60 protein-coding genes and 1 pseudogene (2 of these 61 running past the window's edge) are annotated in these 54188 nt (G+C 58.4%); 30 read left to right on the top strand and 31 right to left on the bottom strand.

The features are described 5' to 3' along the window. Window positions 1-518: the 5' portion of a beta-glucosidase gene (locus KFZ77_RS19705; protein WP_319640968.1), read on the bottom strand. Its footprint begins 871 nt before the window's first position; only the first 518 of its 1389 coding nucleotides appear in the window; its start codon is at window positions 516-518; its stop codon lies beyond the left edge, outside the window. 748 nt (window positions 519-1266) lie between these two features. On the opposite strand from KFZ77_RS19705, the gene KFZ77_RS07960 reads away from it, so the two are divergent. Next, window positions 1267-1773: a ferritin-like domain-containing protein gene (locus KFZ77_RS07960; protein ID WP_264386163.1), complete on the top strand. Its 507-nt coding sequence runs from the start codon at window positions 1267-1269 to the stop codon at window positions 1771-1773. Window positions 1774-2414: 641 nt separating this feature from the next. Further along, the gene (locus tag KFZ77_RS07955) at window positions 2415-2594 is read left to right on the top strand and encodes a con-10 family general stress protein (RefSeq protein ID WP_024548692.1); all 180 of its coding nucleotides are present in this window, start codon (window positions 2415-2417) and stop codon (window positions 2592-2594) included. A 245-nt stretch (window positions 2595-2839) separates the two neighbouring features. Here the strand turns inward: KFZ77_RS07955 and KFZ77_RS07950 are convergent, their stop codons facing one another. Both KFZ77_RS07950 and KFZ77_RS07945 read right to left on the bottom strand, forming a co-directional pair. Further along, window positions 2840-3064 carry a hypothetical protein gene (locus KFZ77_RS07950; RefSeq protein WP_031519790.1) on the bottom strand — a complete coding sequence of 75 codons (225 nt, stop codon included), beginning with the start codon at window positions 3062-3064 and terminating at the stop codon, window positions 2840-2842. A 246-nt stretch (window positions 3065-3310) separates the two neighbouring features. After that, window positions 3311-4069 (bottom strand): DUF481 domain-containing protein, encoded by a 759-nt coding sequence (locus KFZ77_RS07945; protein WP_264385925.1) that lies wholly within the window; start codon window positions 4067-4069, stop codon window positions 3311-3313. 289 nt (window positions 4070-4358) lie between these two features. Between KFZ77_RS07945 and pfkB the strand changes: the two genes are divergently transcribed. The 3 genes from pfkB (at window position 4359) to KFZ77_RS07930 (ending at window position 6587) form a co-directional block, all read left to right on the top strand. Further along, the gene (gene pfkB, locus KFZ77_RS07940) at window positions 4359-5288 is read left to right on the top strand and encodes a 6-phosphofructokinase II (RefSeq protein WP_264385924.1); all 930 of its coding nucleotides are present in this window, start codon (window positions 4359-4361) and stop codon (window positions 5286-5288) included. A 69-nt stretch (window positions 5289-5357) separates the two neighbouring features. Continuing rightward, window positions 5358-5654, top strand: coding sequence for a type V toxin-antitoxin system endoribonuclease antitoxin GhoS (gene ghoS / locus KFZ77_RS07935; RefSeq protein ID WP_031519794.1), 297 nt, complete (start codon window positions 5358-5360; stop codon window positions 5652-5654). 72 nt (window positions 5655-5726) lie between these two features. Further along, window positions 5727-6587 (top strand): fructosamine kinase family protein, encoded by an 861-nt coding sequence (locus tag KFZ77_RS07930; RefSeq protein ID WP_031519796.1) that lies wholly within the window; start codon window positions 5727-5729, stop codon window positions 6585-6587. Window positions 6588-6601: 14 nt separating this feature from the next. Here KFZ77_RS07930 and KFZ77_RS07925 read toward each other — a convergent pair whose 3' ends face one another. After that, window positions 6602-7138, bottom strand: a complete 537-nt coding sequence (locus tag KFZ77_RS07925) for a YniB family protein (RefSeq protein ID WP_031519798.1) — start codon at window positions 7136-7138, stop codon at window positions 6602-6604. A gap of 149 nt (window positions 7139-7287) precedes the next feature. Between KFZ77_RS07925 and hxpB the strand changes: the two genes are divergently transcribed. From hxpB to KFZ77_RS07905, 4 genes are all read left to right on the top strand, one after another. Next, window positions 7288-7956, top strand: a complete 669-nt coding sequence (hxpB, locus tag KFZ77_RS07920; RefSeq protein WP_031519799.1) for a hexitol phosphatase HxpB — start codon at window positions 7288-7290, stop codon at window positions 7954-7956. Between the two features lie 162 nt (window positions 7957-8118). After that, on the top strand, window positions 8119-8880 hold the full coding sequence (gene kduD, locus KFZ77_RS07915) for a 2-dehydro-3-deoxy-D-gluconate 5-dehydrogenase KduD (protein ID WP_031519801.1): 762 nt from the start codon (window positions 8119-8121) through the stop codon (window positions 8878-8880). A gap of 95 nt (window positions 8881-8975) precedes the next feature. Next, window positions 8976-9566: a metal-dependent hydrolase gene (locus KFZ77_RS07910; RefSeq protein ID WP_031519803.1), complete on the top strand. Its 591-nt coding sequence runs from the start codon at window positions 8976-8978 to the stop codon at window positions 9564-9566. Between the two features lie 134 nt (window positions 9567-9700). After that, a complete protein-coding gene (locus KFZ77_RS07905; RefSeq protein ID WP_031519805.1) occupies window positions 9701-11092 on the top strand; it encodes an L-cystine transporter in 1392 nt (463 codons plus the stop codon). A 90-nt stretch (window positions 11093-11182) separates the two neighbouring features. Here KFZ77_RS07905 and KFZ77_RS07900 read toward each other — a convergent pair whose 3' ends face one another. The 3 genes and pseudogenes from KFZ77_RS07900 to cedA all read right to left on the bottom strand — a co-directional run bounded on the left by KFZ77_RS07900 (window position 11183) and on the right by cedA (window position 12231). After that, a complete protein-coding gene (locus KFZ77_RS07900) occupies window positions 11183-11545 on the bottom strand; it encodes an addiction module antidote protein (protein ID WP_031519806.1) in 363 nt (120 codons plus the stop codon). Next, window positions 11542-11876: pseudogene (locus KFZ77_RS07895) on the bottom strand (type II toxin-antitoxin system RelE/ParE family toxin). Before KFZ77_RS07895 ends, KFZ77_RS07900 begins: the two are co-directional and overlap by 4 nt. A 121-nt stretch (window positions 11877-11997) precedes the next feature. Next, window positions 11998-12231 (bottom strand): cell division activator CedA, encoded by a 234-nt coding sequence (gene cedA, locus KFZ77_RS07890; RefSeq protein ID WP_031519808.1) that lies wholly within the window; start codon window positions 12229-12231, stop codon window positions 11998-12000. Between the two features lie 223 nt (window positions 12232-12454). Between cedA and katE the strand changes: the two genes are divergently transcribed. After that, entirely contained in the window at window positions 12455-14713 is a 2259-nt protein-coding gene (katE, locus tag KFZ77_RS07885; protein ID WP_264385923.1) for a catalase HPII, read from the top strand. A 51-nt stretch (window positions 14714-14764) separates the two neighbouring features. Here katE and osmE read toward each other — a convergent pair whose 3' ends face one another. Continuing rightward, a complete protein-coding gene (osmE, locus tag KFZ77_RS07880; protein ID WP_264385922.1) occupies window positions 14765-15115 on the bottom strand; it encodes an osmotically-inducible lipoprotein OsmE in 351 nt (116 codons plus the stop codon). Window positions 15116-15368: 253 nt separating this feature from the next. Between osmE and nadE the strand changes: the two genes are divergently transcribed. The 3 genes from nadE (at window position 15369) to cho (ending at window position 18073) form a co-directional block, all read left to right on the top strand. Further along, entirely contained in the window at window positions 15369-16196 is an 828-nt protein-coding gene (nadE, locus tag KFZ77_RS07875) for an ammonia-dependent NAD(+) synthetase (protein WP_264385921.1), read from the top strand. 39 nt (window positions 16197-16235) lie between these two features. After that, on the top strand, window positions 16236-17126 hold the full coding sequence (gene yddG / locus KFZ77_RS07870) for an aromatic amino acid DMT transporter YddG (RefSeq protein ID WP_264385920.1): 891 nt from the start codon (window positions 16236-16238) through the stop codon (window positions 17124-17126). 68 nt (window positions 17127-17194) lie between these two features. Continuing rightward, window positions 17195-18073 carry an excinuclease Cho gene (gene cho / locus KFZ77_RS07865; protein WP_031519817.1) on the top strand — a complete coding sequence of 293 codons (879 nt, stop codon included), beginning with the start codon at window positions 17195-17197 and terminating at the stop codon, window positions 18071-18073. Here the strand turns inward: cho and ves are convergent. From ves to KFZ77_RS07830, 7 genes are all read right to left on the bottom strand, one after another. Continuing rightward, entirely contained in the window at window positions 18050-18616 is a 567-nt protein-coding gene (ves, locus tag KFZ77_RS07860; protein WP_264385919.1) for an environmental stress-induced protein Ves, read from the bottom strand. The genes cho and ves overlap by 24 nt on opposite strands. Window positions 18617-18897: 281 nt before the next feature. Then, a complete protein-coding gene (spy, locus tag KFZ77_RS07855) occupies window positions 18898-19377 on the bottom strand; it encodes an ATP-independent periplasmic protein-refolding chaperone Spy (RefSeq protein WP_264385918.1) in 480 nt (159 codons plus the stop codon). 313 nt (window positions 19378-19690) lie between these two features. After that, on the bottom strand, window positions 19691-20656 hold the full coding sequence (gene astE / locus KFZ77_RS07850) for a succinylglutamate desuccinylase (protein WP_264386162.1): 966 nt from the start codon (window positions 20654-20656) through the stop codon (window positions 19691-19693). Window positions 20657-20664: 8 nt separating this feature from the next. Beyond that, complete coding sequence (gene astB, locus KFZ77_RS07845; RefSeq protein WP_264385917.1) at window positions 20665-22005, bottom strand: N-succinylarginine dihydrolase; 1341 nt, start codon at window positions 22003-22005, stop codon at window positions 20665-20667. Then, entirely contained in the window at window positions 22002-23480 is a 1479-nt protein-coding gene (gene astD, locus KFZ77_RS07840; protein WP_264385916.1) for a succinylglutamate-semialdehyde dehydrogenase, read from the bottom strand. The genes astB and astD overlap by 4 nt, the downstream gene beginning before the upstream one ends. Then, complete coding sequence (gene astA / locus KFZ77_RS07835; protein ID WP_264385915.1) at window positions 23477-24511, bottom strand: arginine N-succinyltransferase; 1035 nt, start codon at window positions 24509-24511, stop codon at window positions 23477-23479. The genes astD and astA overlap by 4 nt, the downstream gene beginning before the upstream one ends. Beyond that, on the bottom strand, window positions 24508-25728 hold the full coding sequence (locus KFZ77_RS07830; protein WP_264385914.1) for an aspartate aminotransferase family protein: 1221 nt from the start codon (window positions 25726-25728) through the stop codon (window positions 24508-24510). Before KFZ77_RS07830 ends, astA begins: the two co-directional genes overlap by 4 nt. 443 nt (window positions 25729-26171) lie before the next feature. Between KFZ77_RS07830 and xthA the strand changes: the two genes are divergently transcribed. Both xthA and KFZ77_RS07820 read left to right on the top strand, forming a co-directional pair. After that, window positions 26172-26978 (top strand): exodeoxyribonuclease III, encoded by an 807-nt coding sequence (gene xthA / locus KFZ77_RS07825; protein ID WP_031519830.1) that lies wholly within the window; start codon window positions 26172-26174, stop codon window positions 26976-26978. A 46-nt stretch (window positions 26979-27024) separates the two neighbouring features. Next, window positions 27025-27432: a pyrimidine (deoxy)nucleoside triphosphate diphosphatase gene (locus KFZ77_RS07820; RefSeq protein WP_264385913.1), complete on the top strand. Its 408-nt coding sequence runs from the start codon at window positions 27025-27027 to the stop codon at window positions 27430-27432. Here KFZ77_RS07820 and KFZ77_RS07815 read toward each other — a convergent pair. The 4 genes from KFZ77_RS07815 to KFZ77_RS07800 form a co-directional block, all read right to left on the bottom strand. Further along, entirely contained in the window at window positions 27398-27652 is a 255-nt protein-coding gene (locus KFZ77_RS07815) for a DUF1496 domain-containing protein (RefSeq protein WP_031519833.1), read from the bottom strand. The two genes, KFZ77_RS07820 and KFZ77_RS07815, sit on opposite strands and share 35 nt — an antisense overlap. A gap of 130 nt (window positions 27653-27782) precedes the next feature. After that, the gene (locus KFZ77_RS07810) at window positions 27783-29732 is read right to left on the bottom strand and encodes a DNA topoisomerase III (protein WP_264385912.1); all 1950 of its coding nucleotides are present in this window, start codon (window positions 29730-29732) and stop codon (window positions 27783-27785) included. 4 nt (window positions 29733-29736) lie between these two features. Continuing rightward, window positions 29737-30780 carry a selenide, water dikinase SelD gene (selD, locus tag KFZ77_RS07805; RefSeq protein WP_264385911.1) on the bottom strand — a complete coding sequence of 348 codons (1044 nt, stop codon included), beginning with the start codon at window positions 30778-30780 and terminating at the stop codon, window positions 29737-29739. Between the two features lie 117 nt (window positions 30781-30897). Further along, window positions 30898-31449: an NAD(P)H nitroreductase gene (locus tag KFZ77_RS07800; protein WP_264385910.1), complete on the bottom strand. Its 552-nt coding sequence runs from the start codon at window positions 31447-31449 to the stop codon at window positions 30898-30900. A gap of 165 nt (window positions 31450-31614) precedes the next feature. Between KFZ77_RS07800 and sppA the strand changes: the two genes are divergently transcribed. The 3 genes from sppA (at window position 31615) to pncA (ending at window position 35275) form a co-directional block, all read left to right on the top strand. Beyond that, on the top strand, window positions 31615-33465 hold the full coding sequence (sppA, locus tag KFZ77_RS07795) for a signal peptide peptidase SppA (protein WP_264385909.1): 1851 nt from the start codon (window positions 31615-31617) through the stop codon (window positions 33463-33465). Between the two features lie 125 nt (window positions 33466-33590). Continuing rightward, window positions 33591-34607: an asparaginase gene (ansA, locus tag KFZ77_RS07790; protein ID WP_264385908.1), complete on the top strand. Its 1017-nt coding sequence runs from the start codon at window positions 33591-33593 to the stop codon at window positions 34605-34607. A 26-nt stretch (window positions 34608-34633) separates the two neighbouring features. Further along, window positions 34634-35275: a bifunctional nicotinamidase/pyrazinamidase gene (gene pncA, locus KFZ77_RS07785; protein ID WP_264385907.1), complete on the top strand. Its 642-nt coding sequence runs from the start codon at window positions 34634-34636 to the stop codon at window positions 35273-35275. A 37-nt stretch (window positions 35276-35312) separates the two neighbouring features. Here pncA and KFZ77_RS07780 read toward each other — a convergent pair whose 3' ends face one another. Together KFZ77_RS07780 and msrB are read right to left on the bottom strand one after the other, a co-directional pair. Continuing rightward, window positions 35313-35591, bottom strand: a complete 279-nt coding sequence (locus tag KFZ77_RS07780) for a YeaC family protein (protein ID WP_264385906.1) — start codon at window positions 35589-35591, stop codon at window positions 35313-35315. A gap of 43 nt (window positions 35592-35634) precedes the next feature. Beyond that, window positions 35635-36048, bottom strand: coding sequence for a peptide-methionine (R)-S-oxide reductase MsrB (gene msrB, locus KFZ77_RS07775; protein WP_031519848.1), 414 nt, complete (start codon window positions 36046-36048; stop codon window positions 35635-35637). Between the two features lie 343 nt (window positions 36049-36391). Here msrB and gapA point away from each other — a divergent pair, with 343 nt between their 5' ends. Together gapA and KFZ77_RS07765 are read left to right on the top strand one after the other, a co-directional pair. Then, window positions 36392-37387 carry a glyceraldehyde-3-phosphate dehydrogenase gene (gene gapA, locus KFZ77_RS07770; RefSeq protein WP_031519849.1) on the top strand — a complete coding sequence of 332 codons (996 nt, stop codon included), beginning with the start codon at window positions 36392-36394 and terminating at the stop codon, window positions 37385-37387. A gap of 94 nt (window positions 37388-37481) precedes the next feature. Then, complete coding sequence (locus KFZ77_RS07765; RefSeq protein ID WP_264385905.1) at window positions 37482-38369, top strand: D-hexose-6-phosphate mutarotase; 888 nt, start codon at window positions 37482-37484, stop codon at window positions 38367-38369. A 58-nt stretch (window positions 38370-38427) separates the two neighbouring features. Here the strand turns inward: KFZ77_RS07765 and KFZ77_RS07760 are convergent, their stop codons facing one another. Both KFZ77_RS07760 and KFZ77_RS07755 read right to left on the bottom strand, forming a co-directional pair. Further along, window positions 38428-39282, bottom strand: coding sequence for an aldo/keto reductase (locus KFZ77_RS07760; RefSeq protein WP_264385904.1), 855 nt, complete (start codon window positions 39280-39282; stop codon window positions 38428-38430). A gap of 77 nt (window positions 39283-39359) precedes the next feature. Continuing rightward, window positions 39360-40106, bottom strand: coding sequence for a MipA/OmpV family protein (locus KFZ77_RS07755; protein WP_264385903.1), 747 nt, complete (start codon window positions 40104-40106; stop codon window positions 39360-39362). A gap of 422 nt (window positions 40107-40528) precedes the next feature. Between KFZ77_RS07755 and yeaG the strand changes: the two genes are divergently transcribed. The 4 genes from yeaG to KFZ77_RS07735 all read left to right on the top strand — a co-directional run bounded on the left by yeaG (window position 40529) and on the right by KFZ77_RS07735 (window position 45144). Then, a complete protein-coding gene (yeaG, locus tag KFZ77_RS07750) occupies window positions 40529-42463 on the top strand; it encodes a protein kinase YeaG (protein ID WP_031519856.1) in 1935 nt (644 codons plus the stop codon). A gap of 78 nt (window positions 42464-42541) precedes the next feature. Next, window positions 42542-43828, top strand: coding sequence for a YeaH/YhbH family protein (locus tag KFZ77_RS07745; protein ID WP_031519857.1), 1287 nt, complete (start codon window positions 42542-42544; stop codon window positions 43826-43828). 170 nt (window positions 43829-43998) lie between these two features. After that, on the top strand, window positions 43999-44496 hold the full coding sequence (locus tag KFZ77_RS07740) for a YbaK/prolyl-tRNA synthetase associated domain-containing protein (RefSeq protein ID WP_264385902.1): 498 nt from the start codon (window positions 43999-44001) through the stop codon (window positions 44494-44496). A 201-nt stretch (window positions 44497-44697) separates the two neighbouring features. Next, entirely contained in the window at window positions 44698-45144 is a 447-nt protein-coding gene (locus KFZ77_RS07735) for a DUF441 domain-containing protein (RefSeq protein ID WP_031519861.1), read from the top strand. A 1-nt stretch (window position 45145) separates the two neighbouring features. Here KFZ77_RS07735 and KFZ77_RS07730 read toward each other — a convergent pair whose 3' ends face one another. Then, a complete protein-coding gene (locus KFZ77_RS07730; RefSeq protein ID WP_264385901.1) occupies window positions 45146-45934 on the bottom strand; it encodes an AraC family transcriptional regulator in 789 nt (262 codons plus the stop codon). 99 nt (window positions 45935-46033) lie between these two features. Here KFZ77_RS07730 and KFZ77_RS07725 point away from each other — a divergent pair, with 99 nt between their 5' ends. Beyond that, on the top strand, window positions 46034-47215 hold the full coding sequence (locus KFZ77_RS07725; RefSeq protein ID WP_319640967.1) for a CynX/NimT family MFS transporter: 1182 nt from the start codon (window positions 46034-46036) through the stop codon (window positions 47213-47215). 21 nt (window positions 47216-47236) lie between these two features. Here the strand turns inward: KFZ77_RS07725 and KFZ77_RS07720 are convergent, their stop codons facing one another. After that, a complete protein-coding gene (locus KFZ77_RS07720) occupies window positions 47237-47944 on the bottom strand; it encodes a CTP synthase C-terminal region-related (seleno)protein (protein ID WP_264385900.1) in 708 nt (235 codons plus the stop codon). Between the two features lie 196 nt (window positions 47945-48140). Here KFZ77_RS07720 and KFZ77_RS07715 point away from each other — a divergent pair, with 196 nt between their 5' ends. Next, on the top strand, window positions 48141-48482 hold the full coding sequence (locus KFZ77_RS07715) for a DUF488 domain-containing protein (RefSeq protein ID WP_264385899.1): 342 nt from the start codon (window positions 48141-48143) through the stop codon (window positions 48480-48482). A 1-nt stretch (window position 48483) separates the two neighbouring features. Here the strand turns inward: KFZ77_RS07715 and KFZ77_RS07710 are convergent, their stop codons facing one another. Next, window positions 48484-48789 (bottom strand): hypothetical protein, encoded by a 306-nt coding sequence (locus KFZ77_RS07710; protein WP_264385898.1) that lies wholly within the window; start codon window positions 48787-48789, stop codon window positions 48484-48486. 73 nt (window positions 48790-48862) lie between these two features. Further along, a complete protein-coding gene (locus KFZ77_RS07705; RefSeq protein ID WP_031519874.1) occupies window positions 48863-49090 on the bottom strand; it encodes a putative hemolysin in 228 nt (75 codons plus the stop codon). A gap of 279 nt (window positions 49091-49369) precedes the next feature. On the opposite strand from KFZ77_RS07705, the gene KFZ77_RS07700 reads away from it, so the two are divergent. From KFZ77_RS07700 to KFZ77_RS07690, 3 genes are all read left to right on the top strand, one after another. After that, a complete protein-coding gene (locus KFZ77_RS07700) occupies window positions 49370-49894 on the top strand; it encodes a VOC family protein (RefSeq protein ID WP_264385897.1) in 525 nt (174 codons plus the stop codon). A gap of 252 nt (window positions 49895-50146) precedes the next feature. After that, window positions 50147-50524, top strand: a complete 378-nt coding sequence (locus KFZ77_RS07695; RefSeq protein WP_264385896.1) for a hypothetical protein — start codon at window positions 50147-50149, stop codon at window positions 50522-50524. A gap of 408 nt (window positions 50525-50932) precedes the next feature. Next, window positions 50933-51328, top strand: coding sequence for a hypothetical protein (locus KFZ77_RS07690; RefSeq protein WP_264385895.1), 396 nt, complete (start codon window positions 50933-50935; stop codon window positions 51326-51328). A gap of 4 nt (window positions 51329-51332) precedes the next feature. On the opposite strand, the gene KFZ77_RS07685 is transcribed toward KFZ77_RS07690, so the two are convergent. Then, a complete protein-coding gene (locus tag KFZ77_RS07685; protein WP_031519876.1) occupies window positions 51333-51668 on the bottom strand; it encodes an FxLYD domain-containing protein in 336 nt (111 codons plus the stop codon). Between the two features lie 207 nt (window positions 51669-51875). Between KFZ77_RS07685 and KFZ77_RS07680 the strand changes: the two genes are divergently transcribed. Further along, on the top strand, window positions 51876-53042 hold the full coding sequence (locus KFZ77_RS07680; protein WP_264385894.1) for an esterase: 1167 nt from the start codon (window positions 51876-51878) through the stop codon (window positions 53040-53042). Between the two features lies 1 nt (window position 53043). Here the strand turns inward: KFZ77_RS07680 and KFZ77_RS07675 are convergent, their stop codons facing one another. The 3 genes in view from KFZ77_RS07675 to KFZ77_RS07665 are tightly spaced (at most 3 nt apart) and all read right to left on the bottom strand, a layout consistent with a single transcriptional unit that may run on beyond the window. Then, window positions 53044-53478: an ATP-binding protein gene (locus KFZ77_RS07675; RefSeq protein ID WP_031519878.1), complete on the bottom strand. Its 435-nt coding sequence runs from the start codon at window positions 53476-53478 to the stop codon at window positions 53044-53046. Window positions 53479-53481: 3 nt separating this feature from the next. Further along, on the bottom strand, window positions 53482-53826 hold the full coding sequence (locus KFZ77_RS07670) for an STAS domain-containing protein (protein WP_031519879.1): 345 nt from the start codon (window positions 53824-53826) through the stop codon (window positions 53482-53484). Then, window positions 53816-54188 carry the 3' end of a PP2C family protein-serine/threonine phosphatase gene (locus KFZ77_RS07665; RefSeq protein WP_264385893.1) on the bottom strand. 851 nt of this gene lie beyond the right edge of the window, so the window shows 373 of its 1224 coding nt (coding positions 852-1224); the start codon falls outside the window, past its right edge; its stop codon occupies window positions 53816-53818. Before KFZ77_RS07665 ends, KFZ77_RS07670 begins: the two co-directional genes overlap by 11 nt.

Here is a 54188-nt window from a genome sequence, read left to right as displayed (position 1 = left end):
GCCGCCAGCGCGGCGCGCACCAGCTGACGCTTGAACAGCGTACCCGAGGCCTCGTGCAGCGGCTCACCGGCGGGAAAATAGCCCACGGCCAGCGCCCAGCTGGTAAAGGAGATTTCGTTGATCGGTGAATAGACCGGCGGCTCGTCATACCAGGGCGCGAGATAGCGCGCTACCGCGCCGCAAAAGCGGGCGAATCGCGGCACAAACGCAGCATCGAGCAGCGGGAGCCCGGCGGGCCAGCCATAGTGCAGCAGCGTCCAGCAGATCTGGATGTCGTGCGCTTTCGCCGCCAGCATTCGCGCCCGGATATGGCTGAAATCAAATCCTCCGTCCCGCTCGGTGATGCGCCAGCCCGCACTCTCCCGCACCGTGGTCATGGCCCAGGGCGACAGCGCCGCATAGTCTTCAGCCGCCCGGGCCAGATGGCCGGTCGCGTCATTCATCGAAAGCGAGACTCCCTGCGCATTAATGTGGTCCGCGCCCTCGAACCCGGCTTGCCAGTAACTGCGAAACGGCACAGGCATCCCCTCCTTGCGGCACGGGCAACCCGCGCCGTACAAAGCGTGTAGAGGAATATCTCGCTCTTTCTGTGGGTGAAGCTCTGGTATTCCGGCAGAAGAGTGGTGAAGAGATAAGGCTCGAATAACGCTGAACGTGGCCGGGAACGACCAGAAATAAGTAACGTTTCCGTCCAGAAATAATTAACCTTGCTTATCAAAGCCTGGCGCACTGCCGCAGGGTTTACCAGCGTAGCGACAGCATTTTGAAGCGGGCCGCAACTAACCCACTCATTTATATGTGGTTATTAATGGTAGCCCTGAGGCGTTGGGCGCAGCACCGGGCGTGCGCCGTGTTTAACAAATAAATAGTGCTTACTATTTCGTAAGCGAGGCAGCAATCGCGATCGCCCCGGGCCTGATCAGAGTCACCAGACTGAAACTCTGTTAGCGCGATGGAAGTATTATTTCCCTGGGCGATTGTTAAAATAGTTGTGCCTGACGCTGCCGTTTGTACAAATATTCCGTCCCGATCGGCTTGATCCCACACTATTTTTTTGAATTAAGAATTGTCTTATAAGGAAAACTTAACTATCCGCTGGGTTTCATTGAAAACCTGCTATTCTTGTTCATGCATTAGAAATTAATACTCAGGGAGAACAGTTTCGATGGATCGAATAAATATCAATAATGCACACATTATTAATTCGCCAGAATATGATTACTGGCCATGCAGAAATGCATTTCCTGATATGCAACGAGGGCAATGATGACTTTCGCCGAGAATTATCATGACTGGCTGCGCGATGCGCACGCTATGGAAAAGCAGGCTGAGAAAATGCTCACAGCTATGGCCGAGCGTATTGAGCACTACCCACAATTTCAGCAGCGTATTACTCAGCATTTGACAGAAACGCAGCATCAGCTTTCACTGCTCGAGGAAATACTCGATCGCAACAATGTTTCCCGCTCCTTAATTAAGGACACCTTCAGCAAACTTGAAGCGCTGGGTATGTCGCTGGGAAGCAAACTCGCCTCAGATGAAATTGTTAAGCTGGCTATTAGCAGCTACGTTTTCGAGCAATTAGAAATTGCCAGTTATACCGCACTGATTAGCGCAGCTAAGCTTGCTGGTGATAATGCGGCGATACCGGTTTTCGAATCTATTCTGAAACAGGAAGTGGCCATGGCTGAATGGGCTTTGCTGCATCTTCCTGACGTCAGCGAACAGTTTCTTCAACGCGCAGCGGCACCCGGTGCCGAGGCAAAAAAATAACCGTTCTCCCATCACTACTATGAGGGTTTGATGATGTTTATGACCATTACACACCAGACGTTCATCGATCCGGTACGCGGCGCAGAATCAGGAACCTCCCTGCCTGCCCACGATCGGAAATCGCCGACCCGTCGCGGCGAACAGAAATAGTTTATCCCCTGAATCGTGATGCTGGTTTTGCCCTGCCCTCTCTCCGGCGGGGCTTTTTTATAGGCATAATAAAGGGGCTGCACGCCCCTTTATTTATTATCAGCAAACCGCTTTTATATTTTTCCTCTCCCTCAGCAGCCACTCCCGTGATTTATATATCGCACCACCGGAACGCAACATCAGACAAACTCTGCTCCCCACTACCATCGGAATGAATTTACCATGAACTTCACCCTTCACATGTGAAAACCAGGTTCTCATTGTTTTCTCCTTAGTAGTAAACGCGAATATCTGCGGTTTGGATAATAAGGTTATTACAACATGAATTTACTGGCAAATATCGGCGAGTGAGAATAATCTTAAAGGGTTTAAATTCACTACCAGCCCACCTTTCAGCGTTGCGATATATCATTTCGTAGCTAAACTTTATCCTGCGACGGTGATATTTCCGACGCTTTTGCTGAGCATGGATAATTTACAGGAGAAACAAAATGGCACAACATCGTGGTGGTTCCGGTAATTTTGCTGAAGATCGTGAGCGTGCGTCCGCAGCAGGCCGTAAAGGTGGCCAGAACAGCGGCGGCAACTTCAAAAATAACCCTGAGCGCGCCTCGGAAGCGGGCCGCAAAGGTGGGAAGAACAGCCACGGCGGCGGTCGCAAGCCCAGCTAAATAGCGGACAATCCGTCCGGTAAAAAGAGCAAATTTGCCTGGCGAATTTGCTCTTTTTTACGTTACGGCATTACGTTACGGCACAGACCAGCGCAATGAATAATTAACAATAATAATGATTAGCACCGATAGCTATCGCCGTGTACAGGCAATGACCACCAGCGGAAAGCGTTTAGCAGGCATAAAAAAACCGGAACAGCAGAATCCGGTTTTTTAATTAATTGCAGAATTTACGCGGCGGGGAATTAATACCATTCACCTGCAACCAGGGTATGCGGATTAAACGCATCATCCATGGTTTTACCAGTGGATTGCGTACCCGGAACGATATTTGAACCGGCTTCGATATCACTGACCTGCCAGCTGGCGGCCGGGGTGGTTTGAATCGTGGTCTGAGCTGGCGCGGCAAAGGCACCGAAGGAAAGCGTGCCGAGAAGGGCCGCTACCGCCGTAATGGTTAATTTTTTCATGACGTTATTCTCTTTTCTGGAGTAACAAAAGGCATACTTCGCCTGTAGATAAATTGTAGATCCAGATCACATTTCTTAACAGTCAATTTATTTGTCGAAAGGTGTCAAAGAAACTGAAGCTATTGCAGGTTACGGAATTGTGAGGGAATTATTTGGGCGGTAAACCGAAAGCAGGATAATAACAGCACAAACAGACTATTCAGCGCTACGCAATAATAAGGCCGGGAAGAACCCCGGCCTTATTTATTACATGGTGTAGCCGAGCGACACGGTAGTGCGACGATCGGTGTGATCCGGTGCAGAAGATGGTGGCTCAGAGTTCCACGTCAGGTTATAGGCGACTTTCAGACCGAAATGGTCGTTAATCGCCACGTTGAGCGCGGTTTCAGAGTTAACGGTGGTGTCATCAGCACCGAAGACGGAAACGCCCTGAGTGAATTTCGCGTTGTCAGAGAACTGCCAGGCGTAAGTGCCGGACGCGTAACCTAACCCCTGCGTTTTATCTTCGCCGTTGGTGTATTCATCGTAACGCACACCCGGACCGAATTCCAGACGCAGACTGTGCACCGGACCGTTGAGGATCTGGCGACCATAACCGAGGGTAGCGACATCACGCTGACGATAGCCGTTGTAGCGGTCGGTCAGCCAGCTGCCTTGGCCGAACAGGTAATCGCGATCGTTAACGTTGATGCGCGAACGCGCGCCCGCTGCATATTTCTCAGAGGAGCGTTCATCGTTGGAAGAGGTATTGCTGGCATTGCCCCACAGCGACCAGGCGGTGGTTTCGCCGTACCAGGTCATCTGAGTGTCAGCGGTCAGTGACGAACTTTCAGTATTGCCAGACTGTGCCTGATAACCGGCATGCAGGTTGCCTTCGAAAGGTTTTTTAGCGCTGGTTGGATCATCCATGACAGTAAAAACGGAATCATCGGCATACGCAGATTGCGCCGCAATCATGCCTCCCGCAAGCATCATCGCTACGGGTACTGTCTTTAAAAGCTTCATTTATCAAGTCCGTACAACAAAAAAAAGAGACCGACACGGTCCCGGAATCTTTACTACGAATCAATAACTTCAGTGCCGCGTAAAGGTAACAAATTATAAAAAGGCCGCATTAACATAGCAATGAATTCCTGTTTCGTTTTTTGAATAAGAAGCCTCTCAAACTCGCATTAAATGAATAACTCTTTAGCGCGGATGACGCGCAATATTAATTTAATTATCAGCCGGTTATTTCTGCTGGATTGATAATCGGCTGCTACGCTTAGGACAGCTCATTCGCACAGGAGGGAATATGGTACGTATTTATACGCTTACGCTCGCCCCGTCGCTTGATAGCGCCACCATCACGCCGCAGATCTACCCCGAAGGTAAGCTGCGCTGCACCGCACCGGTGTTTGAACCGGGCGGCGGCGGCATCAACGTTGCGCGCGCTATTGCTCACCTCGGCGGCAAAGCCACCGCGATCTTCCCGGCAGGCGGTGCCACCGGGGAACATCTTACCGCCCTGCTGCTTGATGAGCAGGTCTCCGCTGACACCGTAAAAACCCAGGACTGGACGCGCCAGAATCTGCACGTCCACGTTGAGTCAGGCAGCGAACAGTATCGCTTCGTGATGCCCGGTGCGGCGCTGAGCGACGACGAATTCCGCCAGCTGGAAGAGAAAGTGCTCGGTGTTGAGTCCGGCTCGATACTGGTGATAAGCGGCAGCCTGCCGCCCGGCGTGGACGTGAAGAAGCTGACCCAGTTGATTCAGGCGGCTCAGCAACGGGGGCTGCGCATTATCGTCGACAGCTCCGGCGAGGCGCTCGCCGCCGCACTTGAGGTCGGCGGCCTGGAACTGGTGAAGCCCAACCAGAAAGAGCTGAGCGGCCTGGTGAAACGCGACCTCGACGAGCCGGATGCTGTGCGTCAGGCCGCCATCGACCTGGTGAAAAGCGGTAAAGTGCGGCGCGTCGTGGTGTCACTTGGCCCGCAGGGGGCGCTGGCGGTCGATGGTGACAACTGTGTGCAGGTGGTTCCGCCGCCGATGAAGAGCCAGAGTACGGTTGGCGCGGGCGACAGTATGGTCGGTGCGATGACGCTGAAGCTGGCGCAGGACGCTTCGCTTGAGGAGATGACGCGCTACGGCGTCGCCGCGGGCAGCGCCGCTACCATCAATAAAGGTACGCGACTGTGCGCCCGGGAAGATACCGATAAGATCTTCGCCTGGCTTAACCGCTAACCCGCGCTCGCGGGTGATTTCCCGCGTTTCGACTATGCTAAAAAACGTTCGCGAACAATGAGGTGATGCATGAGCAGCGATGATATTAAGCGTTTTGTGGTAACGATTACCGGGGGCGATCGCAGCCTGACCGATATCAACGAGCTGACCAACGCCATGACGCGCGGCGGGTTCGCCCTTACCGTGGCGGACGACGATGGCAAAGTACATGAGCTGGGTCCGCTAACGTTCAGCATCCTCGGCACGCTGGATGCCGATGAGGTAAAAAGCCTGGCCGAAGGGCTGGGCGAGTCGGCCCTGGATACCAGGCCAGACGTTGAGGTGACGCCGCTGGAGCAGTGGTTTAGCGAGAACGCCTCCCGCTAAGCACCAGCGGCTCCCGCCGGGTGCAGCGCTGATGAAGCGCTGCGTCAGCCAGACCATCTGTGGAGAGACATTATGTGGCAAGCCATTAGTCGTCTGTTACACGAGCAGTTCGGTGAGGGAGAGATCGAACAACGCACTGAGCTTCCCGGCGGGGAGATCCACGCCGCCTGGCGTATCCGCTATGCCGGACATGAGATTTTTGTGAAGTGCGACGAGCGGGAGCTGCTGCCGATCTTCACTGCCGAAGCCGACCAGCTTGAATTATTGTCGCGCAGTCACACCGTGACGGTGCCGCAGGTCTACGGCGTCGGCAGCGATCGCGACTACAGCTTTGTGCTTCAGGAGTACCTTGCTCCGCGTCCGCTGGACGCCCACAACGCCTTTTTGCTGGGGCAGCAGCTGGCACGGCTTCACCAGTGGAGCGACCAGCCGCAGTTTGGCCTCGACTTTGATAACGACCTCTCTACCACCCCGCAGCCCAATGCCTGGCAACGCCGCTGGTCCACCTTTTTTGCTGAACAGCGCATCGGCTGGCAGCTTGAGCTGGCGGCAGAGCGCGGTCTCGATTTTGGCGACATCGATCAGATAGTTGATGCGGTACAGCAGCAGCTCTCGTCGCATCAGCCACCGCCGTCGCTACTGCACGGCGATCTGTGGTCCGGCAACTGCGCCCTCGGCCCGCATGGCCCCTATATCTTCGATCCGGCCTGTTACTGGGGCGATCGCGAGTGCGACCTGGCGATGCTGCCGCTGCACAGTGACCAGCCGCCGCAGATCTATGACGGCTACCAGTCCGTTGCCCCGCTGCCGGCGGGTTTTCTGGAGCGACAGCCGCTGTATCAGCTGTATACCCTGCTCAACCGCGCCATTCTGTTTGGCGGCGAGCATCTGATGGTGGCGCAGCGCGCGATGGAACGGGTACTGGCGGTGTAATACCGCCAGCAGGCTCAGATAAAGCCGAGCAGGGAGAAGCAGAGGTAACCCAGCACGATAACGATGACGGGCAGCACATAGAGCGGGAAGATCTGCAGGAAGATGGTGTGGCGCGGCACCATGATTTTGCTTTCGAGCTGTTCGCGACTCAGGCCGTCTGCCCCTTTTGCGCGCTCAAGGATCAGCTGATCCTCTACCCCTTCACGCAGGAACTTCGCCTGACGGCTCATGCGCGCCCCGGACGCCTGCAGCGCCAGACCAACAAAGATCAGCGCAAAGATGACCCAGAACATCAGGTTCAGGGAGCGACCAAAATCCGGGGTCGGCGAGTTGAACCAGAACAGATTCAGGAACGGGGTATTAAAACGCATCATGTCGATCATCACATGAGCAAAATCGAGCATGACCGCATTGATACCTGCCTGCTTCTCGCTGTGCGCGTACATATACTTCAGTACGGAAATCAGGGTTGAAAGCAGCGATGGAATGAAAATCACCCAACCGGCAATGCGCTTCAGGATGGCGATGCGTCCAGCTTGTTGATACGTCATTGGTTCCCCTTGATAAAGACGCCTTGATTCAGCGTTAAGTCTACCTGCTCGCACCTGATTTCGCCTGTTCTTTCATGCCGTTTGATCGCGCAGGCGTTATGTGTCAGTTTTAGCGCAGTGCATTTTCCCTTTCATTACAGGAGTAGTCGATGACCCCTTCTCGTCAGATCCTCGCCGCAATTTTCGATATGGATGGTTTGCTGATTGACTCTGAGCCGCTGTGGGACCAGGCCGAGCTGGAGGTGATGGCAAGCCTGGGCGTAGATATTTCCCGCCGTGACGAGCTGCCCGATACTCTCGGTCTGCGCATCGATATGGTGGTGGATCTCTGGTTCGCCCAGCAGCCGTGGAACGGGCCGGACAACGCGGAAGTTACGCAACGTATTATCAGTCGCACATTAACGCTGGTGGAAGAGAAACAGCCGCTGCTGCCCGGCGTACTGGCCGCAGTGCAGCTGTGTAAAGCCCAGGGGCTGAAAGTGGGCCTGGCGTCGGCCTCGCCACTGCACATGCTGGAGCGCGTGCTGGCGATGTTCGATCTGCGTGACTATTTCGATGCCCTCGCATCGGCAGAGCATCTGCCTTACAGTAAGCCGCATCCACAGGTGTATCTGGATGCCGCCGCGAAGCTTGGCGTTGACCCGCTCACCTGCGTCACGCTGGAAGATTCGGTCAACGGCATGATTGCTGCCAAAGCGGCGCGGATGCGCTCCATCGTGGTGCCGGCGCACGAGAACCGCGCAGACACGCGCTGGGCGCTGGCGAACGTCAAGCTCGACTCACTGGAAGCGCTGCGCCCTGAGCATCTGCTGGGCTAATCCTGCCGGGCGCGATAAGCGCCCGTTAACCGTCATTTGGTGACGCCATTCCGCTTTCTGAAACCTCGTTTCAGTTTAATTTGAGTTTTCATACCGCCCTGCCTAAGCTCATCTCATCCGGGACGGCGTTGCCGTTTCTTACTGAGTGAAAACGAGGAAGCGATGATGGGTGATGCCTTCAACCTGGCCGGGAAAGTGGCCATCGTCACCGGGTGCGATACCGGGCTGGGACAGGGAATGACGCTGGGTCTTGCCGGGGCCGGGTGCGATATTGTGGCGGTAACCCGCAAAACGCCCACAGAGACGCAGCAGAAAGTCCAGGCTCTGGGACGCCGCTTCACGGCAGTGCAGGCCGATCTTGGCACCCTTGAGCCCGTCGAGCGCATCATCAGCCACGCGCTGGATACCTTCGGTAAGGTGGATATTCTGGTGAATAACGCCGGCACCATCCGCCGGGCCGATGCCATTGATTTCAGCGAGCAGGACTGGGATGAAGTCATCGATCTCAACCTGAAGTCGCTGTTCTTCCTCTCTCAGGCGGTGGCAAAACAGTTCATCAGCCAGGGCAGCGGCGGCAAAATCATCAATATTGCCTCCATGCTCTCATTCCAGGGCGGAATACGCGTTCCCTCTTACACCGCCTCCAAAAGCGGGGTGCTGGGCCTCACGCGCCTGCTGGCCAATGAATGGGCGCCGCACCATATCAACGTCAACGCTATCGCGCCGGGTTACATGGCTACCAACAATACCCAGGCGCTGCGTGAGGATGCGGAGCGCAATCAGCAGATCCTCGACCGTATCCCCGCAGGCCGCTGGGGCACGCCCGAGGATCTCGCCGGACCGGTGGTGTTTCTCGCCTCGGGCGCGTCGGATTATGTCAACGGCTATACCCTGGCGGTGGACGGCGGCTGGCTGGCGCGTTAAACGTCACTAAAGGTAAATTGTTACACCGTCACTACTTCCGTCTACTGTATAAAAACCCTATACTGGATGAATCGACAGCTCCAGCGGGTTTTATCATGACGGCGGAAGGCCATCTGCTTTTTTCTATTGCCAGTGCGGTGTTTGCCAAAAATGCCGAACTCACGCCGGTGCTCGCGGATGGCGACTGGTGGCATATTATTCCGTCTGCCATTCTCACCTGTCTGCTGCCGGACATCGACCACCCGAAGTCGTTTCTCGGGCAGCGCCTGAAATGGGTGTCAAAACCCATCGCCCGGGCGTTTGGTCATCGCGGTTTTACCCACAGCCTGTTGGCGGTGTTTGCGGTGCTGACCTTCTTCTATTTACAGGTACCGGAAACCTGGGTCGTACCGCCGGATGCGATTCAGGGCATGGTGGTGGGTTATCTCAGCCACATCGCCGCCGATATGATTACTCCCGCCGGCGTACCGCTGCTGTGGCCCTGCCGCTGGCGCTTCCGCCTGCCGTTACTGATGCCGCAAAAAGGGAACCAGCTGGAGCGCGTGCTGTGCATGGCCTTCTTTGCCTTTGCCATCTGGATGCCGCAGGGGCTGCCGGAAAACAGCGTCATCCGCGCCTCGTCTCAGCTGATCAACTCGCTGCAAAACGGCTTTAACCGCTTTATTTCTCCTCACTCCGGTCAATAAGCAAACAAAACACGTCTTTTTGTCATAAACCATTCCATTTGGATATAAGGGCGCGTGCGAGCCATCTGCTAACCTTGCGCCATAAAGGCACGACAAAGGCGCGTGCCTGCAAATAATAAATCAGGAGAACGGGGATGAACTTTCCTTTAATCGCGAACATTGCGGTGTTCGTCATTCTGCTGCTGGGGCTGGCGAAAGCCAGTAAAGCGCAGTGGAGCCTCGCCAAAAAAGTGCTGGTGGGTCTGGTCATCGGTGTGGTGTTCGGTCTGGCGCTGCACGCGATCTATGGCGACAACAGCCAGGTGCTGAAAGATTCCATTCAGTGGTTCAACATCGTCGGTAACGGCTATGTGCAACTGCTGCAAATGATCGTAATGCCGCTGGTCTTCGCCTCGATTCTGAGCGCGGTAGCCCGTCTGCATAACGCCGCCTCGCTGGGTAAAATCAGCTTCCTGACCATCGGCACGCTGCTGTTCACCACGCTGATTGCCGCGCTGGTCGGCGTGCTGGTCACCAACCTGTTTGGCCTGACCGCCGAAGGCCTGGTGCAGGGTACCGCTGAGAGCGCGCGCCTGACGGCGATTGAAACCAACTACGCCGGGAAGGTTGCAGACCTGACCGTGCCGCAGCTGCTGCTCTCCTTCGTACCGAAAAACCCGTTTGCCGATCTTACCGGCGCGAACCCAACCTCTATCATCAGCGTAGTGATCTTCGCCGCCTTCCTGGGCGTCGCTGCGCTGAAACTGCTGAAAGACGATGCGCCGAAAGGCCAGCGCGTACTGGTGGCCATCGATACCCTGCAGAGCTGGGTGATGAAGCTGGTGCGTCTGGTGATGCTGCTGACGCCGTACGGTGTGCTGGCGCTGATGACCAAAGTCGTTGCCGGCTCTAACCTGCAGGACATCATCAAGCTCGGCAGCTTCGTGGTCGCCTCGTACCTCGGTCTGGCGATCATGTTCGGCGTGCACGCCCTGCTGTTGGCCGTTAACGGCGTCAGCCCGCTGCGCTTCTTCCGCAAGGTGCTGCCGGTTCTGACCTTCGCCTTCACCAGCCGCTCCAGCGCCGCTACTATCCCGCTGAGTGTGGAAGCCCAGACCCGTCGTCTTGGCGTACCGGAAGCGATCGCCAGTTTCTCCGCGTCCTTCGGTGCCACCATCGGCCAGAACGGCTGTGCGGGTCTTTACCCGGCGATGCTGGCGGTGATGGTTGCTCCGACTATCGGTATCAACCCGCTGGACCCGGTGTGGATCGCAACGCTGGTCGGTATCGTCACCCTCAGCTCTGCCGGTGTTGCGGGCGTGGGCGGCGGGGCCACCTTTGCCGCGCTGATCGTTCTGCCAGCGATGGGCCTGCCGGTGACGCTGGTCGCCCTGCTGATCTCCGTTGAACCGCTGATCGACATGGGCCGCACCGCCCTGAACGTAAGCGGCTCCATGACCGCCGGTACGCTCACCAGCCAGTGGATGAAGCAGACCGACAAAGCGGTAATGAACAGCGACGAGGAAGCCGAACTGGCGCACCGTTAATCGCACGCACAAAAAAACCTGCGCGGTGCTGCATCGCGCAGGTTTTTTTATGGGCGGAATTCAGTGAATGCGTTGTTTTCGCCGGAAAGATTAGCCGTACCGGGATGAGGTTGCGAGTCGAACGCCCGCGGCGCGGGTTAACTCAGTGATCGTCGTGATGGTCGGGTTGCCATTTTCCGACAGCGCACGATAGATGTGCTGGCGTGAAAGCCCGGTTTTTTTGGCAATCTCGCTGACGCCGCCCCGGGCTTCAATAACCTGACGGAGAGCGATAAGGAACGCGCTCACGCCGCCTGGCTCGTAAATCCCTTCCAGCGCGGTCTGCAAATAGATTTCAGCATAGTCCGGATCCGCGCGCAGCTCTTCAACCATTGCAGCATCATGATCTACGGCAGCCGGAGAAGTTACGCTGACCTCGTTAAGCTCTGTTACCTGTTCGATGTGGTCACTCATTTTGTCAGTCTCGCGTGATAATCGTTGAGATAACCTACTGCTTTATCAATATCGTCATCCTGGGTGCTTTTATCACCACCGATTAACAGCAAAATAATCGCTCCTTTATCCATTGCGTAATACACCCGATAGCCCGGACCGCAATCTATGCGTATGCCCACACGCCCTGTCTTTCAAACTTGTGATCGCCAAAGTTTCCGGCGGTTGCTCGCGCAACGCGGATGTCGATCCTTGCTGCGGCCTGGGGGTTTTTCCGTCTGAGCTTACTAATCCAGTCCGTGTATGGAACGTGGTTATTGTGGTCCTGATAACGTTTTGCAATATAAAGCATCATCACCTCGCCTTCCTGGCCTGAGATGATTGTCGCTTATAAAGGACATTGCCACAAGGTGATTTGTCACTTTTAAGTGACAGCGGGCTATGGCGGAGCCGGGGGTTAAAACGCGCCTGGCTTACATCTCCTCTTCCTGGCGCACCTGCAGCGCCCAGCGCTGGGCCGACTCCGGCACGGTGAACGCCGGAGAGCGGCGGAAGTGATCCCCCACCAGCACAAACGCTACGTACTTACCGCGCAGTAACCACACATCCTTGAATCCGTCCATCTTGTGGGCGTGATCCGGCGGCGCAGGCTCGACGCGCGGGACATAGCTAATAACGGGGCGATTTTGTTGGCGTAACGTTTTCATAGTCAAACTGGCGTTGGTCACTCTTACAAAAAAAGGCAGCGCCTATGATAGCGGATCTCACCGCGCAACGTCGCGCCCGGCGTGCGGTTTTGCGTTAAAAAACAACAGCCGAAGCGGCAGTCTGCCAGGGCTGAAGCGAAGCGTCGCCGCGAGGTTGTTCTATAGTTAGAGGGGTTTTTAGTAGCAACGACCACTTTTCAGTAATGGAAACAGGAGACGAGAAATGTCGCACGAAGACCATAATAACGCCGGACACCGGGCACCGGTCCACGATGCCCGTCAGTCGCAGCCAGGATTAGGCTCGCTGGCACCGGAAGATGGCTCCCATCAACCTTCCGCTCACCCTACTCCTCCCGGTGCCGAACCCACCGCTCCCGGCAGCCTGAAAGCACCCGATACCTCAAACGAAAAGCTCAACGCGCTGGAGTCGTTCCGCAAAGGCGGTGAAAACGAAGCGCTGACCACTAATCAGGGCGTGCGCATTGCCGATGACCAGAACTCGCTGCGTGCCGGCACCCGTGGCCCGACGCTGCTGGAAGATTTTATCCTGCGCGAAAAGATCACCCATTTTGACCACGAACGCATTCCCGAGCGTATCGTGCATGCCCGCGGTTCGGCAGCGCACGGCTATTTCCAGCCCTACCGCGACCTGAGCGACATCACTAAAGCGGCATTTCTGTCTGACCCGGAAAAAATCACTCCGGTATTTGTACGCTTCTCTACCGTACAGGGCAGCGCCGGCTCCGCCGACACGGTGCGCGACATTCGCGGCTTCGCCACCAAGTTTTACACCGAAGAAGGCATTTTCGACCTGGTGGGCAACAACACCCCGGTCTTCTTCATTCAGGATGCGCATAAGTTCCCTGACTTCGTCCACGCGGTAAAACCCGAGCCGCACTGGGCGATCCCGCAGGGCCAGAGCGCGCACGATACCTTCTGGGATTACGTCTCGCTGCAGCCGGAAACGTTGCACAATGTGATCTGGGCCATGTCGGATCGCGGCATTCCGCGCAGCTACCGCACCATGGAAGGCTTTGGCATCCACACCTTCCGCATGATTAACGCCGACGGTAAAGGCACCTTTGTGCGCTTCCACTGGAAACCGGTGGCGGGCAAAGCGTCGCTGCTGTGGGATGAATCCCAGAAGCTTATCGGCCGCGACCCGGACTTCCACCGCCGCGATCTGTGGGAATCTATTGAAGCGGGCGACTTCCCGGAGTACGAGCTGGGCCTGCAGCTGATCCCGGAAGAAGACGAGTTCAAATATGATTTCGACCTGCTCGACCCGACCAAACTGATCCCGGAAGAGCTGGTGCCGGTGCAACTGGTGGGCAAAATGGTGCTCAACCGCAACCCGGACAACTTCTTTGCCGAGAACGAACAAGCCGCCTTCCATCCGGGCCATATCGTGCCGGGGCTCGATTTCTCCAACGATCCGCTGCTGCAGGGGCGTCTGTTCTCCTACACCGACACCCAGATAAGCCGTCTTGGCGGGCCGAACTTCCACGAAATCCCGATTAATCGCCCGACCTGCCCGTATCACAACTTCCAGCGCGACGGCATGCACCGCATGGATATTGATACCAACCCGGCGAACTACGAACCCAACTCCATCAACGATAACTGGCCGCGCGAAACGCCGCCGGGGCCGAAGGGCGGCGGTTTTGAGTCATACCAGACCCGCGTCGAAGGCCATAAGGTACGCGAACGCAGCCCGTCGTTCGGGGAGTACTATTCGCACCCGCGCCTGTTCTGGCAGAGCCAGACGCCGGTTGAACAGCAGCACATCATCGACGCCTTCAGCTTTGAGCTGTCGAAAGTGGTACGGGGCTATATCCGCGAGCGCGTGGTCGATCATCTGGCACGCATCGACATTTCACTGGCGCACCCGGTGGCCACCAATCTCGGTATTACCCTGAGCGACGAGCAGATGCATCTCACGCCGCCGAAGGACGTTAACGGCCTGAAAAAAGATGCCTCGCTGAGCCTGTATGCAGTACCAGGCGGGTCGGTGAAGGGTCGCGTGGTGGCGGTGCTGCTCAACGACAATACCGATGCCGGTGACCTGCTGGCGATCCTGCAGGGGCTGAAGTCCCAGGGCGTGCATGCGAAACTGCTCTATTCACGCATGGGCGAAATCACGGCGGACGACGGCTCGGTGCTGGATATTGCCGCGACCTTCGCTGGATCGCCGTCGGTGACCGTGGATGCGGTTATCGTGCCTGGCGGGCATATCGACAGCATCGCGGGCAATGCCGACGCGGTCTATTACCTGCTGGAAGCCTATAAGCACCTGAAGGTGATTGGTCTGGTGGGTGCTGCCCGACAGTTCAGAACCGTACTCGGTGTGGGCGCGCAGGGTGAAGAGGGTGTGGTGGAAGCCGATGCGGGTGCTGGTACCTTCGTGGATGACTTCATCCAGCAGCTGTGTCATCACCGCGTATGGTCGCGTACCCCTCAGGCGCTGACTATCCCGGCATAAAGACAAAAAGAAACCGGCGCGATGGCCGGTTTCTTTTTTAACGCGCAATAATTACTGCGCTTTCTGCTGCTGCGCCTGCGGATCGGTGTCATATTCCGCACAGGTCTGGTAGCCGGAGTTCAGTACGTGGCCGGTCTCATCCAGCGCCACAAAATAGGTTTCGGCTTTACCGTTACGCTGGCCCAGCACATAAGTCTGGCAAGTACCGCGAGCGTGAACCATATTGATCTCAGTTGACGGCTGACCGGCAATCTGGCGAACCTGTTCACGGCTCATGCCTTTCTTGACGTCTTTCACCACCGGCTGAGAGAACTGATCTTTGGTGCGATCGTATGCTGTACAGCCTGCCAGCATAGTCAGAACAGCCGCTGCACTTAAAATTCCTGCAAAGTTCTTTTTCATATTTCTTCCTCGTTTTTTTCAGCGTGTGAGATAAGCCTGGAAGAACAAACAGGAATTTTCAACTCGTGACAAAAAATGATTTCTTCTTTAGGAACATTCTATTGCGAAAAATGGGATAGCCCCGGAGGGTGATCCGCCCGACTCATGTGGTTTTGCTATGGGTGCCTGCTTGTTGTTTTGGCAACAAAGGTTTAGCTTTAACTACATCACATATTTTTGCCTGCACGCGCAGGCGAGCTATACGGAGGGAGAGATGGCTTTACAACAAGAGATCATTCAAGCGCTGGGTGCCAGCCCCACTATCGACGCGCAGCAGGAAATCCGCCGCAGCATCGACTTTCTGAAAGACTATTTCAAAGCCCATCCATTTTTGAAGTCGCTGGTGCTCGGCATCAGTGGCGGTCAGGACTCCACGCTGACCGGCAAACTCTGTCAGATGGCCATCACCGAGTTGCGCGAAGAGACCGGCGACAGCAGTTATCAGTTCATCGCCGTGCGTCTGCCCTATGGCGTGCAGTTTGACGAGCAGGACTGTCAGGATGCGCTGGCGTTTATCCAGCCGGATAAAGTGTTGACCGTCAACATCAAAGAGGCGGTGCTGGCCAGTGAAAAAGCCCTGCGCGACGCCGGCATTGAGCTGAGCGATTTTGTGCGCGGGAATGAAAAAGCGCGTGAGCGTATGAAGGCCCAGTACAGCATCGCCGGCATGACCAAAGGCGTAGTGGCGGGGACTGACCACGCGGCGGAAGCCATCACCGGCTTCTTCACTAAATACGGCGACGGCGGCAGCGACATCAACCCGATCTTCCGCCTCAACAAGCGCCAGGGCAAACAGCTACTGAAAACCCTGGGCTGCCCGGAACACCTCTATCTGAAAGTACCGACTGCGGATCTGGAAGATGACCGCCCTTCTCTGTCGGATGAAGTGGCGTTGGGTGTGACCTACGATCAGATTGATGACTACCTGGAAGGCAAGTCGGTTCCGCCGGACACCGCCGCCATCATTGAGGGCTGGTATCTGAAAACCGAACATAAGCGCCGGCCCCCCATCACCGTGTTTGATGATTTCTGGAAGAAGTAATACAGAGGTGGCGCAAGCCACCTTTTTTATGGACAGGTTATGACGTACAACGTACAGCGCGCCACCCTTGCCGGGCTGGGCGCGATTTTGCTGTGGAGCACCTCTGTTGGGCTGTTTCGCAGTATCTCTGAGCATTTCGGCCCGGTCGGCGGCGCGGCGCTGATCTATACCCTGAGCACCCTTTTCCTTTGTGTCGCCACCGGTCTGCCCCGCCCGCGCACGCTGCCAGTGCGCTATCTGTGGACTGGCGGTGCGCTGTTTGTGGGCTATGAAATCTGTCTGGCACTGGCAATCGGCCTGGCGCATACCCGCAGCCAGGCGCTGGAACTGGGCATGATCAACTATCTCTGGCCGAGCCTGACGGTGCTGCTGGCGCGCTATATCAACCACCAGCGTAGTTCGCTGCTGCTGTGGCCCGGCCTGTTGCTGGCCTGCCTGGGCGTGGTCCAGGTGCTGAAGGGCGACGGCGACTGGTCCCCCGAACTGCTGTGGCACAACTTGCAGGATAACCCGCTGGCTTACGGGCTGGCCTTCAGCGCAGCCATTATCTGGGCGCTCTACTGCACCTTAACCCGGCGCATCAGCGAAGGAAAAAGCGGCGTAACGCTGTTTTTTGCGGTTACCGCGCTGGTGTTGTGGCTGAAATTTGCCACCAGCACGCAGCCGTCGATGCAGGTGACGCTCTCCGGCTCCCTCCAGCTGCTGTTTATGGGGATCTCTACCGCCGTGGCGTACAGCCTGTGGAATCACGGCATTCAGCACGGGAACATGACCCTACTGGCTACCGCATCGTACTTTACGCCGGTGCTCTCCGCCCTGCTGGCAACGCTGTGGCTGGGCCTGCGCCCCGGATCCGACTTCTGGTGGGGCGTGGCGCTGGTGGTCTGCGGTTCGCTGCTGTGCTGGCTGGCGACCCGGCACCACGCCTGATCAAGACGCTTTTTTAACCACGATCGCTCTGCTACACTGTACAGGTAACCAGTATTCAGGAGTTTGTCGTGGTAAGACGTACCCGCGGGGCCGGGCCGGAATTTGAAGCCGCCGCCATCTATGAGTATCCCGAACACCTGCGCCCCTGGCTTGAAGCCCTGCCGCGTCATCCTGGGGTCTATGTTTTTCACGGTGAGAGCGACACCATGCCGCTCTACATCGGGAAAAGCGTGAATATCCGCAGCCGTGTGCTGTCCCATCTGCGCACCCCGGATGAAGCGTCCATGCTGCGCCAGTCGCGGCGCATCACCTTTATCTGTACCGCCGGAGAAGTGGGCGCGCTGCTGCTCGAAGCGCAGATGATCAAAGCGCAGCAGCCGCTGTTCAACAAGCGTCTGCGCCGTAACCGTCAGCTCTGCTCGCTGCTGTTAACCAACGGTAAGCCGCAGGTGGTATATGCCAAAGAGGTCGATTTTGCTGCCCAGAGCGGGCTGTATGGCCTGTTTGCGAACCGCCGCGCTGCGCTGGAAACGTTAAAAACCATCGCCGACGACTGGCAGCTCTGTTACGGGCTGGTGGGGCTGGAGAGCCTGCCGCGTGGCCGGGCCTGCTTCCGCTCGGCGCTCAAACGCTGCGCCGGTGCCTGCTGCGGGCGCGAAAGCGAGGCCGAGCATCATACCCGGCTGCTGGATGCTCTGGAGCAGATGCGCATCGTCTGCTGGCCGTGGCAGGGGCCGGTCGGGCTGAAGGAGAGTTTCGGCGAGATGACCCAGTACCATATCATTCATAACTGGTTCTGGCTCGGCTCGGTGGCGCGCCTCGAAGACGCCGCGCAGCTGCAACAGCCGCAGCACGGCTTCGATAATGACGGCTACAAAATCCTCTGTAAGCCGATGATCCGCGGTGATTTCGAAATTATCGAGTTAGGCGACGCGCTCGCCGGGTAACGCCGCGATCTCGGTAAACAGCAACTGCCCCTGGTTTTTCAGCAGCCGCAGCGTGTGGTGGCCCGCCTGCCACCACGCGCCCTGATCGACGCTGAGCAGCGTATCCCCAAGCTGCCAGGCGCCGCTCAGGACAAACACAATCCCACCGTGGTTGCCAAAGGTCGTGAAGGTGCGGTCTGCCACCCGCACGCTGGCGCGGCAGCGCTCCCGGTGCACCATGATATTAAAATCCATCGACATCCTGCCCTCGGTCAGCTCAGCGCGCACCGGCTGTTCAGCGGAAAACGCGAACGGCTGATAGCGCCTGAGCGTATGGCGAAAGGCGCTGCCGCCATCCAGCGTCACCTCCCCGCCTTCAATCAGCGTGATCACCCGGTCTACCTTCGGCAAGGGTGAAAACTCCCCGTTCCCGGCGATTGACGCGATGCTGGCGCGCCAGGCGAAGTCTCGGGTCGCCGGCGGATAACAGCAGATCTCACGGGTTTCCCCGGCACCGTTACGCCACAGGTTGACCGGCATTTTTGTAATATCGAAAAAGTGCATTACGACTCCTGAAACGCGCACAGCGCGGCTGCACCGGATGAGTGGCGCAGCATTGTTGTTGTTATATGTACAGCCAGGGTTATCGGCCAGAGCGGCGATTTACCTTAGGGGGCGTCATAAAAAAGCGAGATGAATCAATTTTTTATTCTGGCCGCAGAGAGCATAGCGATTCGCAGCGCGCAGGCAAGAGGCAGGCAAAAGAAAGCAGAAAAGAGAAGACCGCCGTTGCTGCCCATCACCAGGGATGAGCAGCAACGGCGGTCTCAGAAATAGCGTCTGGCTTATTCAGCAGACTCAGGCATTTTACCTTCCGGCGCTTTACGTTCTGTCAGACGCTTCTCAAAATTAGCGTTGAACTGTTTTTTCTGTTCCGGCGTCAGAATGTTGTAGATCTTATTCTGGGTTTCCATGTGGGCCAGCATACGGGTTTTGTGCTGCTCGGCCATTTTATCCACTTCCTGCTGCGCTTTGGCGCGGTCGAAGCTGTCGCTGGCAATGATGCTGTGTACGGTACGGCGCTCATCGGCGGACGGACGCGGCATTTTTTCACGCTGGTCTTTCATGATGTCGCGGATTTGCTGTTTCTGGGCATCGGTCAGGTTCAGATCTTTAAACATCATGTCGTGATGCGGGCCACGCTTGTGGTGCATCATCGGCTTACCTTCGCCCGCCGCAGGCTGGGTGGTTTCCGCCGCGTGCGCCAGGTTAGCCGCACCGAACATCAGGCCAGAAGCAACAATCAGAGCAGTTAATTTACGCATAGTTTTGTCCTTACTTTCAGTTTATTTCGCGGTGGGTTCACCGTGTTGACGAGAATGAGTTTAGGGGGTTCAGCGTCAAGTATTCAGAGCATCAGTAAAGCTGTGAAAGGGGAAAAGTGAAAGATTGTTCAATTATGGAGAAAATAAGGAAAGATTGCGGAGAGTGATGATGAAATATGTTATCTGATTGATTTAGAGCAAATTGTGGAGAAAGTATAACCAGCCGAACGGGGAATGAAAACCCTTTATCCAGGAATATTCCTGATATTTTCGACCGTGGTAAAAGTACGCCCCAAATAATGGGGCGCAGGCATCAGGTTATTTCCACCAGCATCAGTCCGGCGCGTAAACCGGGCGCGACGTGCGGGTTAGGAAACAGCACCCGCTCGATATCATGCTGCACTTCATAGCGCGTCTCACCCTCTTCCGCTAACAGCGTGCCGCGCGGAAACGGGGTGAAGTTGAGCGTGGAATCCGCCATGTGCAGGATGAAGGCTTCGCTGTGACGAATGAGTTGCCCCGCCACCCGGTAACGCCGCGGCGCGTTCGCGACGGGCAGCGCCTCGCCACCCAGCAGCGCTGCCAGCGCTTGTGCGGCCTGGTTGAACTGGCTCAGATCGTTACTGCCAAACGGCCGGGCTTTACCCAGCTCCAGCGTGCAGCTCAGGGCGGCGAACGTGGCGCTGGTAAAGTGGGTGAAGGTGCCGCCCGGCGTCTGATGAAACACCAGCGCCTCCAGCCCGGCACAGCCGAGCCAGTGCAGAAAGCCTTCATCATAAGGCCGGGCGCGGGCGGGCAGGACGCCGAAGCGCGGGTAATATGAGCCGCGAATGGCGGTGTGCATATCCAGATGCCAGCGGATGCGCTCTTCGCCAGCGGCAAAGAAGTCGCTTACCCGTTTCTCCAGCGCCGCCGCCCGGGCGGTTTCGCTGCACGAGGGTACATCGCGCCAGCGCCCGCTGAACAGCCGGTTAATATCGTAATCAACGAACCGGCGATCCGCGCGCAGCGCCGCCGGATTCCCCAGTATCACCAGCACCCGCCACTGCAGACGGATCTCGCCTTGCATCAGGCGCTGTAGCAACTTATCCAGCAGCTCCACCGGCGCGGTTTCATTCCCGTGCAGCCCGGCCGAAAGCACCAGCGCCCGGTCAACCGGCATCAGCGGTTCAAACGTCAGGACGCCCACTGCCAGCCAGCGCCAGCGAAAATGCGCGCACTCCCCCGATACGGGCTGCGGAGCAGCCTCGTCCAGCGTCAGCCTGAGAAAATCCTGCATCGCGCCTCCTAGGCCCATTCCCGGCATTCCGGATAGCAGTCGTCAAGCCGCAGGTTGAGAATGTCGCACAGCGCAGCCAGCGCCTCGCGGTTCTCCTGCAGCAGCTGCGGGTCCACCAGGTCTGCCTGGGTAAGACGATCCCGATACCAGCGTTCAATCCAGGCGTTGAGCGCGTTGAACAGCCGATCGTCCATCAGGGTAGCCGGATTCACCGCCCGGGCTTCTTCCGGCGTGAGCACCACACGCAGCCGCAGACATGCCGGACCGCCGCCGTTAGCCATGCTTTCGCGCAGGTCGAACACTTTCAGTTCGCTGATGGGGTTATCGGCTGCCAGCACGCTGTTGAGATAGCGCCATACGCCCTGATGCTGACGCGACTCTTCCGGCAGCACCAGCATCATGCTGCCGTCATCGCGGCTCAGCAGCTGGCTGTTAAACAGATAGGTAGCAACGGCATCACTCACCGATACCGCCTGCTGCGACACTACAACCGGCGTAAAGCCCGGCACCCGCTGCGCCAGCTGGCGGAACAGCTCAGCCTGATGCAGAAACGCCTGCTCGTGGCAGAACAGCACCTGGCGGTTCGACACCGCAATCACGTCGTTATGAAACACCCCCTGGTCGATCACCGCCGGGTTTTGCTGGGTAAACACCACCCGATCTGCATCGACCTGATTAAGGCGCGCCACCGCCCGGCTGGCCTCCAGCGTCTGCCGGGCCGGGTAGCGCGCCGGGATCAGCACCCCGCTCTCTTCGCGTCCGTAAACAAACAGCTGCACCCCCGGTTCGCCGTAGTCGCCGCCGAGGCGGTTATGGTTCGCCGCCCCTTCATCGCCAAACAGCGCCACCTGCGGCAGCGCGTCATGGACTGCGAAATACCGCGCATCGGCAAAGATGCCGCGCAGCAGGCGGCCCGTGGTCACCGCTTCACTGGCGCGATGAAATTTATTGTTGAGATTCGCGACGGTGAAATGCACCCGGCCATCGAGCGAGTCGGCCGAAGGCGACACCGTGGCAGCATTCGCTACCCACATGGACGACGCCGAACTGGCAGCAGAGAGCAGATGCGGTGCCTGCTCAAACGCCTGACGCAGCACCTGCTCGTCGCCTCCGCCAAAACCAATCTGGCGCAGGGCGCTCAGGTTCGGGCGCATCTGCGGCGGGATCACGCCCTGCCCGAAGCCGGCATCGGCGAGCGCTTTCATCTTTAACAGCCCCTGCTGCGCCGCCAGTTTCGGGTTCGACACCTGATAGCGATGGCGGGTGGATGCCTCGTTGCCGAATGACAGCCCGGCATAGTGGTGCGTCAGGCCGACCAGTCCATCAAAGTTGAATTCGCGTGCGCTCATGTCGGCTCCCTGCGGCTGAAATCGAGGCCGGGACTGAGGCTCTCCGGCAGGCCAAAGGTCGGGCTTTCCAGGGTTGCCATCGGCCAGGCGCAGTAGTCCGCAGCGTACCAGGCGCTGGGGCGATGATTGCCCGACGCACCGATGCCGCCAAACGGCGCGGTACTCGCCGCCCCGGTCAGCGGCTTGTTCCAGTTTACGATCCCGGCGCGCGCCTCCAGCAGCAGCTGGTCGAACCGGGCGCGATCCGGGGAGATGAGACCGCACGCCAGCCCATAGCGGGTGTGGTTAGCCATCGCGATCGCGTCGTCGAAGCTGTCGTAGCGCCAGACGCAGAGCAGCGGGCCGAACACCTCTTCATCCGGCACGTCGGCCACCCCGGTCAGCTCGATGATGCCGGGTGACAGCAGCGCACTGCCCGGTGCGACCAGCGCCGGGGTCAGCAGCGCCCGTCCACCGCGCTGCAGGTGCCCGTGCCACGCTTCCAGCACCCGCTCCGCCGCCTGCGGCGAAATCAACCCGCCGAGGAACGGCTGTGGCTCGGCATCCCAGGCACCGGGCGTGAGACGCGCAGCAACCTCCACCAGCCGGGCGAGAAACGCGTCCCCCTGCGCGCCGCGCTTCACCAGCAGGCGGCGGGCGCAGGTGCAGCGCTGACCGGCGCTGATAAACGCGGACTGGATCGCCAGGTGTACCGCCCCGTCGGGATCGGCCGGGTCGTCAACGATCAGCGGATTGTTGCCGCCCATCTCCAGCGCGAGAATTTTTTCCGGCTGCCCGGCGAGCTGACGATGCAGCTGATAGCCGGTGCTGGCGCTGCCGGTAAACAGCAGACCATCAATATCCGGGGCCGCAGCCAGCGTCTGACCGGTGTCGCGCGCCCCCTGCACCAGATTAATCACCCCCGGCGGCAGCCCGGCCTGCGCCCAGAGTTTCATTACGGCCTCGCCGGTGAGCGGCGTCAGTTCGCTTGGCTTAAACACCACCGTGTTACCCGCCAGCAGCGCCGGGACGATATGTCCGTTGGGCAGGTGACCGGGAAAGTTATACGGCCCGAAAACGGCCAGCACGCCGTGCGGACGGTGGCGCAGGGTGGCCGCGCCGTCCGGCAGCGGACTGTGCTGCTCGCCGGTGCGGGTATGGTACGCCTTCACCGAGATAGCGATTTTATTGATCATCGCCGTCACTTCGGTGGCGGCTTCCCAGCGCGGTTTGCCGGTTTCCCGGGCGATGGTCTCCGTCAGGGACGTTTTATTTGCTTCCAGCAGGGCTGCGAAACGGGTGATCGCCTGTTCACGCTCCGCGAATGGCGTTTTCGCCCAGCCGGGAAACGCCAGCCGGGCCGCACGTACCGCAGCAGAGACCTGCGCCGCGCTGGCAGCCGCCCCCTGCCACAACCGCTCGCCGCTGACCGGATTGCGTTTCTCCATCGCCTCGCCGCTGCCCGCCAGCCACTCACCGTTGATCCACAGATTCATACTTTTTTCTCCTCGGGGCAGAGGCGGACCAGCCGCACGCGATCGCCCGCCTGACACTTCAGCGCGTCAAGCGTGGCGGCGTCCAGCACCAGCCGCTCGGTTTTGGGGTTAGCGCGCACCAGCATGGCGCGAAACGCGTGATACTGCTCATTCGCCACCAGGCACACCGGCAAATGGTCTTCCGCCGGCTGGCCTGCGGCGACCTCGACCAGACGGCTTTTACGGATAGCCCGCACCCGGTCGATGTCACACTCCAGCGTCGGGCCGCCGTCAAAAATGTCGATATAGTTGCGGTAGCGGAAGCCCTCGGCTTCCAGCACTGCCCGCGCCGGGGCGGTTTGCGGATGGACGTTGCCGATCACCGCCTGCGCCTCGGGGGTCAGGAAATGGGTATAGATGGGGTGCTTCGGCATCAGCTCGGCGATAAACGCCTTCTGCCCGGTGCCGCACAGGTAGTCAGCCCGGGCGAACTCCATCGAAAAGAAGCGCTCGCCGAGGCTCTCCCAGAACGGGGAGTAGCCATGCTCGTCGATGACGCCACGCATTTCGGCCACCACTTTTTCGTTGAAGCGGTCGCGGAACGCCGCCATAAACAGAAAGCGCGACTTCGACAGCAGGTAACCGTTGCCCTCTTTTCGCCAGTCCGGGTCGAGAAACAGCGTGCACAGCTCGCTGCTGCCGGTGTGGTCGTTGCTGAGAAACAGGGTCGGCAGCGCGTTGTAGACGTTAAGCTCTTTCGAGGCGTGCACCAGCGTACCGACCCGGTAGTTGTACCAGGGCTCGTCCAGCCCAACCGCCACTTCAATGGCGCAGATCCCCGCCACGGCACCGGTCTTGTGCTCCTCCAGCACGAAAACGTAGCCCTGTTCCCCCGGCGACAGCGCGCCCTGCCAGGTCGCGAGGGAACGCGCAATACGCGCCGACAGCGTAGCTTCATCCACCGGCAGCGAGGTCAGCCCACCGCCGGTCTTCGCCGCCAGCGCCAGCAGCGCCGGCAGATCGCTGTGTTCAACCGGACGGATCACCATCATGATGAGCCTCCCGCCATAAAGCGTTCACAGGCGCGGGCAAAGCGGGCCAGCCCTTCGGTGACATCCGCCTCGCTGATATTGAGCGCCGGAGCGAAGCGCACCACGTTACCACCGGCAATCAGCATCATCAGCCCCTCCTGCGCCGCAGCCTGAGCGATAAGCTTTGCTTTACCGGCATACGGCTCGCGCAGCACGCCACCAATCAGCAGCCCAAGCCCACGGAATTCGCTGAACAGTTCAGTATTGCGGTTCAGGGCGTTCAGCTGGTCCATAAACTGCTGATGGCGCACCTGCACGTTCTCCAGCATCTCCGGGGTATTCACCAACTCCAGCACCCGGTTCGCCACCGCGCCAGCCAGCGGGTTACCGCCGTAAGTGGTGCCGTGGGTGCCGACGTTCATGCACTGACCCAGACGGTCCGTGGTGAGCATGGCGCCAATCGGGAAACCGCCGCCCAGCGCTTTGGCGGTGGACAGCACGTCGGGCACCACGCCGTAGTGCATATAAGCGTACAGCGAACCGGTACGCCCCACGCCGGTCTGCACCTCGTCAAAAATCAGCAGCGCGTTATGGCGATCGCACAACTCGCGCAGCCCCTGCAGAAATTCACGCTGCGCCGGCAGCACGCCCCCCTCGCCCTGCATCGGCTCCACGATCACCGCGCAGGTGGTGTCGCTAATCAGCGCCCGGGCCGAGTCCAGATCGTTAAACACGGCATGCTCAATCTGCGGCGGCAGCGGTGCGAAATCCTGCGAATAAGCGGGCTGGCCGCCAGCGGAGACGGTAAACAGCGTGCGCCCGTGGAACGCGTTCTTGAAGGCTACGATGCCGCTCTTGTGCGCACCGTAATGGTCATGGGCATATTTACGCGCCAGCTTCAGCGCGGCTTCGTTGGCTTCCGCCCCGGAGTTGCAGAAGAACACGCGCTCGGCGAAGGTGGCGTCAATCAGCTTTTTCGCCAGCCGCAGAATCGGCTCGTTGGTATAGCCGTTGCCGGTATGCCACAGCTTGCCCGCCTGTTCCACCAGCGCGGCCTGCAGCTCGGGACTGGCATGGCCCAGGGCGTTCACCGCGATGCCGCCTGCGAAGTCCACGTACTCCTTGCCCTCCTGATCCCACAGCCGGGAGCCCTGCGCTTTGACCGGTATAAACGGGGCCGGGGCGTAGACCGGGAGCATCCATTCATCAAACTGCTGGCGGGTAATTGACTGCGACATGGCGACCTCGACAGGTGAATAAAAGGTTATTTGTATGTTAATAAAAATGGTTAATTGCGCTGTTACTGTAGATTGCAGGGTTCGTGCCAGCCAGCAGGAAAATGCATAAACGGCGTTTCAAAACGGAAAATCAATAACTTAAAACCTGACGATATGCATTTTAATTGCATAATAAGTGAATAATTATCTGAATGGACCCCGATGCGGGGCAAAGTACGAGAAAGTTTATGCAGGTTTAGCATTTCATACTGGAACTGTGATCGAACGCGTTATTTCAGGGCAGCCGCTGCCTCTTTTCAGGGCAGTGCGCCACCAAACGGTGCGCTTCGCCTGCCAGCTTTCACCTGTCGCGTTAATTGGCAAAACCGATGGATGGCAGCAGCAACCGGATCGCTTTTCTGCTACCATCCCGGCACTCTCACTTCACACAGTGGCTGCGACTTATGAAATTTGTCTCTTTTAATATCAACGGCCTGCGCGCCCGCCCCCATCAGCTGGAGGCGCTGGTAGAAAAGCATGCGCCGGACGTTATCGGCCTGCAGGAAACGAAAGTCCACGATGACATGTTCCCGCTCGAAGATGTCGCAAAGCTGGGCTACAACGTGTTCTATCACGGCCAGAAAGGGCATTACGGTGTGGCGCTGTTAACCAAAGCGTCGCCGATTTCCGTACGCCGCGGCTTCCCTGACGACGGTGAAGAGGCCCAGCGCCGTCTGATTATGGCGGAGATCCCGTCCCCGGTCGGTAACATCACCGTTATCAATGGTTACTTCCCGCAGGGCGAAAGCCGTGACCACCCGACCAAGTTCCCGGCCAAAGCGAAGTTCTATCAGGATCTGCAGAATTTCCTGGAAACCGAGCTGAAAAAAGAGAACCCGGTGCTGATCATGGGCGATATGAACATCAGCCCGACGGATCTGGATATCGGTATCGGGGAAGACAGCCGCAAGCGCTGGCTGCGCACCGGGAAATGCTCCTTCCTGCCGGAAGAGCGTGAGTGGATGGCGCGTCTGAAAAACTGGGGGCTGGTAGACACCTTCCGCGCCGCTAACCCGGAAGTCAATGACCGCTTCTCGTGGTTCGACTACCGCTCTCGCGGCTTCGACGACAATCGTGGGCTGCGTATCGATCTGCTGATGGCCAGCGAAGGCCTGATGCCGCATTGCGTTGAAACCGGTATCGACTACGAGATCCGCGCGATGGAAAAACCCTCCGACCACGCGCCGGTCTGGGCCAGCTTCAAACTCTGATCCCTCAGGCTCCCCGGCTACGGGGAGCCGTCTGTGAAAACACCTGATGAAAACCATTGATGTTGTCGCTGCCATTATCGAGCAGCAGGGCAAAATTTTACTGGCCCGGCGTCCACCAGAGGGCGACCAGCCTGGTCTGTGGGAGTTTCCCGGCGGGAAAGTCGAGGCCAACGAAACCCAGCCCGCGGCGCTACAGCGGGAACTGCGGGAAGAGTTAGCGATTGATGCCCGGATTGGCGGCTACGTGGCGAGCCACCGGCGCGAGGTGACGGGCAGAATGATCCATCTTCATGCCTGGCACGTGGTGGCGTTTCGCGGAGCGCTGACGGCGCTGTGCCACAGCGCGCTGCGCTGGTGCACCCCGCACGAGGCGTTGACGATGGATCTCGCCCCGGCGGATGTGCCCCTGCTGGAGGCGTTTATTCGCGCACGCGACGCCAGACCAGCGGATTAGTACTGAGGGTTTTCTCGTCGCGCTGGCACTGCATCAGCACGCCTTCGGTTTTGATCACCGCCCCTTCCGAGTAATTCTCATTCTGGTAGATGCAGCACTGGGTGCACTGCTGGGCGCGCTGCCCGCCGCTGCTGAACACTTCCGGCGGTATGCTGACGTCCACGTCTGGCCGGTAGCGGTCCGCTGCTGCTGGCAGACTCACCAGTAACGCCGCCGCCATCACCCATCCCCATTTTACCGTGACCATATCCCTCTCCCGAACCGTTACGTAGTGAGTATGACTATAGCCGCTGCGATCGCGGGCATTGGGTAAAAGACGCACGTTTTATCGCGTCACTTTTCACGATTGCTTACGCCGGGGGCGCGGCGGCATCCGGTTTTTTGCTTTTGCCGCGCGGGCTGCGCTTCGCGCCTTTCGACGCGGCTGATTTCCCGCCGCCCGGGGCGACGATACCGCGAAACTGACGCGTCGGCGTGCTGCGCGCCTGGTCGATCAAGGTATACAGCGTGGAAACCAGCGGCTGCATGAAGTCCTGGTAGCGGCACTGTTTTTCGCTGATTTGCGTCAGGGTCGATTCCCACTGCGCGGTCATGTCCGGGCGCGCCGCCAGCTCCGGTAAGGCGTGGATCAGCGCGCGTCCGGCATCGGTGGAACGGATGTAGCGCCCGTTTTTCACCAGGAATCCGCGTTTAAACAGCAGCTCGATAATCCCCGCACGCGTCGCTTCCGTGCCCAGCCCGTCGGTGGCGCGCAGGATTTTTTTCAGATCTTTGTCCTGCACGAAGCGCGCGATCCCGGTCATGGCAGAGAGCAGCGTGGCATCGGTAAAGTGGCGCGGCGGTTGGGTCTGGCGCTCCACCACTTCGCCTTTCTCGCACAGCAGGCTGTCGCCCTTCGCCACTACAGGCAGCGGCGTACCGTCGTTCTCTTCGTCGCGCTCTTTTCCACCCAGCAAGGCCCGCCAGCCGGCTTCGGCGAGGAAGCGCGCTTTGGCGATAAATTTTCCGTTTTCGATATCCAGCTCAATGGTGCATTTGCGGAACACCGCATCCGGGCAGAACTGCATCAGGTACTGACGGGCAATCAGGCTGTACACCTTCGCTTCGTTATCCGTCAGGTTGACCGCGCTGCTGCGCGCCGTGGGGATAATTGCGTGGTGCGCGTCCACCTTGCCGTCATCCCAGCAGCGGTTGCGGGTATCCGGGTTCACCGCCGGCTGCGGCAGCAGGTCGCTGGCGTGAACGCTGATGGCATTCATCACCGCGTGGCGACCGGCAAAGTGCTCTTCCGGCAGATAGCGGCTGTCGGAACGCGGATAGGTGATCAGCTTGTGGGTTTCATACAGCTTCTGGCAGATGTCGAGCACGTTCTGCGCGCTGAGGTTAAAGCGCTTCGCGGCCTCAATCTGCAACGAGGAGAGCGAAAACGGCAGCGGCGCGATTTCTGATTCCCGTTTATCGTTATACGCCGTGACCACCGCTGGCTTACCGGCAATCCGGTTGACCACGTGGTCAGCCAGCGGACGATGCAGCAGACGCCCTTCTTCATCCTGCCAGGGTTCACAGGCTTCGCTCGGCTGCCAGAGCGCGACAAACCGCTCATCGGCGGGGGTGACGATGTGCGCTTTCACATCGAAGAAATCTTTCGGGATGAAGTTTTCGATCTCTTCATCGCGCCGCACCACCAGCCCCAGCACCGGCGTCTGTACCCGTCCGACCGAGAGCACGCCCTGATAACCGGCGTTGCGCCCGAGAATGGTGTAAGCCCGGGTCATGTTGATGCCGTAGAGCCAGTCGGCACGGGCGCGGGCCAGCGCCGAGACGCACAGCGGGATAAACTCGCTGTTGGCGCGCAGGCGTGAGATGGCGCGCTCCACCGCCTGCGGGTTGAGATCGTTAATCAGACACCGCTGCACCTGCTGGCGCTTTTCCGGTGCAAGTTGCAGGTAATCGAGCACTTCGTCCACCAGCAGCTGCCCTTCCCGGTCCGGGTCACCGGCGTGGATCACTTCGCTGGCCTCATTGAGCAGGCGCTTCACCACGTTAAGCTGTTTGGCGACCGAGGCGCGGGGCTGCAGCTGCCACTTCTCTGGCACGATAGGCAGATCGCCCAGATCCCAGCGGGCGTAGCGCCCGTCGTAGGCATCGGGCTGCGCCTGTTCCAGCAGGTGGCCAACGCACCAGGTCACCACCTGACCGTTGCCGCATTCGATGTAGCCGTCGCCGCGACGATGCGGTTTTGGCAGCACGTCGGCGATCGCGCGGCCCAGACTGGGTTTTTCGGCAATAAACAGGCGCATTGGATCAGCGGATCTCGATCATCGGACGCCCGGCGCGGGCGGTGGTCAGCTCGCCGATAGCGGTCAGGGTGATGCCCCGCTCCGCCGCCAGCTGCGCCACCTGCGCTTCGGCATCCGGCGTCACCGCCAGCAGCAGGCCGCCGGAGGTTTGTGGATCGCACAGCAGGCTGCGCTGGGCATCGCTCATTTCACCCATCAGGTGACCATAGCTGGCGAAGTTGCGGGCAGTACCACCCGGCACGCAGCCCTGTTCAATGTAGCTTTCCACGCCCGGCAGTGTCGGCACGTCGGCAAAGCGCACCTGCGCCTGCACCCCTGCGCCCTGGCAGAGTTCGCTCAGATGCCCAAGCAGGCCGAAGCCGGTGACGTCGGTCATCGCCTTCACGCCCTCGATACTGGCCAGTTCCGCGCCGATGCTGTTGAGCTGGCACATCACCTCGGTGGCCAGCCCTTTGTGCTCGTCGCGCAGCAGGGATTTTTTCTCGGCGGTAGAGAGCACGCCGATACCCAGCGGCTTGGTAAGCCACAGGGTGCAGCCCGCTTCCGCAGTGCTGTTTTTCTTCACCCGTTCGGTGGGGACGATGCCGGTCACCGCGAGGCCGAAGATCGGCTCCGGGGCGTCGATGGAGTGGCCGCCAGCCAGCGCGATGCCAGCCTGCTGACAGGCGAAGCGTCCGCCGTCGACCACGTCACGGGCGATCTCCGGTGCCAGGGTGTTGATCGGCCAGCCGAGGATGGCGATCGCCATGATCGGTTTCCCGCCCATCGCGTAGATATCGCTGATGGCGTTGGTGGCGGCGATACGGCCGAAATCGAACGGGGAATCGACGATCGGCATAAAGAAGTCGGTGGTGCTGATAACGCTGGTGCCGTTGCCCAGGTCATACACCGCGGCATCATCGCGGGTTTCATTTCCGACCAGCAGGTTTGGATCGAGGAACTTCGCCATGTCGCTGTGCAGAATGGTATCGAGCACCTTCGGGGAAATTTTACAGCCGCAACCAGCTCCGTGGCTGTACTGGGTCAAACGAACAGTTTGCTCACTCATGGACATCTCCTGTCATTGGCAACGCGCTATGGTAGCGCTCAAACACCCGAGTGATAAGTCTGGCTGTCTGAATTGGCGGGCAGTTGCTCACAATCCAGACAGATTTGCGAAAGGGGATCAGAAACGGGTCACGAACGGGCGGGTGTCCGGCACGCTGATGGTGGTGGAGGCTTTCAGCTGTGGGGTGCCGAGGTAGAGGAAACCGACGATCTGATCCTGCTCAGCGCAGCCGAAGGCGTCACGCACCACCGGGCTGTCGGTCAGCGGGCCGCTGCGCCAGATGCCGTTGAAGCCCTGAGCCAGCGCCGCCATCTGCATCGCCATCACCGCACAGCCTGCGGACAGCAATTGCTCCCAGCGCGGCACCTTCGGGTGGTCCTGGCACTTCGCCACCACGGTAATGATCAGCGGGGCGCGGAACGGCGCGCTGCGCGCTTTTTCAATGGCTTTCTCGTCGCCACCGTTGGCGCGTGCTGCCTGCTCAAGCACGCTGCTGAAGCGCTCGCGGCCGTCGTTCTCAATCACAAAGAAGTGCCAGGGTTGCAGCGTCTTGTGGTCAGGGGCGCGCATCCCGGCCTGCAGGATCTTTTCCAGCGCGTCGCCCGTGGGGGCGGGGTCCGCCAGACGCGAGGCGCTGCGGCGATTTACAAGCAGATCTAATGCGTCCATTTCTTTACTCCTGGTCAGTTTTTTTAACGGCAAGCTAACATAGCGACTGAATTTGTTACAGCCCCGGCAGCGATTCCTGCTGACAACGTGCCGCCGGGTATTTAGGATAACCGACACATCTGGCTGTTCCAGTCAGTAGGGTCAATTAATGGATATGGAGAATACATGCGTACCCTGTGGCGATTTATTGCCGGTTTTTTTAAATGGACCTGGCGTCTGCTGAACTTCATCAGGGAACTGGTGTTGAATCTGTTTTTCATTCTGCTGGTGCTGGTGGGTGTCGGCATCTGGATGCAGCTCTCCAGCGGCCCGTCCGCACCCGCACGCGGGGCACTGCTGCTCGACATCGCCGGGGTGGTGGTTGATAAGCCGTCGGTGAACAACAAGCTCGGCGCGTTAGGCCGTCAGCTGTTCGGTGCCAGCTCCGATCGCTTACAGGAAAACTCCCTGTTCGATATCGTCAATATGATCCGTCAGGCGAAAGACGACCGGAACATTACCGGCATCGTGCTGGATCTGAAGGATTTCGCCGGGGCCGATCAGCCGTCGATGCAGTATATCGGCAAGGCGCTGCGCGAGTTCCGCGACAGCGGTAAGCCGGTGTTTGCGGTGGGCGAGAGCTACAGCCAGAGCCAGTACTACCTTGCCAGCTTCGCCAACAAAGTGTGGCTCTCCCCGCAGGGCACGGTGGATCTGCATGGTTTCGCCACCAACGGGCTGTACTACAAGTCGCTGCTCGACAAGCTGAAAGTCTCAACCCACGTGTTCCGCGTCGGCACCTATAAGTCGGCGGTCGAGCCGTTTATTCGTGATGACATGTCGCCTGCCGCGCGTGAAGCCGACAGCCGCTGGATTGGCGAGCTGTGGCAGAACTATCTCAACACCATCGCCGCTAACCGCAACATTCCGTGGCAGCAGGTGTTCCCTGGCGCGCAGGGCGTGCTTGAAGGCCTGACCGCCACCCAGGGCGATACCGCACAGTATGCGCTGAAGAACAAGCTGGTGGACGAGCTGGGCAGCAACGCTACTATCGAGAAAGCGCTGACCAAGCAGTTCGGCTGGAGCAGCGTCGATAAGAACTTCAGCGCGGTCAGCATGTATGACTACATGCTGAAAAAACCGGTGGAAACCGGCTCGGCCATCGCCGTGATCTACGCTAACGGCGCGATCATGGACGGCCCGGAAACCGCAGGCAACGTTGGGGGTGATACCACGGCATCACAGATCCGCGATGCGCGTCTGGATGCGAAAGTGAAAGCGATCGTGCTGCGCGTGAACAGTCCGGGCGGCAGCGTCAGCGCCTCGGAGCTGATCCGTGAAGAGCTGGCCGCGGCGAAAGCAGCCGGCAAGCCGGTGGTGGTATCGATGGGCGGCATGGCTGCGTCGGGCGGATACTGGATTTCGACGCCGGCCAACTACATCGTGGCTAACCAGAGCACGCTCACCGGCTCTATCGGCATTTTCGGGGTAATCAACACCTTCGAAAACAGCCTCGACAGCATCGGGGTGCATACCGACGGTGTGGCGACCTCGCCGCTGGCGGATATTGCTCTCACCAAAACCCTGCCGCCGGAAGTGCAGCAGATGATGCAGCTCGGCATCGAAAACGGCTATCAGCGCTTTATCAGCCTGGTGGCGGCGTCACGTAAACAGACCCCGGAGCAGATCGACAAGATTGCTCAGGGTCACGTCTGGACTGGCCTGGATGCGAAAGGCAACGGTCTCGTGGACGGCCTCGGTGACTTCGATGATGCGGTGAACAAAGCCGCCGAGCTGGCGAAGCTGAAGAGCTGGCATCTGGCTTACTTCCAGGAAGAGCCGGGCTTTATGGATATGGTGCTGGAGGGCATCACCGGGTCGGTGCACGCTATGCTGCCGCAGGCGCTGCAGGCCTACTTCCCGGCTCCGGTCGCTGATGCGGCGCGGGAGCTGAAAGCCCAGGGCGATAAGTTCGCCACGCTGAACGACCCGCAGAATCGCTACGCGTTCTGCCTCACCTGCGCCGACGTGCGATAATGCGAAAACCCGGCTGCGGCCGGGTTTTTTCTTTCTGCCCCGACCACCTGCCTCTGCGCTGCCACTTCCGGCGGGTTAAGGTATACTTCGCCCCGTCACGCATACGCACAACATAAAGTCCACTCATGCAAAAAAAATCGATTTACGTTGCCTATACCGGCGGCACCATTGGGATGCAGCGTTCTGAACAGGGTTACATTCCGGTGTCAGGGCATCTGCAGCATCAGCTGGCGTTAATGCCGGAGTTCCACCGCCCGGAGATGCCGGATTTCACCATCCATGAGTACGATCCGCTGATGGATTCCTCGGACATGACGCCGCAGGACTGGCAGCATATCGCCGATGATATTAAAGCCAACTATCACCGCTACGACGGCTTCGTGATCCTGCACGGCACCGATACCATGGCGTTCACCGCCTCGGCGCTGTCGTTCATGCTGGAAAACCTCAGCAAACCGGTGATCGTTACCGGGTCGCAGATCCCGCTGGCGGAGCTGCGTTCCGACGGGCAGACCAACCTGCTTAATGCCCTCTACGTGGCGGCTAACTACCCGATCAGTGAAGTGACGCTGTTCTTCAACAACCGTCTCTACCGCGGGAACCGCACCACCAAAGCGCACGCCGACGGCTTCGATGCCTTCGCCTCCCCTAACCTGCCGCCGCTGCTGGAAGCGGGTATTCATATTCGTCGCCTGAATACGCCACCGGCTCCGCAGGGCAACGGCGAGCTGATCGTGCATCAGATCACCCCGCAGCCGGTAGGCGTGCTGACCATTTATCCTGGGATCAGCGCGGACGTGGTGCGCAACTTCCTGCGCCAGCCGGTAAAAGCCCTGATCCTGCGCTCTTACGGGGTCGGCAACGCGCCGCAGAATGGCGATTTCCTTAACGAGCTGCGCGATGCCTGTTCACGCGGGATCGTGGTGGTTAACCTCACGCAGTGTATGTCCGGAAAGGTCAACATGGGCGGGTACGCCACCGGCAACGCCCTCGCTCACGCTGGCGTGATCAGCGGCTATGACATGACGGTTGAGGCAACCCTGACTAAACTGCACTATTTACTGTGTCAGGGTCTGGATGCACAGGCCATCCGCGACGCCATGATGGCGAACCTGCGCGGTGAGCTGACGCTCAATGACTGATGGCTGCTGCCAGCAAAGGAGAAGATATGAAACAACGTGCGCTGTTACTGGTCGATCTGCAGAATGATTTTTGCGCTGGCGGCGCGCTGGCGGTGGCCGAGGGCGACAGCACGGTAGACGTGGCAAATGTGCTGATCGACTGGAGCAAAGCCCGGGGTGAAGCCGTGGTGGCAAGTCAGGACTGGCACCCGGCCCATCACGGGAGCTTTGCCAGCCAGCATGGTGTCGAGCCGTTCAGCCAGGGTGAACTGGATGGCCTGCCGCAGACGTTCTGGCCGGATCACTGCGTGCAGGAGAGCGAGGGCGCGGCCCTGCATCCACTGCTTAACGCCAACGCCATCGACGCGGTGTTTCACAAAGGCGAAAACCCGGCTATCGACAGCTACAGTGCCTTTTTCGATAACGGCCACCGGCAAAAAACCGCGCTGGATGTCTGGCTGCGCCATCATGAAATTATCGAGCTGGTGGTGATGGGGCTGGCGACAGACTACTGCGTGAAATATACGGTGCTGGACGCGCTGCAGCTGGGTTACCGCGTGAACGTCATTACCGACGGCTGTCGCGGCGTCAACCTGCACCCGCAGGACAGCGCGCAGGCGTTTATGGATATGGCCGCCGCGGGAGCTACGCTCTACACCCTCGATGACTGGCGTGAAACCCAGGCATAACTGATAAAGCCGCCCGGGAGGCGGCTTTTTTGTCGCGTTACTGCGGTTTGAGCGTAGCCAGCGGTGCCGGGGAGATCCCGAACTCGGTTTTCAGCTGTTGCTTGCTTTTGGTAACAATCTGGCCGTCCTGGCCGATGGTCATGTGCTGCGGATCGGTGTTGTAGCGCATCTGCCACATCATCACCAGCTGCAGGCTGTTCTCTTTTTGCTCCGGCGTCAGTGCGACGCCATCCGGCCATTTTCCCAACTCAACGGCGGTTGCCAGACGCTGGTAAACTTCCGGCGTCATGCTGCTGATTACATCATCAAGATTCATCGTTTCTCCACAGCGTGCTGGAATAATTTGCTGAAACGTTTCATCAGCCTTTAATCTGCTCGCCGCTATCGTCATCGGCAAAGTTCAGCGAGGCGGAATTAACGCAGTAACGTTCGCCGGTAGGTTGCGGGCCATCGGGGAAGACATGTCCCAGGTGGGCATCACAGTTGCCACAGCGGATTTCGATGCGCTGCATGCCGTGCGAGTAGTCGTTGATGTAGCGGATCGCCTCTTCGCTCACCGGCTCATAAAAACTGGGCCAGCCGCAGCCGGAATCGTACTTGGACTGCGAGTTAAACAGCGCCGCATCACACACCAGGCAATGGTATACGCCTTCACGTTTGTTGTGCAGCAGACGCCCGGTGAATGGCGGTTCCGTGCCGTGTTTCTGCGTAACGTAGAACTGCATTTCCGTCAGATTTTGCTTCAGGTCATCCTGGGAATGTTCATTGCTCATAAGCGTACTTCTCGATGGGTTGTGTAGATACATCTGTACCCAGATTCTAACAAAACATTAACAGCCACGCGTACACTTTTGTTCTACACTTAGCGCTGTATTGGGGACGGGCAAGCAAATGTGACTCAGGTCACTTTTTTAACTTGCCTGCCCTTTAAAATTCCACGCGTCGTCCCAATGTGTTGAGATAGCACAACAGGAATAGTGAGGCGATCGGTCGAGCCAGGACAATGCAGTTGATTGATTTGTCGCAATGATTGACACGATTCCGCTTGACGCTGCGTAAGGTTTTTGTAATTTTACAGCCAACCTTTTATTCACTAACAAATAGCTGGTGGAATATATGACTATCAAAGTAGGTATCAACGGTTTTGGCCGTATCGGTCGCATTGTTTTCCGTGCCGCGCAGGAACGTTCTGACATCGAAATCGTTGGTATCAACGATCTGTTAGACGCTGACTACATGGCGTACATGCTGAAGTATGACTCCACTCACGGTCGTTTCAACGGCACCGTAGAAGTGAAAGACGGTCATCTGGTTGTTAACGGCAAAACCATCCGTGTTACCGCAGAGAAAGATCCGGCTAACCTGAAATGGAACGAAATCGGCGTTGACGTTGTGGCTGAAGCGACCGGTATCTTCCTGACCGACGAAACCGCACGTAAGCACATCACCGCTGGCGCGAAAAAAGTCGTTCTGACTGGTCCGTCTAAAGACAACACCCCGATGTTCGTTCGCGGTGCTAACTTCGACAAATACGAAGGTCAGGACATCGTTTCTAACGCATCCTGCACCACCAACTGCCTGGCACCGCTGGCGAAAGTTATCAACGACAACTTCGGCATCGTCGAAGGTCTGATGACCACCGTTCACGCGACCACCGCTACTCAGAAAACCGTTGACGGCCCGTCTCACAAAGACTGGCGCGGCGGCCGCGGCGCAGCTCAGAACATCATCCCGTCCTCTACCGGTGCAGCTAAAGCAGTAGGTAAAGTACTGCCAGAACTGAACGGCAAACTGACCGGTATGGCGTTCCGCGTTCCGACTCCGAACGTATCCGTTGTTGACCTGACCGTTCGTCTGGAAAAAGCAGCGTCCTACGAAGAAATCAAGAAAGCCATCAAAGCCGCTTCTGAAGGCGAAATGAAAGGCGTTCTGGGTTACACCGAAGACGACGTTGTTTCTACCGACTTCAACGGCGAAGTTTGCACTTCCGTGTTCGATGCCAAAGCCGGTATCGCACTGAACGACAACTTTGTGAAACTGGTTTCCTGGTACGACAACGAAACTGGCTACTCCAACAAAGTTCTGGATCTGATTGCCCACATCTCCAAATAAGTGAGATGAGCAACTGACAATAAAGAGCGACTTCGGTCGCTCTTTTTTTTGCGCATGCGCCGGCATCCCGACGCGAAGAGTGAGGACTGACTTGATGAACAATAAAATTTTTGCGCTTCCGGTAGTCGATCAGCTGACCACGGCGCTGTCGCGTCGCCAGATGGACGAGCTGGACATCATCGTGATTGACCATCCGCAGGTTAAAGCATCGCTGGCACTGCAGGGTGCGCACCTGCTGACCTGGCAACCTGCCGGGGAAGAAGAAGTACTGTGGCTTAGCGCTACGACCCCCTTTAAAACCGGCGTTGCCCTGCGTGGCGGCATTCCGATCTGCTGGCCGTGGTTTGGCCCGGCTGAGGATAAATCCCTGCCCTCTCACGGCTTCGCCCGTAATCTGGCCTGGCATCTGAAAGCGCATCAGGAAGATGACAATGGCGTGGTGCTGACGCTGGAGTTGCAGCAGAGCGAAGCGACAAAACGCTACTGGCCGCACGACTTCACGCTGTTTGCCCGCTTCAGACTCAGCAAAACCTGCGAAGTGGAGCTCGAAGCCCACGGCGAATTTGAAACCACCTCCGCGCTGCATACCTATTTCAATGTCGGTGACATTGATGCGGTGAAGGTGAGCGGACTGGGCGATCGTTATATCGATAAAGTGAATAATGCTCAGGAAGGCGTGCTCAGCAACGGCGTTCAGACCTTCCCGGACCGCACGGATCGCGTCTATCTCAACCCGGAAGCGTGCAGCCTGATTGGCGACAGCGCGTTAAACCGCTGCATCGAAGTGGTGCACCACCACCACAGCAACGTTGTCGGCTGGAACCCTGGCCCGGCGCTGTCGGTCAGCATGGGCGACATGCCGGACGACGGCTATAAGACGTTCGTCTGCGTGGAGACGGCCTGTGTCACCCGCGCACAGAAAACCACCGAAGAGCGACCGTCGCGCCTGGCGCAGACGCTGCGCGTGGTGCGCAAAGGCTAAAACCGCCAGCGCGGTTAGCCAGCCGGGGTGAGCAATGCTCACCCCTTTTTTATGCGGCTTACACCACGTCCAGCGGCGTTTTGTAGCCGGGTGCCGGAAACGCGTTGTCGAGACGCGCCAGCGCCTCGTCAGACAGCGTCACCTCCAGCGCCGCCGCGTTTTCGCGCACGTGCGCTATGCTGCCAGCTTTTGGAATGGCCATTACGCCCTGATGGCTTATCACCCACGCCAGCAATACCTGCGCGACGCTGATGCCGTGCTGATGCGCCACATCCTGCACCACCGCATCGCTCATCAGCTCGCTGCGCAGCCGCCCCGCCTGGGCGAGCGGGCAGTAGGCCATAACCGGCACCTGATGCTGCTGGCACCAGGGCAGCAGATCGTACTCAATGCCGCGCGACCCAAGATGATAGAGCACCTGATCGGTCACGCACTCTCGTCCGGCCCCGAGCTGCCACAGCTCCTGCATATCGTCATAATCGAGATTGGACACGCCCCAGCGGCGGATTTTTCCCTGCTGCATCAGGGTTTGCATGGCGCTCACCGTTTCCTCCAGCGAGAACGGGCCGCGCCAGTGCAGGAGATAAAGGTCGAGCACATCGGTGCCGAGGCGCTGCAGGCTCGCTTCACAGGCAGCAATCGCTTTCTGGCCGCCAGCATTCCACGGGTAAACCTTGGAGACGAGAAATACCTCATCGCGACGCCCGCGAATCGCATCCCCGACTACCCGCTCCGCGCCGCCTTCCGCATACATTTCAGCGGTATCAATCAGCGTCAGGCCCGCATCGATACCAGCCTGAAGGGCTGCAACTTCGCTACGATGCTGATGCGCCTGCTCCCCCATGTACCACGTGCCCTGGCCGATTGCCGGAAGCGCCAGCGCTTCAGGAAAAATTACTGATGTGGTCGTCATCGTCGCCTCCTGGTTTTTGCACCACCATAATGCAAAACAGGGCGCAAGCGCCCTGTTAGTTTGCACAAATCTGTTACTCAGAAACGGTAAGTCACACCGGCAGACATTGCCGCGCCCCAGGACTGATCGACCATCGGGCTATCGGTCACTTCATCTGCCAGGCGGGTGTAGCGCGCCAGACCGTAGACGCTCCACGCGTCGTTCAGGCTGTAAGCGGCAGAAAGCTCCAGGTACGGGCTCCAGCTGTCGTCAGCACGGTAGCGGTCAAGGCCGCTGCGGTTAGACTCTTTACGGGATACGCCGTAGTAGTAGTCGTTCTGGTTTTCGCTGCTCCACTCGATACCGATACCCGGGGTCAGGGTCAGGCCGCCGTTGGTGTAGCGATAGAGCCACGCCAGATCCCAGACAATACCGTTGCTGTTATCCAGCGTGTCGCCGGACAGCGTGGTACGCAGGAAACCATACTGGGTATTATGGATATAAGAGAGGCCCGCCATCAGGGTGCTCTTGCGTTTGTCGAGACGCTTGAGCTGTTCATCGTCGCTGTCGCCCGGCTTGAAGTGCAGCGGCGAGTAGTACGCCATGATGGAGAGTTTATCGGCGGTGTCATTCCACAGGTAATACCCTGCACCGAGACCGCGGAACCAGAAGTTGTCGCTTTCGTAGTTGATGACCGGAACCGGCACGACGTCGCGATCGTAATCTTTATAAGGGCTTTCAAGCACCCCAACTCCGGCGCCTAATGAGAAGGAGTCTTCCGCTTGAACCAGCGATGCAGATGAGGCAAGTAGCGCACCCAATGCAAGAATTTTGAAATTGGTCACAGTCCGTTCATTCCTATAATCAAATAATCCGCGCGATAAGTGTAACCGCCCTTCACAACCAGCCCAAGCTATTTACCCCAAAGAAACATCCGATAACACGTCAGCCTGACCGGTTTTGATGACGCTAAGCTTACGCCAGAATGACGGCTGTATGAATTCTGGCGCGGACGCTAATCACAAAAGCGAATAATTTTGGATGAGTTATTGATATGTCATTGAAATTCATTTTGCTGCGTATGCAAGTTTCACAAATGCCATCTACGCTTAATTTTAAGAGAAGCTATATTGCTGAGCGCCTTTATTTCTCTGCTATTCACTAACCTGGCATAAGGGTTGCTGCAGTCAGAATTCGTCTTCCAGGAGCCTCCTCTATCTAAATGAACGGCTCTCACATCTGTGCTAAAACGAAAGGACGGCATGCCATGAATATATTCGATCACTATCGTCAGCGTTATGAAGCTGCCAAGGACGAAGAGTTCACACTGCAGGAATTTCTTACTGTTTGCCGACAGGACCGCAGCGCTTACGCCAATGCGGCAGAGCGGCTACTAACGGCCATTGGTGAGCCAGTGATGGTAGATACAGCGCAGGAGCCGCGGCTTTCACGTCTCTTCTCTAACCGGGTGGTGGCGCGCTATCCGGCCTTCGAAGAGTTTTACGGCATGGAAGAGGCCATCGAACAGATCGTCTCCTATCTCAAGCATGCCGCGCAGGGCCTGGAAGAGAAGAAACAGATCCTCTATTTACTCGGCCCGGTAGGCGGCGGTAAATCGTCGCTGGCCGAACGCCTGAAATCCCTGATGCAGCGCGTGCCCATTTACGTGCTGAGCGCCAACGGCGAGCGCAGCCCGGTCAACGATCACCCGCTGTGCCTGTTCAACCCGCAGGAAGATGCCCAGATTCTGGAAAAAGAGTACGGCATCCCCAATCGCTATCTCGGCACCATTATGTCGCCGTGGGCGGCGAAGCGTCTGCACGAGTTCGGCGGCGATATTACTAAATTCCGCGTGGTTAAAGTCTGGCCGTCCATTCTCCAGCAGCTGGCAATCGCGAAAACCGAGCCGGGAGATGAAAACAATCAGGATATTTCAGCCCTGGTCGGGAAAGTGGATATTCGCAAGCTGGAACACCATGCCCAGAACGACCCCGACGCCTATGGTTACTCCGGCGCGCTGTGCCGCGCAAACCAGGGGATCATGGAGTTTGTTGAGATGTTCAAAGCACCTATTAAAGTGCTGCACCCGCTGCTGACGGCGACCCAGGAAGGTAACTACAACGGCACCGAGGGCATCTCCGCCCTGCCGTTCAACGGTATCATTCTTGCGCACTCCAACGAATCAGAGTGGGTCACCTTCCGTAACAACAAGAACAACGAAGCTTTCCTCGACCGCGTGTACATCGTTAAGGTGCCGTACTGCCTGCGCATTTCGGAAGAGATCAAAATCTACGAGAAGCTGCTCAATCACAGCGAGCTGTCTCACGCCCCGTGCGCACCAGGCACGCTGGAAACCCTGTCGCGCTTCTCGATTTTGTCGCGTCTGAAAGAGCCGGAAAACTCCAGCATCTACTCGAAAATGCGCGTCTATGACGGGGAAAGCCTGAAAGATACCGATCCGAAAGCCAAGTCCTATCAGGAGTACCGGGACTACGCCGGGGTGGATGAAGGGATGAACGGCCTCTCCACGCGCTTTGCCTTTAAGATCCTGTCGCGGGTGTTCAACTTCGATAACGTCGAAGTTGCCGCCAACCCGGTGCATCTGTTCTACGTGCTGGAGCAGCAGATCGAGCGCGAGCAGTTCCCGCAGGAGCAGGCCGAGCGCTACCTCGAATTCCTCAAAGGCTACCTGATCCCGAAATATGCCGAGTTTATCGGGAAAGAGATCCAGACCGCGTACCTCGAATCCTATTCCGAGTACGGCCAGAATATTTTCGATCGCTACGTCACCTATGCCGATTTCTGGATCCAGGATCAGGAGTACCGCGATCCGGATACCGGCCAGCTGTTCGATCGCGAATCCCTGAACGCCGAACTGGAAAAAATCGAAAAGCCAGCCGGGATCAGCAACCCGAAAGATTTCCGTAATGAGATCGTCAACTTCGTGCTGCGCGCCCGGGCTAACCACAACGGCCGCAATCCGAACTGGACCAGCTACGAGAAGCTGCGCACGGTGATTGAGAAGAAAATGTTCTCAAACACCGAGGAGCTGCTGCCGGTGATCTCCTTCAACGCGAAAACCTCCACCGATGAGCAGAAGAAACATGACGACTTTGTCGATCGCATGATGGAGAAAGGCTATACCCGCAAGCAGGTTCGCCTGCTGTGCGAATGGTATCTGCGCGTGCGTAAATCATCCTGATAAGTCGGGTCATGGCGGCAGGTCGCGGGCAGGTTATCGCCGCGGCCTGCCGCTGACAGCACAAGACGGGAGGGGCATATGACCTGGTTTATAGACCGGCGTCTTAACGGCAAAAATAAGAGCACGGTGAATCGCCAGCGCTTTTTGCGTCGTTATAAATCGCAAATCAAACAGTCGATCTCGGAAGCCATCAATAAACGTTCGGTAACCGACGTGGAGAGCGGCGAATCCGTTTCCATTCCCAATGAGGATATCAGCGAACCGATGTTCCATCAGGGACGCGGCGGCCTGCGCCATCGCGTACATCCTGGCAACGACCACTTCGTGCAGAACGACCGAATCGAACGCCCGCAGGGCGGCGGCGGCGGGTCCGGCAGCGGCCAGGGCGAGGCCAGCGCCGACGGTGAAGGTCAGGACGAATTCGTGTTTCAGATTTCCAAGGACGAGTATCTCGATCTGCTGTTCGAGGATCTGGCCCTGCCGAATCTGAAGAAAAACCAGCACCGTCAGCTTAACGAGTACAAGACCCATCGCGCTGGCTTCACGTCCAACGGCGTCCCGGCCAATATCAGCGTGGTGCGCTCGCTGCAGAATTCACTGGCGCGGCGTACCGCGATGTCGGCTGGCAAGCGCCGTCAGCTGCGCGCGCTGGAAGAGGACCTGGAGAAAGTAGCGAAAAGCGAACCGGCGCAGCTGCTGGAAGAGGAGCGGCTGCGCAAGGAGATCGCCGAGCTACGGGAGAAAATCGCCCGCGTGCCCTTTATCGATACCTTCGACCTGCGCTACAAGAATTATGAAAAACGTCCTGAGCCATCGAGTCAGGCGGTGATGTTCTGCCTGATGGACGTCTCTGGGTCAATGGATCAGACCACCAAAGATATGGCCAAGCGTTTCTACATCCTGCTCTATCTGTTCCTGAGCCGGACATATAAAAACGTGGAAGTCGTTTATATCCGCCACCACACCCAGGCGAAAGAGGTGGACGAGCACGAATTCTTCTACTCCCAGGAGACCGGCGGCACCATTGTCTCCAGCGCCCTGAAGCTGATGGATGAGGTTGTGAAAGCACGCTACGACCCGGCGCAGTGGAATATTTACGCCGCCCAGGCCTCGGACGGGGATAACTGGGCGGACGACTCGCCGCTGTGCCACGAGCTGCTGGCGAAAAAGATCCTGCCGGTGGTGCGCTACTACAGCTATATCGAAATCACCCGCCGGGCGCATCAGACGCTGTGGCGCGAGTACGAGCATCTGCAGGCAATGTTTGACAACTTCGCCATGCAGCATATCCGCGATCAGGATGATATCTACCCGGTGTTCCGCGAGCTGTTCCACAAACAGCAGGGGGCGGAGGCCCACGGCTAGGCCATTTTTTCCTGTACCAGAGCGGCTCGTTGCACGAGCCGCTTTTTTTATTGCCGATGCCCGCCCGGGCCGGGTTTCCTGAGGTTTTTCCCCGCAAATTCAGTCAGGTATTTCACGCGTTACGCGCTATGATGACCATCCTTAGCAGGCAAAGCGATAAGAGGGAACAGATGATAAGCGTAGCGGGGACAGATATTTTCCAGCAGTTAATCGACCTGCTGGAAGCGCAGCAGGCGCGGTATCGCGTGATGGATCACGAGCCGGTGGGCAAGTGCGAAGCGGTTTCCGCGCTGCGCGGAACGGCACTGGAACAGGGAGCGAAAGCGCTGGTGTGCAAAGTGAAGGGGCACGGCATAAAACAGCACGTGCTGGCGATAATCGCTGCCGATAAACAGGCCGATCTGGCTGCGCTGGCTGCCGGTATCGGCGGAAGCAAAGCCTCGCTGGCCAGCCCGCCAGAAGTGGACAGCCTGACCGGATGCGTGTTCGGCGCCATTCCGCCCTTCAGCTTTCATCCTTCACTGAAGCTGGTGGCCGACCCGCTGCTGTTTGAGCGCGTCGACGAGATCGCCTTCAACGCCGGTCGGCTGGAAAAATCCATTGTGCTGAACACCGCAGACTATCTGCGCATCGCCCGGCCTGAGCTGATGGCGTTTCGCGCGGCTTAGCCGTGGCGCTCCAGCAGCAGTACCGCCCCGACCAGCGTCAGGGCGAGACTACAGAAAATCGTGCTCATCCAGACCACGTCTGACAGCATCGGATCGTTCACGAGTGCTCCGGCAGTAATTAACGATGAGAACAGCTTTACCGCCAGACTGTGACACCACGATGACACGCCCGCTGCGGCGGGCTTTTAACAGGGAACAACCATGTTTGATATGACGTTACTGGTGCTGCTGGCGCTCGCCGCGCTGGGGTTTGTCAGCCACAATACCGCGGTGGCGGTGTCGATTCTGGTGCTGATTATCGTGCGCGTGACGCCGCTGAACCACTTCTTCCCGTGGATTGAAAAGCAGGGGCTGACGGTGGGGATCATCATTCTGACTATCGGCGTTATGGCCCCGATTGCCAGTGGTACACTGCCGCCCTCCTCGCTGTTTCAGTCGTTCCTGAGCTGGAAATCGCTGCTCGCTATTGCCGTGGGCGTATTCGTCTCCTGGCTCGGCGGGCGCGGCGTGACGCTGATGAGCAGCCAGCCGGGCATCGTCGCCGGGCTGCTGGTCGGCACCGTGTTAGGCGTTGCGCTGTTTCGCGGTGTGCCCGTCGGCCCGCTTATCGCCGCCGGGCTGGTGTCGTTGTTTCTGGCGAAATCCTGACTCACCCCTGCTGCAACGCATCCAGGTAGCGCCCCGGCGTTTGCCCGAGGGCCTTTTTAAACATGGTGATAAACGCCGTGGTGGAGTCGTAGCCCAGCGCCTGGGCCGCCTGTTGCACATTCTGCCCGCCGAGCATCAGGTGCAGCGCCTGAATAAGCTGTAACTGCTGACGCCAGCGGCGATAGCTCATTCCGGTCTCGCGCACGATTAAACGCGCCAGGTTGCGTTCACTCATGGCCAGCATCGCCGCCCACTGCGCCAGAGTGCGCGGCTGGTCGGAGTGATGTTCCATATAGTTCACCATCTCCCGCAGCTTTGGATGCCCGGACACCGGCAACTGGAGCTGCTCCTCCGGCTGGCGCGGCAGTTCATCGAACAGCAGCGCGGTCAGGCGGGTAATGCGCGGGTGCTGCGCCGGCTCGTGGTGTCGGGCGGCCAGGGCAAGGATCAGCTCGCGCACCAGCGGCTCAATCTTCAGCGTGCAGCAGCGATCGGGCATCGACACCGCACCGGGTTCGATGAACAGAAAGCAGAGCTGGGCGCTGGCGGTGGCGCGGTTGCTGTGCGGCATATCTCCGGGTATCCACACGGCATACTGGGGCGGCACCATCCACATGGCGTGCTCCACCTCGCAGGTCACCCCGCCGTGCAGCGCCAGAATAAGTTGCCCTTTGCGATGGTGGTGAAACGGGATCTCGACCTGACGCTGCTGCACGCGGATGCGGAATGCCTCGGCGGGCGCGTGGGAGGCGTCGGCATCATAGCCGTCGAGCCATAAATCCTGCTGCATGATGTTGTCCGATTTTAGCGATTATCTGGCATTTTATCCTGATTCTATGCGCCGGGAAAACGCGTATCCTTGCGCTTCCGTTTACAGAAAGAGATATTCATGACCACTCTGATGACCCGCCGCCAGTCGCTGCTGCTGCTGGCAGGCCTGCTGGCAATAGCCACCACCCTGCGCGTCACCTTTACTGGCGCGGCTCCGCTGCTGGATGCCATCCGCGCCGACCTGGCGCTCACCACGGCCCAGACCGGTATTCTCACCACGCTGCCGCTGCTGGCGTTTGCTCTGATTTCCCCGCTGGCACCCGGCGTGGCCCGCCGTATTGGCATGGAGCGGGCGCTGTTCCTCGCGCTTGGCCTGATCTGCGTCGGTATCGCGCTGCGCTCGCTCTCCGGCAGTGCCCTGCTGTTTATCGGCACCGCGATTATCGGCGGCGGTATCGCCCTCGGAAACGTGTTATTACCGGGTTTGATCAAGCGTGATTTTCCCGGCCAGGTGGCGAAGCTCACCGGCGCCTACTCCCTGACCATGGGCGTGGCAGCCGCCATCGGATCGGCGCTGGTGGTGCCGGTGGCACAAAGCGGCCCCGGCTGGCAGGGCGCGCTGTGGTCGCTGATGATCTTCCCGCTGCTGGCGCTTTTTATCTGGTTGCCCCAGTGGAAAAACCACACCCGCGCCACCGTAAGCGGTGCCGGGGCGCTGCACAATCGTGGGATCTGGCGCTCGGCGCTGGCCTGGCAGGTAACGCTGTTCCTCGGCCTGAACTCGCTCATCTACTACGTGGTGATCGGCTGGCTGCCCTCGATTCTCATCAGCCACGGCTACAGCGAGACGGCCGCCGGTTCCCTGCATGGCCTGCTGCAGCTTGCCACCGCCGCGCCGGGGATCGCCATTCCGCTGCTTCTCAGCCGGCTGCGCGATCAGCGGGCGGTGGCGGTGATTTTCGCACTGTTCTGCGCCATCAGCGCGCTTGGCTTATGGCTGCTGCCTCAGTTCGCCAGCCTGTGGGTGGTGCTGTACGGCTTCGGTAGCGGGGCGACCATGATCCTCGGGCTGACGTTTATCGGCCTGCGCGCCAGCAGCGCTCATCAGGCCGCCGCGCTTTCGGGCATGGCGCAGTCGGTCGGCTATCTGCTGGCAGCGTTCGGACCGCCGGTGATGGGGAAAATGCATGATGTCAGCGGCGAGTGGACACTGCCACTGGTGGGCTGTGCGCTGCTGGCGATGATAATGGCGGTGGCGGGCGGTTTTGCCGGACGCGATCGGGTCATCACGTCCGACTGAGGCGCGAGCGCGCCGTCTGCGTTAGTGGCTGGCGGCGTGCAGGAAAGCCTGAACCAGCGGTGCCGGGCGGCCCTCCAGCGCGGCGCGTTCATGCTGGAACAGGGTCGCCACGAAGAACGGATGGGTGGTCAGTTCCACGGCGCGGATGTCGCCCTGCTCATCCCAGCCGGTGACTTTCAGCGGCTCTTGCTCCAGCGCTGCAGCAAACTCCACCGCCACACCGTAATTGCAGTGATACCCCTCCACAATCTCTTCCCGACCGTAAGCCTTCGCAATCAGGGTATGCGGTCGCAGTTCGATGCCATCGGTTTTTTCCACCAGCGAACAGCTCAGCGGGGCAATCACCAGCCGGCCTTCACGGTCGGTTTCAGCATGTCCGGCATCATCCCAGCCCATCACGTTGCGGGCATACTCGATAATCGCATGCTGGAAACCGCCGCAGGTACCGAGGAATGGCGTACTGGTTTCACGCGCGTAGCGGATGGCGTGCAGGGCACCGTCGGTGTGCTGATACGGGCTGGCCGGAACAACCCAGATGGCATCATAGTCCGCCAGATCGTCATCACTCTGCACGGCAGTGGTGTGCAGCCAGTCATAGCGCACGGCGATGTCGAGCACCGCAGCGGCATCATCAATGGCCAGCGGAATGGCCTGATGTGCCAGCACATCGGCATTGTAGTCGCCAACCAGCGCAATACGTAACGGGGAAGAGGTGTCGGTGAGATCCATTGAAATTCCTTATGCCAGGCAAGTGGGGACAACATAAGGAGCCTCAGTATAGAGAGTCAACCCCACGGGCACAATGACCAAAAATGGGGGAGCATCCGGCAGGATTTGCCTTTCCGATCGCCCGGGGAAACGGGGTAATATCATTGATGAGATAAATAACAGGTGGGCAGAGCTGCCCGGCAGAACAGGAGGCGCAATGATTCGCTGTAAACGTGTTTATGAGCCTGCGAGCAGTGCAGACGGTTACCGGGTGCTGGTGGACCGGCTCTGGCCGCGCGGCGTGGCGAAGCGCGACCTGCCTTATGACGAGTGGTGCAAAACCCTCGCCCCGTCAACCGAACTGCGCAAAGCGCTCCACAGCGACGCCATCGACGTCGCGGCGTTTCGCAAGGCCTATCGCGATGAACTGCAGGCTCAACCAGAGGACGTGGCGCGGCTACGGGGGATCGCACACCGGCAGACGCTCACCCTGCTCTATGCGGCAAAATCAGAGCACAACCACGCGACGGTGCTGGCCGATTTTCTCGCGGCGGAGTAACTCACACCCGCTGCAGGGCGTCCTCTTCCTGCTTATGGTGCTGGTTGTTGAGCGGTAGCAGGTACTCGGCGCGCACAAACGCAAACCCGTGCTGACGATCGAATGCCGTCACGTCGCCGGTTACCAGCCACAGGGCACGGGCGCTACCCGGCGGCAGCTGGGTTTCTACGCCGTTGACCGGATTGATAAAACGCTCGCCCGGCTGGCACAAACCAAATAATTCAACTGACTTACCAATATTCATCCGCCCGGCGGCGGTACGGGCGCCAATAATCATTGCAAGGCCGCCCGGCTTTAACTGATACATGATTCAACTCGTACTGATTAACGTCGCCGCAAATCAGAACATTCTTAGAGCAAAAAGTAAATATCCCGATGCGTTATCCGGCACCGTGCGCCCGGCGAAACAGCGTCCATTCATCCACCTGTGTGCCATCGGGCAGCTTACAGTCGCTGCGCACGCCATCGGGTGTGGTGACCGGGATACGTACTCCGCCCTGCTCCAGGCACCACACCGCCGCCGGGTTAGCGCGCTGCGCTGCGCTGCTCTGGCTGCACCCTGAGACGCTGGCCGCTATAACCACAAACGCTAATATCGCTCTGTTCATCATTCATCCTTGTACCGGGTTCGCCGCGCACGTTATCACCTGCCTGAAAAAAGACAACTCCATCATTTCTCCATCTTGTCACCACGATTGCTCGCTACAGTAGCGGCGTTCTCTGCTGACCTGGAGAACACATTCCATAATCAATGCGTACTGTTTTCTTTGCCCCGCCCCCTTAACGTCGGGGCTTTTTTTTGCCTGCCATTCCCCCTGCCGTTTTACAGATCGCCTGCGCTCTTCCAGGCTTATCAATGCTATCTGTTTAAAAAATAGGGAGGGATCATGAACCACAACCCGGTGCGCGGCATGGATCATATCGGTATCACCGTTGCGGATATTGACGCGGCGACGCGATTCTTTATCGATGCTTTTGGGGCTAAAGTGCTCTACGACTCGCTGCCGCTTGAAGGCGAAGACAACCAGGGCGAGCATAACGATCGCGTGCTGCACCTGGTACCCGGGACGGTGGTGAAAGCGGTGCGTATGCTGCAGCTGCAACATGGTCCGGGCGTGGAGCTGTTCCAGATGGAGGGACCGCAGCAGCGTGAGCCGGTGCGCCCCTGCGATTATGGCCTGCAACATTTTGCCGTGCAGGTGGATGATATCGACGAGGCGGTGAAACGGTTTGAGCAGGCCGGCGGCAAGATGTTTACCGCACCGCAGCCGCTGACGTTTCCGGCGGAAAAGGGAGAAGGAAACTGCTTCTGTTACGGGCAAACGCCCTGGGGGAGCATCATTGAGCTGATCAGCACGCCGTCGCCGCTGCCCTACCGGCAACACAGCGATCTTGAGCGCTGGAAGCCATAGCCTGTGTGGCAAACAAATAAAAAAATCGGGTGCCTGCGACATCACAGGCCCCGTTAAGAGTGAACTACCTTTATTAATTATTTCTGCTCTTCCCCGGTGCAGATATATTATATATAGACACACTTCTTCTTTTTTTCCTGCTTTATTTTTCGATCCTGAAAATTTTTCATCTTGCTATATCGCACGCTTGCTTTATCGGCGTAATTATTACTGCCCCGCTTTCGGACTGTTTATTTGATTGCCGGCAATATAGTGACAAGTGATACTATTATGATAGGGTATTATTGCTCTGTAATCGATTACAGCATCAGCGGATTTTTCAGTCGTACACCGGTCAATGCCGCGCCGCACCAGGCCTCGCCCTGCCTCTGGTCTGGTAATCCGATGAGTGGGCAGCACGCCAGCGAAAAAACAAATCAGTACTCGTTAACCAGTACATTAAATAAAAAATTTTTCCTGCGCGTATTTATCTTACTGGCTCTGTTACATGGCAAAAAAGTAGCCTTAAGTAATATCCGTTGCCAGGTTATCAGTCTTACAAAAAACAGGGATATTATTGCGGGGGGAATAATTGTAACACCCGCCGGGAAAATTGACGCGGGTTTAACCCTTTCAGCAAAAATTCAGTAATAAAAAAAACGCGCCAATAAAACGTCAATATTTACCGCAGCGCACTAATAAAAACCATATTTCAGCGAGATACGCTGGCATAATAATTCAACTTAACGCAAATTGCTGAAGCCGGGCCAGAAATGCAACAGCCCCGGCGCTGCGCCAGGGCTGAGTATGAAGGGCTTACCCCATCCGGCGCTTATCTCCGGCACTCACACATCGTGGCGTTAGCTCTGTATGGGGTAAAAAGAGCGTACCATTTAGGATATATCTTAGCAAGACAAATGATAGCGAATCTCATTATCATTTGATACTAACGCCATCTGGCTGAAACATAAGGTTAATGTTACCGGGGTGCGCTTTGCGGCAGGGGAACCTATACTTGCCGCTGCGGTTTACTTTTTATTAGCGGGATATGCTCTGCCCATGCGCCTGTCACTTACCTTTATAGCAGCCTGTTTTAGCCTGACGCTGTGTTGCCCCTCCTCCGCTTCGGCGGCCACCGCTGTACAACTCTCCTGCGCGACCCGTGGCGAGGTGATGATCGCCTGGTTCAAATACCAGCTCACCACCATGAAATGGGGGGATCACTTCCAGATTGCCTCCGGCTCGTCACGTCATGAAACCGCCTCCGGCAAGCCGTATCGCGTCACCACCTTCCGCAACGGCGACGACCTGGTCTTTTTCCCGCGCAAGGAGAAATATTTCCTGTTCTATGCCGGTAAAGACACCGCCGACCGCTGCACCGTGGAAGAGAGCCAGACGCTACCGGTGGTTAGCCTGCCGCGCTATGAAAAACCGGCGCAGGACGCGCTCTCCTGAAGCCTCACTCGACAACAGAGAGTTCGTCGAGGGAAAAGTGGGTGGGTTTGAAAATGCGCGTATGGCACGGCGCGGCGATGTGCCACTCCTCATGCGGTTTGAGATCGAAGACGATATCGGTGGTGTATCCCACCACCATGCCGTTTTTCAGCAGGTTCACCGCGATGTAAACCTGTCTCAGGGTGTGATGCGAGACGTTTTTTACCACGCCCTCGATCTCGCGAATTCCCTGCTCCGATCGGCCAAAGTGCAAATCAGACAGGGTCACGCCCGCCGGGGCCGCGCTGGCCGGGCTGATGCTCACTGCCATCAGAGCGGCGATAAATAACGTTTTGCTCAACTGCTTTGCTCTCACTCAAAGTCACTCAAACAGCCATTCTACCTGCTCGCGCTGCGCTGCCGGCGCACGAAAATGTGTGAAAGCGTTACCGGATATGGCAGTTAAAACGCGACGTTTTTCACGGCACCGGCAGAAAAGTGCCGCGGAAAAAGGCGCGCCGGAGCGAATGTGCCACACTTTTTACACCCCGATGTGAAAGGAGTTCGTATGTCCGGAAAACTGACCAGCCTCGCCCTGCTGGTGGGCCTGTTTACCACCAGCGCCATTGCCATTCCCCTGCCCGCTAAACCGCCAGAAAGCGTAGCGCTGCGCGAAATAGTCTCTGGTGTAAACAGCGATAACACCATCACCTGGCGGCTCTGGGCGCCGTCTGCCAAAGCGGTGGAGGTGGTAACCGGTGGCACGCCAGAGAGCTACGTTTCGCATCCGATGACCAAAGACGACCGCGGCGTCTGGTCGTTAACCAGCGAGGTGATGAAGCCGAATCTGTATGAGTATTTCTTCAACGTTGACGGCTTTCGCACCCCCGACACCGGGAGCGGAATGCCCAAACCCCAGCGCCAGGTTAACACCAGCCTGATTCTGGTGCCCGGCAGCGTGCTGGATATATGCAACGTGCCGCACGGAGAAATCCATACGCTGACCTATCGCTCCACGGCGCTGAAGCGCGAACGTCAGCTTCACGTCTGGGTGCCGCCGGGTGCAGAAAAAAGCAGCGAGCCGCTGCCGGTGCTCTACTTCTATCATGGTTTTGGCGACTCGGCCTGGTCAGCGCTGACCCAGGTGCGCGTACCGCAGATCATGGATAACCTGTTGGCGGAAGGAAAAATCGTGCCGATGCTGGTGGTCATTCCGGATACCGAAACCGATGCCGAAGGGATAATCCCGGAAGACGTGCCGCCGGCAGAGCGTCGTAAGGGTTTCTACCCGCGTAACGCGCTGGCGGCGGACAAAGAGCTGACCACCGATATTATCCCGCTCATCGCGCAGCGCTATGCCGTAAAAGATGAAGCCGAAGGACGGGCGCTGGCCGGGCTGTCGCAGGGCGGTTATCAGACGCTGGTCAGCGGCATGCGCCATCTCGACGCCTTTGCCTGGCTCGGCATCTTCAGCGGCGTAACCACGGAGTCGGTGCCCGATTTTCGCGTCAGCGCGCGGCTGGATAAGCCAAAAAGCATCAATAATCAGCTGCGCAACTTTACGCTGGTAACCGGCGATAAAGACATCGTCACCGGTCGCGATATGATTGGCCTGAAAGCGCAGCTCGATAAAAAAGGCATCAAGCACGACTGGCACACCTATCCCGATCTCGGGCATGAAATGGACGTCTGGCGGCCAGCGTATATCGACTTCGTACAGAAACTGTTCCGCTGACTCAGCCGGGGAGCCGCCGGGTCAGCATCAGGTGGTTCCCCTGGTCGCTCTGCCAGTAGCGTACCTCGTCCACGCAGCGGTAGATGAGATACAGCCCGCGCCCGCCGGTCATCACCTGATCCAGCGTCAGGGCATCATCCAGATCCGGCGGCGGGATTTTATCGCCGGGAATGGGAATACCGCTATCCACCAGGGTTACCGACACGGCGTCGCCGTCGCGGCTGAATACCGCCTCAAAGCTGGCTTCCGGGCGATCCGCGTAGCCGTGAAGAATAATATTGGTGGCTGCTTCGCACAGCGCCAGATCGAGCGGATAGATCCAGCTCTCCCCCACCCCCAGCGGTGCCAGATACTCCCGGAGCGCAACCCCTAAGGTGGTAAGGCTGTTGAGCCCCGACGGCAGCGTGATGCGCCGCGCATGTTCGGTTTGCGTCATGGCTCAGCCTTTTGCTTGCAGGGTCTGGATGGCATCCTGACGGGCAGGAAACAGCGTAAACACGCGGTCCATACGCGTCAGGGTAAACATGGTGCGGATGTTGCTGTTGAGATCGCTCAGCACCAGGTCACCTTTCCCGCTGGTGGCCTTCAACAGCGAGATCAGCGCCCCGAGGCAGCTGCTGTCAATAAAATCGACCCGTGAGAAATCGAGCACCAGTCGCGGATCACCGCGCTGAATAATCTCCAGCACCTCGGTTTTAAAGGCCAGGGCTACCGAGGCGTCCAGCCGACGCGCCAGCGGCGTGACGACCGTAATGCCCTCGACGTTTTCAGTCTCAATCTTCATTGTTGTCCTCGCTTTCCTGTGTACGCTGGATCACCAGCAGCGAAATATCATCCGCTACCACGTTGTCGACTGCTTCGCTGGCCTGCCAGGCATCGAGCTGTCGGGCGAAGCGGGAAAACAGCACCGGCAGCGGCTGGTCGGTCTGCTCAGCCATAAACGCCCTCAGCCGCTCACCGCCAAACATCTCCCCGCTCGCGCTTTCGCACTCGGCGATACCGTCGCTGTAAAGACACAGCCGCTCGCCCGCCGCCAGCCGGAAGGCCGTATCCTCCCAGCTTAAATCATTAAACAATCCCACCGGCGGGCCGCCGAGACCGACATCGCGCAGCGCGCCGTCGCGCGCCACAATAAACGGGGTCGGA

Source organism: Siccibacter colletis (assembly GCF_025914095.1).
In the GTDB taxonomy this organism is placed as follows: Bacteria; Pseudomonadota; Gammaproteobacteria; order Enterobacterales; family Enterobacteriaceae; genus Siccibacter; species Siccibacter colletis.
Note: the sequence above shows the minus strand (reverse complement) of the source record. Positions and strands in the feature narration are given on the sequence as shown.

What these genes read in the sequence shown, in the direction of transcription:
- KFZ77_RS07960 (WP_264386163.1), top strand. Translation starts at nt 1,267, where the DNA reads ATGACTTTCGCCGAGAATTATCATGACTGGCTGCGCGATGCGCACGCT.
- KFZ77_RS07955 (WP_024548692.1), top strand. Translation starts at nt 2,415, where the DNA reads ATGGCACAACATCGTGGTGGTTCCGGTAATTTTGCTGAAGATCGTGAG.
- KFZ77_RS07950 (WP_031519790.1), bottom strand. Translation starts at nt 3,064, where the DNA reads ATGAAAAAATTAACCATTACGGCGGTAGCGGCCCTTCTCGGCACGCTT.
- KFZ77_RS07945 (WP_264385925.1), bottom strand. Translation starts at nt 4,069, where the DNA reads ATGAAGCTTTTAAAGACAGTACCCGTAGCGATGATGCTTGCGGGAGGC.
- pfkB (WP_264385924.1), top strand. Translation starts at nt 4,359, where the DNA reads ATGGTACGTATTTATACGCTTACGCTCGCCCCGTCGCTTGATAGCGCC.
- ghoS (WP_031519794.1), top strand. Translation starts at nt 5,358, where the DNA reads ATGAGCAGCGATGATATTAAGCGTTTTGTGGTAACGATTACCGGGGGC.
- KFZ77_RS07930 (WP_031519796.1), top strand. Translation starts at nt 5,727, where the DNA reads ATGTGGCAAGCCATTAGTCGTCTGTTACACGAGCAGTTCGGTGAGGGA.
- KFZ77_RS07925 (WP_031519798.1), bottom strand. Translation starts at nt 7,138, where the DNA reads ATGACGTATCAACAAGCTGGACGCATCGCCATCCTGAAGCGCATTGCC.
- hxpB (WP_031519799.1), top strand. Translation starts at nt 7,288, where the DNA reads ATGACCCCTTCTCGTCAGATCCTCGCCGCAATTTTCGATATGGATGGT.
- kduD (WP_031519801.1), top strand. Translation starts at nt 8,119, where the DNA reads ATGATGGGTGATGCCTTCAACCTGGCCGGGAAAGTGGCCATCGTCACC.
- KFZ77_RS07910 (WP_031519803.1), top strand. Translation starts at nt 8,976, where the DNA reads ATGACGGCGGAAGGCCATCTGCTTTTTTCTATTGCCAGTGCGGTGTTT.
- KFZ77_RS07905 (WP_031519805.1), top strand. Translation starts at nt 9,701, where the DNA reads ATGAACTTTCCTTTAATCGCGAACATTGCGGTGTTCGTCATTCTGCTG.
- KFZ77_RS07900 (WP_031519806.1), bottom strand. Translation starts at nt 11,545, where the DNA reads ATGAGTGACCACATCGAACAGGTAACAGAGCTTAACGAGGTCAGCGTA.
- cedA (WP_031519808.1), bottom strand. Translation starts at nt 12,231, where the DNA reads ATGAAAACGTTACGCCAACAAAATCGCCCCGTTATTAGCTATGTCCCG.
- katE (WP_264385923.1), top strand. Translation starts at nt 12,455, where the DNA reads ATGTCGCACGAAGACCATAATAACGCCGGACACCGGGCACCGGTCCAC.
- osmE (WP_264385922.1), bottom strand. Translation starts at nt 15,115, where the DNA reads ATGAAAAAGAACTTTGCAGGAATTTTAAGTGCAGCGGCTGTTCTGACT.
- nadE (WP_264385921.1), top strand. Translation starts at nt 15,369, where the DNA reads ATGGCTTTACAACAAGAGATCATTCAAGCGCTGGGTGCCAGCCCCACT.
- yddG (WP_264385920.1), top strand. Translation starts at nt 16,236, where the DNA reads ATGACGTACAACGTACAGCGCGCCACCCTTGCCGGGCTGGGCGCGATT.
- ves (WP_264385919.1), bottom strand. Translation starts at nt 18,616, where the DNA reads ATGCACTTTTTCGATATTACAAAAATGCCGGTCAACCTGTGGCGTAAC.
- spy (WP_264385918.1), bottom strand. Translation starts at nt 19,377, where the DNA reads ATGCGTAAATTAACTGCTCTGATTGTTGCTTCTGGCCTGATGTTCGGT.
- astE (WP_264386162.1), bottom strand. Translation starts at nt 20,656, where the DNA reads ATGCAGGATTTTCTCAGGCTGACGCTGGACGAGGCTGCTCCGCAGCCC.
- astB (WP_264385917.1), bottom strand. Translation starts at nt 22,005, where the DNA reads ATGAGCGCACGCGAATTCAACTTTGATGGACTGGTCGGCCTGACGCAC.
- astD (WP_264385916.1), bottom strand. Translation starts at nt 23,480, where the DNA reads ATGAATCTGTGGATCAACGGTGAGTGGCTGGCGGGCAGCGGCGAGGCG.
- astA (WP_264385915.1), bottom strand. Translation starts at nt 24,511, where the DNA reads ATGATGGTGATCCGTCCGGTTGAACACAGCGATCTGCCGGCGCTGCTG.
- KFZ77_RS07830 (WP_264385914.1), bottom strand. Translation starts at nt 25,728, where the DNA reads ATGTCGCAGTCAATTACCCGCCAGCAGTTTGATGAATGGATGCTCCCG.
- xthA (WP_031519830.1), top strand. Translation starts at nt 26,172, where the DNA reads ATGAAATTTGTCTCTTTTAATATCAACGGCCTGCGCGCCCGCCCCCAT.
- KFZ77_RS07820 (WP_264385913.1), top strand. Translation starts at nt 27,025, where the DNA reads ATGAAAACCATTGATGTTGTCGCTGCCATTATCGAGCAGCAGGGCAAA.
- KFZ77_RS07815 (WP_031519833.1), bottom strand. Translation starts at nt 27,652, where the DNA reads ATGGCGGCGGCGTTACTGGTGAGTCTGCCAGCAGCAGCGGACCGCTAC.
- KFZ77_RS07810 (WP_264385912.1), bottom strand. Translation starts at nt 29,732, where the DNA reads ATGCGCCTGTTTATTGCCGAAAAACCCAGTCTGGGCCGCGCGATCGCC.
- selD (WP_264385911.1), bottom strand. Translation starts at nt 30,780, where the DNA reads ATGAGTGAGCAAACTGTTCGTTTGACCCAGTACAGCCACGGAGCTGGT.
- KFZ77_RS07800 (WP_264385910.1), bottom strand. Translation starts at nt 31,449, where the DNA reads ATGGACGCATTAGATCTGCTTGTAAATCGCCGCAGCGCCTCGCGTCTG.
- sppA (WP_264385909.1), top strand. Translation starts at nt 31,615, where the DNA reads ATGCGTACCCTGTGGCGATTTATTGCCGGTTTTTTTAAATGGACCTGG.
- ansA (WP_264385908.1), top strand. Translation starts at nt 33,591, where the DNA reads ATGCAAAAAAAATCGATTTACGTTGCCTATACCGGCGGCACCATTGGG.
- pncA (WP_264385907.1), top strand. Translation starts at nt 34,634, where the DNA reads ATGAAACAACGTGCGCTGTTACTGGTCGATCTGCAGAATGATTTTTGC.
- KFZ77_RS07780 (WP_264385906.1), bottom strand. Translation starts at nt 35,591, where the DNA reads ATGAATCTTGATGATGTAATCAGCAGCATGACGCCGGAAGTTTACCAG.
- msrB (WP_031519848.1), bottom strand. Translation starts at nt 36,048, where the DNA reads ATGAGCAATGAACATTCCCAGGATGACCTGAAGCAAAATCTGACGGAA.
- gapA (WP_031519849.1), top strand. Translation starts at nt 36,392, where the DNA reads ATGACTATCAAAGTAGGTATCAACGGTTTTGGCCGTATCGGTCGCATT.
- KFZ77_RS07765 (WP_264385905.1), top strand. Translation starts at nt 37,482, where the DNA reads ATGAACAATAAAATTTTTGCGCTTCCGGTAGTCGATCAGCTGACCACG.
- KFZ77_RS07760 (WP_264385904.1), bottom strand. Translation starts at nt 39,282, where the DNA reads ATGACGACCACATCAGTAATTTTTCCTGAAGCGCTGGCGCTTCCGGCA.
- yeaG (WP_031519856.1), top strand. Translation starts at nt 40,529, where the DNA reads ATGAATATATTCGATCACTATCGTCAGCGTTATGAAGCTGCCAAGGAC.
- KFZ77_RS07745 (WP_031519857.1), top strand. Translation starts at nt 42,542, where the DNA reads ATGACCTGGTTTATAGACCGGCGTCTTAACGGCAAAAATAAGAGCACG.
- KFZ77_RS07740 (WP_264385902.1), top strand. Translation starts at nt 43,999, where the DNA reads ATGATAAGCGTAGCGGGGACAGATATTTTCCAGCAGTTAATCGACCTG.
- KFZ77_RS07735 (WP_031519861.1), top strand. Translation starts at nt 44,698, where the DNA reads ATGTTTGATATGACGTTACTGGTGCTGCTGGCGCTCGCCGCGCTGGGG.
- KFZ77_RS07730 (WP_264385901.1), bottom strand. Translation starts at nt 45,934, where the DNA reads ATGCAGCAGGATTTATGGCTCGACGGCTATGATGCCGACGCCTCCCAC.
- KFZ77_RS07725 (WP_319640967.1), top strand. Translation starts at nt 46,034, where the DNA reads ATGACCACTCTGATGACCCGCCGCCAGTCGCTGCTGCTGCTGGCAGGC.
- KFZ77_RS07720 (WP_264385900.1), bottom strand. Translation starts at nt 47,944, where the DNA reads ATGGATCTCACCGACACCTCTTCCCCGTTACGTATTGCGCTGGTTGGC.
- KFZ77_RS07715 (WP_264385899.1), top strand. Translation starts at nt 48,141, where the DNA reads ATGATTCGCTGTAAACGTGTTTATGAGCCTGCGAGCAGTGCAGACGGT.
- KFZ77_RS07710 (WP_264385898.1), bottom strand. Translation starts at nt 48,789, where the DNA reads ATGTATCAGTTAAAGCCGGGCGGCCTTGCAATGATTATTGGCGCCCGT.
- KFZ77_RS07705 (WP_031519874.1), bottom strand. Translation starts at nt 49,090, where the DNA reads ATGAACAGAGCGATATTAGCGTTTGTGGTTATAGCGGCCAGCGTCTCA.
- KFZ77_RS07700 (WP_264385897.1), top strand. Translation starts at nt 49,370, where the DNA reads ATGAACCACAACCCGGTGCGCGGCATGGATCATATCGGTATCACCGTT.
- KFZ77_RS07690 (WP_264385895.1), top strand. Translation starts at nt 50,933, where the DNA reads ATGCGCCTGTCACTTACCTTTATAGCAGCCTGTTTTAGCCTGACGCTG.
- KFZ77_RS07680 (WP_264385894.1), top strand. Translation starts at nt 51,876, where the DNA reads ATGTCCGGAAAACTGACCAGCCTCGCCCTGCTGGTGGGCCTGTTTACC.
- KFZ77_RS07675 (WP_031519878.1), bottom strand. Translation starts at nt 53,478, where the DNA reads ATGACGCAAACCGAACATGCGCGGCGCATCACGCTGCCGTCGGGGCTC.
- KFZ77_RS07670 (WP_031519879.1), bottom strand. Translation starts at nt 53,826, where the DNA reads ATGAAGATTGAGACTGAAAACGTCGAGGGCATTACGGTCGTCACGCCG.